This window comes from Bartonella raoultii (assembly GCF_019659805.1).
GTDB classification, from domain to species: domain Bacteria; phylum Pseudomonadota; class Alphaproteobacteria; order Rhizobiales; family Rhizobiaceae; genus Bartonella; species Bartonella raoultii.
On sequence record NZ_JAIFRO010000005.1, the window covers coordinates 70,214 to 127,884 of the forward strand.

The following is a 57,671-nucleotide window of genomic DNA, read 5'->3' on the forward strand; positions in this document are numbered from 1 at the left end:
GATTGGATGGTTTGGCACTGCTATGCTCTGTTATGTAACTCCTAAAGAACATTTAGGACTTCCCGATAAAAATGATGTCAAAACTGGTGTGATTACTTATAAAATTGCGGCGCATGCTGCAGATCTTGCCAAAGGTTTACCTAGAGCACAATTGCGCGATAATGCTCTATCACGTGCACGATTTGATTTTCGATGGCATGATCAATTTAATCTTTCTCTTGATCCAGAAACAGCTTGTGCTTTTCATGATGAAACAATGCCTAAAGATGCACATAAATTGGTACATTTTTGTTCTATGTGTGGACCAAAATTCTGTTCCATGCGTATTTCGCATGATATACGTGAATCTGCGGCCATAAGAAAGGCAAAAGATGAAGGAATGGCTGCTATGGCTAAAGAATATCAAAAGAATGGAGACCTTTATATGGACATGGTACCTCTTCAAAAAAAGAAAGCAAACAGTTGAAAAACATTCTTATAAAAGGTGCAGGTATAGGTGGTTTAACAGTTGCCTTTATGTTACAAAAAACAGGAGCCTCTGTTACTATATCTGCTCCTCTTCACTCTCCTATAGGAACTGCAAGTTGGTACGCGGGAGGTATGTTATCTCCTTATTGTGAAAGAGAAAGCTCTGAACAAATCGTCGAAGATCTTGGCATAAAAGCCATACAATGGTGGTATAAAACTTTTCCCAATCTTGTTATACAAAAAGGCACTTTAGTTGTTGCACCAGCGAGAGATAAAGAAGAGCTTGAACGCTTTTCAATGCGTACACACAAATATAAAATCATAAATAATAGAGAAGAGATAGCTCTTCTTGAACCAGATCTTGCAGAACGTTTTAATTGTGCACTTTTTTATGAAAAGGAAGCACATATTGATCCTCGCAAAGCGCTTATCACTTTAAAAGAACACCTTATAAAAAATGGAGCTTATTTTGTTGATACAGAAATACCTGAAACAAATTTTGATATTATCGTTGATGCAACTGGAATAGCACGTTTAGGAAAAGACAAAAATATACGTGGTGTTCGTGGTGAGATGCTACTTCTACAAAGCACAGATATTACAATTTCTCGTCCAATTCGCCTTCTCCATCCACGTTTTCCACTCTATATTGTCCCTCGAGAAAATAATATTTTTATGATTGGTGCAACGATGATTGAAAGTGAATTTGATGGCGCTATTTCAGTGCGATCTATGATGGAACTGCTCAACGCTGCCTATACGTTACACCCTGCTTTTGCAGAAGCAGAAATCATTGAATCTGGTGTTGGTGTCCGTCCATGTTATCCTGATAACTTCCCTTCTGTGTATAAACATGATAATCATATTTTTATTAATGGATTTTATAGACATGGTTTTCTTTTATCTCCAGAAATGGCAAAACGAGCAATAAAATTGGCGTTGGAATAAGGCATGCAAATATTTGTCAATGGTGAAAAAATTCAAACGGAAGTTACTTCTCTTGATCTTTTGCTAAAAGAGTTAGGTTATGAAGAAAATTGGCTTGCCACTGCTGTGAATGCTGAAGTTGTTCCTATAAATGCACGAAGCCAATTTATCTTGCATGAAGGAGATAAAATTGAAATTTTAAGCCCAATGCAAGGAGGATAAAACAATGCTGAATCTCTATGGGCGTAAATTCTCTTCTCGTCTTATGTTAGGTACAGCGCAATATCCTGCACCCATTATCCTTCGTGATGCTATTTGTAAATCTGCTACAGAAATTGTAACTGTTTCATTGCGTCGAGAAACTGCAGGGAGTAAACAGAGCGGACAATTTTGGCAATTTCTTCAAAAACTGGATATAACAGTACTTCCCAATACCGCAGGTTGTTATACTGTAAAAGAAGCTGTTACAACAGCAAAACTTGCACGAGATCTCTTTAAAACATCTTGGATTAAACTCGAAGTTATAGGTAATCCCGATACTTTACAACCAAATGTTTTTTCCCTCATCGAAGCAGCACAAATTTTAAACAGTGAAGGTTTCAAAATTTTTGCTTATACAACCGATGATCTCATTGTTGCTGAAAAGCTTTTCGATGTGGGATGTCAAGTTATTATGCCTTGGTGTGCTCCTATTGGATCTGCTAAAGGCCCTCATAATACTGATGGATTGCGTTCTATTCGTGCTTACCTTCCTGATGCAACTCTTGTGATTGATGCTGGTATTGGACGCCCATCACACGCTACGATTGCTATGGAACTGGGTTATGATGCAGTCCTTCTTAACACTGCAGTTGCAAAAGCAGGTGACCCTGTGTTAATGGCTGAAGCCTTTTCTAAAGCTGTTCAAGCAGGGCGTATGGCATATAAAGCAGGAATTCTTGAAGCGCGTAATGTAGCAGTCCCTTCAACGCCGGTCATTGGAAAAGCTGTATTTTGATGAAATTGGATCCATTTTACCTCATTGTTGACAATGCTGACTGGATTGAACGTTTGGTTCCTCTTGGTGTTAAACTTATACAATTGCGTATAAAAAACGAAGATCTTAAGACAGTTAGCAAACATATCAAGCGCGCAAAAAAACTATGCGCGAAATGGGGTGTACAATTAATTATTAATGATCATTGGAAAATCGCAATTGATGAAAAATGCAATTTTATTCATCTTGGACAAGAAGATCTGAGGCATGCTGATCTTCATGCAATTCGTAAAAACGGTATCAGATTTGGTCTTAGCACACATGATGAACATGAATTGGATACCGCACTCTCTGTTCATCCTGACTATATCGCGCTCGGTCCTATTTATCCGACAATTTTAAAAAAAATGAAATGGAAACCTCAAGGATTAGAAAAAATTAAACAATGGAAAAAACGAATTGGTACCTTACCTCTAGTTGGCATTGGTGGACTGACGCCAGAACGCGCAATTGAAGTATTAACAGTAGGCGCCAATAGTGCTGCTGTTGTAACGGATATTATGCTTCATAAAAAACCTGAAGAGCGTGTACAACAATGGATAAAGGTAACAAATGCATGGCGTTAATGCCTTCAATTCTTATTGTTGCTGGTACAGACCCAACAGGAGGTGCTGGTATTGTTCGAGATATAGAAACAGCTGCTCATTTTCACATAAAAGCAAATTTAGCCATCACCTGCGTTAATGTACAAGATGATAATCATGTCGCTGAAATTACCCCAATGAGTGAAAAACTTATCATCAAACAAATGCGCGTTGCCTTAGAAGCCAATCCAATAAGCGCAATAAAAATTGGTATGACAGGTAGTCAAGGAATTATAGAAGGAATTTGTCATGTATTAGAAGACTATCCCCATATTCCTGTTATTCTTGATCCTGTACTGATCGCTTCATCAGGGGGTAAACTAACCGTAGAAACAATCAGAGAAATTATGCTCAACAAACTTCTCCCTCACATTGACCTTTTAACACCTAATAAAGAAGAACTTGCTCTTCTCAGCCAAAGTCCATTAGCATCTCATCATAACCACGCAATACAACAAGCCCAAAAACTGTTGTCATTTGGTCCACGTTTTATATTGATAAAAGGTGGACATGAAAATGGTCCTCTTGCGATTGATAGCCTCATTAACAAAAATGAAATCATCAATATTTCCGCACCACGCTTAACTGGAACAATGCGTGGAACAGGTTGCATCCTCTCTAGTGCTATTGCAGCACATTTAGCATTGAATGAGCCAATTATTGAAGCTGTAAAAAAAGCAAAAGCATATACCCATACATTGCTTTTAAAGCATTGTAAAAAAAAGCGTTAATTCACACTATCTGTTTCTTAATGCCATGCTTTGGTATTTTAATTAAGAGAGATGCGCAACAAAGTATCACAAAGCTTGAAGAATAGTTTTATCTGGTCTATTCATTAAAGGGTATGGTGATAATAAAAAGATAATGTAAAACTAAATGCAGTACACAATCTCATATGAAGAACTTTTAAACTTTTATAAAGAAAGTGGTGCTGATGCTGTTGTGACCAATACGCCCATTAATCATTTTCATCAAGCATCTATTCCAGAAAAAAAATTAAAACAGACCATTGTCATTCCCCACTCTCAACAAGCGCACTCAACTGTAAAAGCACAACCCTCTTCATTACAGAACGCCAATACCACTCAATATGTACTTTCGGCTATAGAAATAGCAAAAAAAGCACGCACACTTGACGAATTAAAATCTGCCCTTCTCGCTTTTAATGGTTGCTCATTAAAATTAACAGCAAAAAATACTTGTTTTGCAGATGGAAAAGCTGGAAGCCCACTTATGCTCATCGGAGAAGCACCAGGGCGTGAAGAAGATATACAAGGTATTCCCTTTGTTGGAAAAGCGGGTATACTGCTCAATAAAATACTTGCTTCTATCGGTCTTACAAGACAAGATGTCTATATAACCAATACTATACCATGGCGCCCACCAGGAAATCGTACACCAACCCCAAGAGAGATTGCCTTATGCCGTCCTTTTGTTGAACGGCATATTCAATTGGCTACCCCTCGGGTGATTATTGCATTAGGTGGTGTTGCGGCACAATTTCTTACCAAAACGCAAAATGGAATTATCCGAACAAGAGGGAAATGGCTTACCTATATAGGAGAAGATGAAGCTAAAATACCTGTTATGCCAACCTTTCACCCTGCTTATCTTTTGCGAACGCCCAGCCAAAAGAAACTCACATGGATGGATTTTCTAGAAGTTAAAAACCATTTAAATAACCTCTCGTAATTTCTTCATCTCTCTCATCATAGAATAGAAATATTTTAAAATTATTCACACTTTTTAAATTATAGCTAGAGAAAATTATGACACAATCTGCAACACCTATTTACCGCTTAGAAGATTACCAACCAACCCCCTACACCATTCCTAAAACACAGCTTCACTTTTGTCTGGAACCAACAAAAACTTACGTGACAGCGACATTATTCATTGAAAAACGTCAAAACACACAAGAAAAAATACCTCTTATACTTTCTGGTGATGATCTTACTCTCATTTCTATTGCTCTTAATGGCAAAACATTAGACAAAAGTGCTTATAATGTGACTCCTTCACATTTAGAGATCATAACGCCTCCAACAACTCCTTTCACATTGCAGCTCGTCACACAACTCAATCCTGAAAGCAATCGCCAACTTATGGGACTTTATCTTTCAAATGGTGTTTATTGTACACAATGCGAAGCGGAGGGATTTCGTCGTATTACTTATTTTTATGATCGTCCAGATGTTCTTTCTACCTATATGGTAAAAATTGAAGCAGATTTGCAAACAATCCCGATCTTGCTTTCCAATGGAAATCTTGTAGAAACAGGAACTCTTCAAGGCAATCGCCATTTTGCTATTTGGGAAGATCCTTATCCAAAACCATCTTATCTCTTTGCTCTTGTAGGTGGAAATCTAGATAAATTAGAAGACCATTTCATTACCACATCTGGTCGACGCATTAAACTTGGCCTTTATGTAGAAAAAGGAAAAACCAAACGAGCACTTTATGCAATGGACGCACTTAAACGTGCTATGCATTGGGATGAACAACATTTCGGTCGTGAATATGATCTTGATATTTTTAATATTGTAGCTGTTTCTGACTTTAATATGGGTGCAATGGAAAACAAAGGTCTAAACATCTTTAATGATAAATATGTTCTTGTAGATCCTAAAACAGCGACAGACAATGATTATAGAAATGTTGAACGTATCATTGCACATGAATATTTCCATAATTGGAGTGGCAATCGTATTACTTGTCGTGATTGGTTTCAACTTTGTTTAAAAGAAGGTTTAACTGTTTACCGTGATCAAGAATTTTCCTCGGATCAAAATATACGTAGTCTACAAAGAATTAATAATATAAAAACACTGAAGTCTACACAATTTACTGAAGATGCTGGTCCACTTGCTCATCCTGTACGTCCACGCCAATATAGCCAAATTAACAACTTTTACACTACAACCATTTATGAAAAAGGTGCAGAAATTGTTCGCATGGTACGTACTATTTTAGGTGCTACTCTCTTTCGAAAAGGGATGGATCTTTATTTTCAACGTCATGATGGACAAGCTTGTACAATTGAAGATTTTATAGCCTGTTTTGCTGAAGTCTCTCATCAAGACTTCTCACAATTTATGTTGTGGTATGAACAAGCCGGAACACCTCACGTAGAAATTAACCACCATTATAGTGATGGTATTTTAACAATTCATGCAAAACAACATATTCCTGAAACACCGCAACAAAACAAAAAAAAGCCGATGTTTATCCCTATCGCATTTGGCTTGTTAGGACAAAATGGAGAATCCCTTACCTATAAAGCTGATGCCAATATTCAATCAGATATTATGCTTCTCTCCAAAGAAAGCCAAACTTTTACATTAAAAAACGTATGTGAAAAGCCTGTTTTATCACTACTTAGAGATTTTTCTGCACCTATCAATTTACAAACTCCATTTAATGAAAATGACCTAATCTTTTTGGCTAAAAATGATCATAATCATATCAATCGCTGGCAGTCTCTTAATCGTTTAATGATGCAAGCTTTGATTCAAATGATCCAAGATAAAGCACAAGTAAATGAAGCCGTGCCCCCTTCTTTGCTTAATCTTATTGAAATCATCATCACAGATGAAAGTCTAGAACCTGAGTTTCGTGCATTTTGTTTAAATTTACCTAGCGAAATTGAGCTTACACATACAATTGGTGAAAATATTGATCCAGAGCGCATTCATCATGTACGAAATCAATTTTTGTCTTCCATAGCAGGTGTTCATCAAGAACTCTTTACAAAAATTTATGTACAAATGGAAATAGAAGAACCTTATTTACCCAATACTGAACAAATTGGAAAACGAGCTTTACGGAATATAATATTAGACTATCTTTCCATTGCAGAAAACAATCCAAATCGCGCTGCTTTGCAATATGAAACAGCTCATAATATGACAGATCGTATAGCGAGTATGACTGTTTTAGCGAAGCATTTTTATGGAAGTAGGCAAACACAAAATGCTTTAAATGATTTTGAAAAACAGTATCAACATGATCCTTTAATTATGGATAAGTGGTTTTCTATCCAAGCAATGGTTGCAGGAGCCTCAACACTCAATCATGTTCAAAACCTCATGCAACATCCACTTTTTTCAAAAGATAACCCCAATCGTGTGCGTTCTTTAATCGGTGTCTTTGCCTCTAACAATTTAACAGGTTTTCATAGAATAGATGGTGCAGCCTATGATTTTCTTTGCCAAGTTATTTTAGAAATTGACAAAAAAAATCCACAGCTTGCTTCGCGATTACTGACAATGATGCGCTCTTGGAGACAATTTGAACCTATTCGGAAACAAAAACTTGAAACCGCATTAAAAACAATTGCTGTAGTGCCCCAATTATCAAGCGATGTAGCAGAAATTATCTCTCGTCTTCTTGCTTACGATAAAAATATTTATTAATCAATCGGTTATAAATATTACTTTTAAATAATATCAGTGAATTATTCACCCATAATCAGCCTCTAAACAGATATGTTCTAATCTGTTTAGAGGCTCTGTTAAAATTCCTTTTTGTTCTCATAATCCACACTCAATAAAAGTAAAATACCTTTTTTTAAAAAAAGACTGGACAGAGGACTCCTGTTTTGATTCATTGCACCCAATGGGGTTTTATTATGAGTATTAAAACAGTTTTTACAATACATTATTGCCTAATTAAAGGAACGAAAAATGGCTAAACTGGACGCATATAATGCGCCAACAGAAGTGTATGCTGATTCAAAGTCTGGTGCTCAAAATCGTAAAGCACGGAAAGAGCGCATCAACCTACTTTATGGCCCTATCTATCACAAACTTCTTTCTCTTGAGCCTTGGCTACGACGTTTCTTTCCATTTATCATTATTGTATTTCTGGTTGTGTTCGCAGCAATTCGCTTTTTCTCAATCTATGACTGGCGTCATACGATTGAAAAAAATACGCATTCTACAATTACTCTCCTATCTGCACACATTATCAATAGCATTGATCGTGACTTACTTGCTATTACGGAGAAAGGAAAAGCTGAAACTCTTTCACATGATCACTTACAAAGTATCCTTACTCATTTTCGCAATCAAGGCCTTATAAATCCCTATACTCTCATCGCTATAATTGATCAAAAAGGCAATGTCTTAGCATCATCTAGTTCAGAAATAATTATAGGAAAACCTTTACAAGATTTTATTTCTCCAAGTACTGCTTTACAAACTAGTGGACAGCATGCTGGTGTCATGCAAATCACAATGGGTCAAAACGAGCCTGCTGTCGCTTCATTTTACCAAACAAAAAATGGGCAATATGGTGTATTCGTCAGTGAAAAAATACAACATACTTTTATAGAATGGCGTAAATTCTTTTCATTAAATATAACTCTATTTATAGGAACGAACGCTATCATTCTCACTCTTCTTTATGCTTATTATAATCAAATTACACGAGCACGTCATACAGACCTTATTGCAGAAAAAATTCAAAACCGTATTGATATGGCAATGATGCGTGGACGTTGTGGACTATGGGATTGGAATATAGCAAGTGGGCGCGTTTATTGGTCAAGAGCAATGTATGAAATGCTTGGCTATGTGCCTCAAGATGCTTTGCTTTCTATTTCTCAAATTAGTGCTATTATTAATCCAAATGATGCCAATTTTTTTGACCTTGCTCAGGAATTAATGGGTAAAGGAAAAAAGCATATTGATATTAATATTCCTATACGTCATGCAGATGGTCATTATGTATGGATGCGTATTCGTGCCGAAGTTACTGAAGAAGAAGAGCCTCATTTAGTTGGTATTGCCTTCGACATTAGTGAACAGCGTCAACTTGCCGAACAAACAGCGCAAGCTGACCTTCGTATTCGCGATGCTATTGAAAATATTTCAGAATCTTTTGTTTTGTGGGATGCAGAAGGACGTTTGGTTATGTCCAACAGTAAATTTTGTGAATATGCCTCTATCCCTAAACAGATTCTACAATCAGGTATCGAACGTGCAACCGTTGAAGCTATGGCTCGACCAGCAATTAGTGAATATCCCCTAAAAGATGATGGCGCCGGTAACTTAACTAGTATTCGCCAAACTGCGGATGGTTATTGGCTTAAAATTAATGAACGACGTACCCAAGATGGAGGACTTGTTTGTATTGGTACTGATATTTCTGAGCTAAAACAACAACAAGAAAAGTTTGAAGATAGCGAAAGACGCCTTTTTTCTTTTATTCAAGAACTCAAACGTGCACGAGGAAACGCTCAGCAGCGCGCAACAGAAGTTGAAAAACTGAATAAAAGTCTAAAAGCAGAAAAAGAACGTGCCGAAAGTGCCAATAAAGCTAAATCAGAGTTTTTAGCCAATATGTCCCATGAATTACGTACACCACTTAATGCCATTCTTGGTTTTTCAGATATCATGTTGCAATCCACATTTGGTCCTCTTGGTTCACAACGCTATAAGGAGTATATGCACGATATTTACAATTCAGGAACCCACCTTCTCACACTCATCAATGATATCCTTGATATGTCAAAAATCGAAGCTGGAAGATTTACTCTTGATTGTAAAAATATAAATCTTGAGCCCATCATCAGTGAAGCAATACGTACACTTACACCACAAGCTCAAGAAAAAAATATTGCTGTTACAACAAATATTACTTCTGAACTTCATGCAGAAGTTGATGGTCGTGCCATAAAGCAAATTTTTCTTAATCTCATCTCTAATGCTGTTAAATTTACCCCCTCTGGTGGAAGTATTGATGTTTGTGCTTTCAAGAAAAAAAATAGTCTTGTTTTTACAATTAGAGATACAGGGGTTGGCATCCCCTCATCTGCAATCAAAAAACTTGGCCAACCTTTTGAACAAGTTGAAAATCAATTCACAAAAACCCATACCGGTTCAGGCCTTGGATTAGCAATTTCACGCTCCTTGCTAGAACTCCACAAAGGAAAACTTGAAATTACCTCGCAAGAAATGAAAGGAACAACTGTCACCATTACAATGCCGATTAAACAAAGTTAAAAAAGTTTAACTTCTTTCATTTCGTTCCCGTTGTAACAAAATCTGTTTTCGTTCAACACCCCAACGATATCCTGAAATGAAACCATTCTTGCGCATAACACGATGACAAGGAATAATTATTGCTAATTCATTACATGCACAGGCATTCGCAACTGCACGAAAAGCATTTGGCATGCCGATATTTTGTGCTAACTCCCTATATGAGATTGTTTCCCCACACCTTACATTACACAATGCTTCCCATACTTTCTGCTGAAAGGCTGTACCACTTATATCTAAAGAGAAATCATATTTCTTTACCAATTTAGGCGTTTCTATCATTGCTATAATATGTGCAATTTCTTTTTTAAATATGCCATCATCAGTAACTTGTTGCACATTACCAAAGCGTACTATAAATTCCTGTGATAATTGTTCTACCGTATCTCCTAGTGCTATATTACAAATCCCTTTTTGGGACTTTGCCACCAAAAGCTTTCCTATTGATATGTTTTTTAGACAAAATATTTTTTTTTGAGGAATACTTATCATTGTATTGCTCTTAAATTTTTAAAGATTTTAAACATCATAAATAAAATAGAGAAAAAGGAAGCTATTATGACTCTGTTTACAAAATTAAATAAATTTTCCTTTAAGCCTTCTCTTTAAGCATTAACCAAAACGCTATCTGAATCCTTTCATGAAAACTGAAGTGAATAATAAGCTGACATGCTTGAAGCTCAATTGTTCTAAAAAATCAAATAATAAACATCTTAAGATGTTTAATTTTAACCCATGATAAACTACCCAATAAATATTTTTTTCTAAACCTAAAATTATTTATCTTTTAGTATAAAAATAACATCTCTCATGAGAGCAATAACATATTTATATATAGGTTATCTTATAGGTAACATATTGCTTTATATTCTTTTTTTAAGCTTTAACCTCTGTAAATGAAAGTTTGGAATAAGGATGCTCAATACACATCATAAAGAAGACTTTTGCCAAATTTTTCTCTTTCTTTTTTGTTTCTATTCCGTTTTATCAAAAGATAACTATTAGCCACTCTAAAATAAAAGCCCCATTCGGAAATGGGACTTTTGGGTCATTAAATTCTACGATAATTTAAAATTTGTAAGCAAGACCAACGCGAAAATCATTAGTTTTATAACCCATTTCAACTTTATCATGTACAAATTTCTTCTTACCAAAATCTGAGTAACGATATTCTGCACGCATAATAATGTTATCAGTCATCGCAAAATCAATACCACCACCAAGAGTATAGCCAATCATCGTCTTTTTTTCATCATGTAACAAATCAGAAGAACCACTCTCTCCACCTTCTCCATCAGATTCTTTAAAAAAACTATTACGAAGCTGTGTATAAGAAATACCCCCAGCAACATAAGGCATAAAACGATCAACAGAAAAACCCAACTTTACCCGCGTAGCACCAGTCCATTTTTGTTTTAAAGTGTGATGTATAGTTTCAATAAAAACCGCTGGAGGATCCTTCTTAGGAAGCCCTCTTAAACTTTTTTCTTCTAAAGCTTGTGGAGCTTCCTCAGTTTGAGCTTCTTTTAAAAAACTGATGTCTTTTGTGTCTTTTCTCTCACCCCACATTATATCCGTATCAATACCTATAACACAGCCATTGTTGATATCAATATTTGATCCTGCATAAATACCGCCAATAAAACCAGAAAGTTTAGGTATAAGCCTTTTTTCAACAGGATTCCATTTTCCTAGGCTCTTGTTTTTTAAATAATTTTCACTAGTTTTACCTGAAAAGTTACCAACTTGACCTCCAAGGTAAAATCCAGTCCAAGAAAAAGCAGATGCTGCAATGACGGGCGCCGGCTGTTCAGATATAATAATATCCGCAACCTACACTAAAGAAACTGAAATTAAAGAAAAAATAGATGTTGCGATTAAGTATTGTGTAGCCATAGTTGCTCCCCTAAAAGCTTATTTGACACATAACGCTAAATAGTTTCATATTTTTTTAAAAAATTAAGCAATATTATATTTTTTTGCATTCACTATGTATTGTATAAAATAGTTATAGTAATAAATGTTTTTAAAATATATTTCTTAATAAAATATAGAAATACGTTATTATATATATAATAAGTAAAACTTTGTGATACATATGTAATTCTAATAGATAACAATATTTATTCTATTGAAATATATAAATTATTAAAATAATGTATAATTAATAAATGATATTAAATTGTATTACTTTTATACCTTATATCATCATAATAATATATTCAATATTTCATAACTTGCGTAAAAATAGAATATACTGTTTGCCCAGTTTCTTTGATTAATTTTTCAATACGTTGTAAATCAGGTTCTCCGACACTTTGTAATAAAAGATCGCTTAGTCCAGGTGGCATATCATTAGAATCAAGAGTATCATTTAAGCAAAGCCGTATAATTTGGCTTAAATTTGTATAAAGGCTATAAGCATAGCGTAGATCAGAAATAAATGGCATCTTAAGAAAACTATTCGGCAAATGAGATAAAATATCTGCCGTAGTTCTTCCAATTTTAAACTCCAGAATATGTGTAATAAGAGCAAATTGAGCAATGAATTCCAGATCCATGATACCACCAGTCATTGTTTTCAAATCCCATTGATTTTCTGGTGGTTTTTCTTTTTCAATCAAATTATGCATTTCACATACTGCTTTTGCTACATCTTCCTTATTACGAGAAAAAGCAATAATTGTACTTACTTCATTTTCTAATTTTTGTAAAAAATCGCAATCCCCTGCAATACCTCGTGCCCGTGTTAAAGCAAGATGTTCCCATATCCATGCTTCACTGCGATAATATTTTTTAAAAAATTGAAAAGAAACAGCAACAGGTCCTTTATTGCCTAATGGACGCAGTCTTAAATCAACGGGATAAAGAATGCCTTGGCTTGTAAAAGCCGATAAAGCTGCAACCAAACGCTGTATCAAACGTGTATAATATTGAGAAATATAAAGAGGTTTTTCTCCATCTGATATTTCTGCATCCTCATCATGTTCATAAAGTAAAATAATATCAACATCTGAACCAGCCGTCAACTCACGACTTCCAAGCTTTCCCATACCTAGTATACCAACACGTCCTCCTTTAATATTGCCATGAAGACGAGAAAACTCCTCTTGAACTGCAGAAAATGTTTTTGCAATCATAAGATCAGCAAGCGCCGTAAAAGCAAAACCAGCTCTTTCTCCCGTAATTGCACCGTTTAAAATCCGAATACCAATCAAAAAACGTTGTTCATCAGCAAAAACCCTTAAATGATCAAGAATTTCTTCGTAAGAAAGGATCCCTTCAAGAAAATATTCAAGACGTTTTTCTAAATAAGCTTTTGTTGGCAGTTCTGACAAAATGCTTGGATCTAACATACCATCAAAAACATGTGGTTTACGTGTAATAATTTCTGCAAGACGTGGAGCAGCTCCCATAATAAGCACTAACATATCCAGAAGAGAAGGATTAGATTGCAAGAGACTAAAAAGCTGAATTCCTGAAGGCAATCCTTGTAAAAAACTATCAAAACGCAACATCGCTTCATCAGCCCGTTTTGTTGCTCCAAAAGCTCTTAAAAGCGCTGGCGTTAATTCCGTTAATCTCTCACGCGCTTCAGCAGATTGTGTCGCTTTATATCGTCCACAATGAAGTGTACGCATAATACGACAAATATCACTCGCTCTTTCAAAACCTAGACGGCTTAACGTTATTAATGTTTCTGGATCATCTTCTTCACCGGTAAAAACTAAATTGCCAATTTCTAAACCAAGTTCTTTTTCATTCTCAAACAATGCTGCATAATGTTTTTCAACGACATGAAGCGTTTTTAATAAGTCACTGACAAAGCCACTTCTTTCTTGATAGCCCATCAAATATGCAACACTCGTAAATTGAGAAACATTATTTGGAAGAAGATGTGTTTGTTCATCTGCAAGCATTTGAATACGGTGTTCCACATTTCGTAAAAAAATATAACTTTTTACAAGACTATCTCTAGTTTTCTCATTGATCCAACCAAGCATGTAAAGTTCTGTTAACATGGCAATTGTCTGACGTCCACGTAATTGAGGGAAACGACCGCCAGCAATGAGTTGTTGTGTTTGGACAAAAAACTCAATTTCACGAATACCACCTCGTCCTAACTTTACATTATGGCCATAAGCTGCGATTTGACCATAATTTTTATAAGCATGAATTTGACGTTTAATGGAATGAATATCAGCAATAGCAGCGTAATCTAAATATTTCCGCCATACATAAGGAAAAAGCTCTTTTAAAAAATGAGCTCCTGCTTTTTTATCCCCAGCGACTGGACGTGCTTTAATCATAGCAGCCCGCTCCCAATTTTGACCACGTCCCTCATAATAACGCAATGCAGTCCTTACAGGTAAAGCTAAAGGTGTCGAACTAGGATCTGGTCGAAGCCGAAAATCGAGACGAAAAACATATCCATCCGCAGTACGTTCTTGAATGATGCGGATCAATCGACGTACCATTTTGGAAAATACATCGACACTCTCAGAAAGAGTACCGATATGAGATGACATTTCATCAATAAAAACAATGAGATCAATATCAGAAGAATAATTAAGTTCTCCTGCCCCTAACTTTCCCATCCCTAAAATGATTAAACCACAATCTTTTTCTGGGTTTTCACGACTAGATAAACTTATCTTCCCATGGTCATGCGCTTCTCTTAAAAGAAAGCGTAATGCTACGCTTAACGCTATTTCACCCAAACGTGTTAACCAAGTACATGAAATTTCATAAGTAAAAACACCACTCAAATCAGCTAAAGCAATGAGAACGTGTGCTTCTCGCTTTTTACGTCTTAAAGTAGCCATTAATAAATTTTCATAAATAGACTCGCTCTTATCAATGATTGCAATATCATCTATAATTTCTCTCAATCTTGTTTCTATATCAAGATTCAATAGGGGACTTAGATAGGATGGGTTAGCTATTAAAACCTCACGTAGAAAAGGAGATAAAGTCATAACTGCACTAATAAAATCAATCTGCTTTCCCTTTTTTAATAAAGTGGAAACAAGCGAGTCTAAATTTTCTTTTATTGCTTGTTCTGTAAGATCTTTCAGCCATTGAGAACCACTGTTGTCAAGAGGAACTAAAGGGAGAAGTTGTGTTTTTAAAAAAGCTTTTTTCATCTGCACTTCCATGAAAAGCAATTTCTTTTGCTTTTTATTGCATTATACGTAAAAAATAATTGTTACATGTGAAAGAAAAGCTTTTAAGGAAATAACAAAATAGCCCTAAGCCCTGGATTTGCATTTTCGAGTAACAATTCACCCCCATGAAGTTTCATTACAGCTTTTGCTATACTAAGACCAATGCCAAAACCAGGTTGTGTACGGCTTTCTTCAAGACGAACAAAACGCTCTGTTACTTTTTCACGCTTATCTTCTGCAATTCCTGGACCATTATCACTCACAACAACCAGCACATGTTCACCACGATATTCCATCGATAAGCATACCTTTGCCTTCCTTCCATCTTTAGATGCATATTTAATTGCATTATCAATAAGATTAAAAATTGATTGTGCAATAAGCTCACGATTTAACTTTAGCTCTTTATCAAATGTATTTCCTAACTGGAGAAGAACACCTGATTCTTCAGCAAAAGGTTCATAAAGTTCAACAGCATCTTCAAGAATAAGCTTCATATTCATCAACTCAAGGTGCTCAATTGCACTGCTAGCTTCGATACGTGAAATCATTAAAATCGCATTAAAAGTACGAATAAGTTGATCAGATTCGATAATGATCCCATCAAGTGCTTGTCGATATTCCAATTTTGTTTTTTGTCCTGAAAGTGCTTCTTCCGCGCGATTTCTAAGGCGTGTTAATGGGGTTTTTAAATCATGGGCTATATTATCCGAAACTTGACGCAAACCAATATTTAATTCTTCAATACGATCTAACATAACATTAAGGTTAGCAGACAGCCGATCAAACTCATCCCCCACCCCAGAAACAGGTAAACGCCCACTAAAATCTCCCTCCATCAAACGCTGTGATGCAGCTGTAACATGATCAATCCTTTGCAAAGCTCGCCTACCAACAAAAAACCATATGAGTAATGCTCCTCCAACCATTGCAGCAAGAGCAATCATGACCGCTTCACGAATGACCGCTGCAAAACGTTCTGGTTCATCCAAATCGCGTCCGATTAGAATCTTCATGGCATTGGGCAAATCAACAACAATTGCCAAAGCGCGATGTTCACTTGTTTTGCCATGTTCTCCAAAACGCGAATACAAAAAAGAATTTGGAATAAAGCCATTATGATGCAGAAGACTTAACTCAATACGTGCAACATTGCCTGCTAAAATCCTACCCATAGGATCAGTAACAAGATAAAGAAAAGCTCCTGGTTGTCGTGAACGGTAATCAATAGTGCGTATTAATAAAGGGAGTCCACCATAATTATAAGCATTTTCGATATATTTTAATTCTTCATGTAAAGCTTGCTCCGTTTGCTCCGTTAACAACGAAGCAGAAAATGATGTCATATAAATAGAAAGCCCTATTGCAACTAATCCAAACAATAAAATATAAAGTGCTGAAAGCCTTAACGCAGTCGTGCGCATTATATTGATCAAACGGTTCATATCTTCGTATCTGGTGCTTTTAGCATATATCCAGCTCCACGCACAGTGTGAAGAAGAGGAACATCAAAATCTTTTTCAATTTTTGCTCTCAACCTAGATATATGGACATCAATGACATTTGTTTGTGGATCAAAATGGTAATCCCATACATTTTCCAAAAGCATAGTGCGTGTTACAACCTGACCAGCATATCGCATCAAATATTCAAGTAAACGAAACTCTCTTGGTTGCAATACAATATTTCTATCACCCCGTTTTACAGTATGTGCTAACCTATCAAGTTTAAGACTTCCCACACAGTAAACAGTTTCTGCCTCTTTAGGATTTTTCCGCCGTTGTAAAACTTCAACACGAGCAAGAAGCTCAGAAAAAGCATAAGGCTTTGTCAAATAATCATCACCTCCTGCACGCAAGCCTGTTACACGATCATTTACTTGCCCTAAAGCTGAAAGGATAAGAACTGGTGTTTTATTGCCTTTAGCACGCAATTCAGAAATAATAGAAAGACCATCACGATGCAAAAGCATCCGATCAACAACCATAACATCATAATTTTCTGTTTCAGCTAAAGTGTATCCAGTATCCCCATCATAAGCAACATCAACGGAATGCCCCGCCTCTAAAAAGGCTTTTTCGAGATAACGCCCCGTCTCATGATCATCTTCGATAACGAGTATCCTCATCAAACGCATCTCCATTCTTTATATTAATTACATTACATAGTAGAACAGAAATCATGTAGATTTCTGTTCTACTACTAATAAAGTATTATTTTTTAAAAATTGGAAGAGCAACAAAACGATTGTGACCATTTGTTCGCACTTGTAAGAGTATAGTTTTCCGCCCTAGCTTTTGAGAACTCTTGATTGTATCAGTAATATCAGAAACCTTTTTAACTGGTTTATTATTAACTGTCACAATTATATCACCAGGACGCATTCCTTTCTCTGCAGCATCTGAATCTGAATCTACATCTGTTATAACCAATCCTACATCATCATCAGCTGGCGCAACAATTAAGCCATAATCTTCCAATGTATCATCTGCATCACTGTGTCCATTTAAAAGTTTTTCTCCTTCTGTCTTACCTGCATCTTCAGGCATTGAAGAAAGTTTAACCTTAATCTTATCCTCCTTACCAGATCTCCAAATACCTAGAGTTACTGTTTCTCCTGGTTTAATATTTGCAATACGTTTTGCCAAATCACGTGCATCAGTGATCTTTTCATCATTGACTGAAACAATTATATCACCAATTTTGATACCAGCCTTCTCTGCAGGCCCTTTTAATGGATCAGTAACCAAAGCACCTGCAGCTTCTTTCAAACCTATTGAATCAGCAATTTCTTTTGTTACTGGCTGAATTTGAACTCCAAGCCAACCACGTTGGACCGAACCTTTCTCAATCAATTGTTGTACAACTTGTTTTGCTGTCACTGCTGGAATAGCAAAAGCAATACCAACATTTCCTCCAGAAGGAGAAAAAATAGCTGTATTCACTCCAACAACCTTGCCATTCAGATCAAACGTTGGGCCACCAGAATTTCCTCTATTAACAGCGGCATCAATCTGAATAAAATCATCATAAACACCAGTGCCAATATCCCGTCCACGTGCTGAAACAATGCCTGCTGTCACAGTTCCACCAAGACCAAATGGATTACCAATAGCAACGACCCAATCACCAACGCGAAGCTTTGAATCATCACCAAAATCAACATATGAAAACTTTCTTTTGTCATTTACTTTTAATACTGCAAGGTCAGTTCGCGGATCTGCACCAATCAGCTTTGCATTTAATTCAGTCCCATCATCAAGAACAACAGAAAAACTTGTTCCATCAGAAATGACATGATTATTGGTCACAATATAACCATCAGAGGAAATAAAAAAACCCGATCCAAAAGCTACAGGCCGAAGTCTATGCGAACGCTGTGAAAACTTGTTATTAGGTTTATCGTTATCAAAAAATTCTTTAAAAAACCTTTTCAAGGGATGTTGATCAGGTAATTGGTCAATACCTGGACCACTAAAAAAATTGCTAAAGAACCAATCTTCTTTCTTTTTATTGCTCTTTACTTGCACCGAAACAACTGCAGGCCTTACTTGAGCAACAATATCTGCAAACCCTGGCTGCTGTATTAACGAAGACAATACAGAACTTGCATGTGCTTCTGTCGTCCATAGGCTTGATCCACATCCACTAAAAAACAGTGCACTTTCTAACATTGCAGAAAAACTTACTGCGACGAATGTTTTCAAGAAAGTTTTTTTAACCATTTGGTATACGCTCCTATTCAATCATATCATTATCCCAATTCCTGTTCTTTATAAAATAACAGACCTTACCGTTTTCTGTCTAAATTGTTAAAGTTTTGTAAGATTTAAAGGACCAATAACACGTCATTATCAATGAAGAATGAACTCTCAATTTAAACAATCCCAATTTTTTTACTTAATAATTTTTGGGAGAGACTTTTCTCCATTGGCATTAAAAATAACTATTTTGCCTGTTTATACCGTATGATTTGAAAAAATAAAGCACTTGCGCCAATGATAATAATAATCAAAGGAGACAACCATAAAAGCCAAGTTATCTTATTAAATGGTGGTTTCAAGAGGATAAATTCACCATATCGCTCAACAAGGAAATCAATAACCTGCTGATTACTATACCCCATTTTCAATCGCTCTCGAATTATAAGACGCAAATCACGTGCTAATGACGTATCTGAATCATCAATTGATTGACTTTGACAAACGGGACAACGCAAATGTGATGAAATATTGCGTGCACGCAATTCAAGAACTGGATCTTCTAAGATTTCATCCGGTTCTACTGCTAGAGCTCGATGAAAAGAACAAAAAGCAATTAAAAAAAGCAAAGTACGAAGCCATATTTTTTTCATTTCAATGCCTTTTTAAAAAGCTTAATACGAAAAGCACCCTGCGGCCACCTAATACGAAACCAATAACCTAAAAGAGAAAGACATCCTCCCATGGACATCATGAAAACACCTAACCAAACACATATTATATAGGGCTTCCACCATATATGCACAGCAAGTCCATGATGATCTATATGCCCTGGCACAATATATAGCTGCGATAAACCATAACTTTGGATGCCAACTTCTGTCGTTGATGTATTTTGACTAGAATAGAATCGTTTTGATGTTGTTATATTGTGCATAGTATTTTTGTTATCAGATATCGTAAAATTAAATTCTCTTGAAGAATAATTCGGACCAGCACTATCATGCACTTCATTAAAATGTAGCGTCTTACCCGCTATCGTAACAATATCTCCTATACGCATAATTAAAATACGCTCTTGACCGAAAGCTGCCGCACAGACAATACCTAACAATGTAACACCTAATCCCATATGCGCTATTGCAGCACCAAAAACAGACCATGGCAGTCTAATCAATCTTCCCACACGTACCAATAAAGCTATTTTACTATGCCCACTTTTTCTCCAAAGATCAGCTAAACTGCCTAAGATAACAAATGTGGAAAGCCCAACTCCTGAAGCTGCAAAAATATCACGCAAAGATGTGGCATAAAATGTTATAAAAAAAGTAATGCAGACTAACGCAAAAACAAACCATAATCGTTCAAAAACAGCAAGAAAATCTCCCTGTTTCCACCCCATCATTGGCCCAAATGGAACCAACAATAGTAATAATATCATTAAAGGCCCACATGCTAAATTAAAAAAGCCGGCTCCTACAGAAATTTTTTCTCCTATCAATACTTCAATAAAATAAGGATAGAGCGTACCAATAAATACAACCGCCGTTATTGTTGTAAGAAAAAAATTATTTAAAACAATAAAACCTTCACGTGAAATTGGGTGAAACAATCTTCCCGTTGTCAGGGCCGGTATCCGAAAAGCAAAAAGAAGAAAAGCCCCTCCTGTAAAGAAAAATAAAATCGCAAGAATTGCCTGACCACGCGCAGGATCAACAGCAAAACTATGAACAGACATTAAAAGACCAGAACGAACAAGAAAAGTCCCCATAAGAGAAAGAGAAAACGTAAGAAGTGCCAAAAATAATGTCCAACTTTTTAATGTTTCCCGCTTTTCTAGAACAAGAGCAGAGTGTAAAAAAGCCGTACCTGAAAGCCAAGGCATGAGCGAAGCATTTTCAACTGGGTCCCAAAACCAATAACCACCCCATCCAAGCTCATAATAGGCCCAGTAGGATCCCACCATAATACCTAATGTCAAAAAACACCAAGAAAGTAAAAGCCAAACGCGAACTTGGCGCGCCCAAACTTTATCAACATGCCCCATAATCAATGCAGCTATTGCGAAAGAAAAACAAAGTGAAAAACCAACATAGCCTAAATAAAGAAGAGGTGGATGAATTGCTAACGCGATATCCTGTAAAAGAGGATTGAGATCTTTTCCCTGTAATGCTGGTGGATCAATACGTAAAAATGGGTTGGAGACAAAAAGAATAAATAAAAGGAAAGCATTTGTAATCCAACTTTGACAGATTAAAATTAATGCCTTGAACGTCTCTGGAAAACGGTGGCTAAAGAATGCCATCAATGTACTAAAGAAAGTAAGGTTTAAAACCCATAAAAACATAGAACCTTCGTGATTTCCCCAAACACCAGTAATTTTATACAGAATTGGTTTTTCTGAATGAGAGTTTTCTACAACATTCAAAACTGAAAAATCAGAGACAATATGCGCATAGACAAGTATCAAAAAAGATAAAAACAATAATGTAAAAGTAATATAAGTCAAAGGAACAACTGTTTGTATTAAGGAACGCTCCTTCCACAAAATACCTAAAGCGGGTAAAAAAGCCTCTAATAAACTTACTGCAAAGGCTGCAGCTAAAAAAATATGACCCAGTTCGATAAGCACAATCGAATTATTTCTCCATCTTATAATATTTTGGGGAACGCTTAGCTGTTGCTTTAGACATATAAGTCTCATCATGTTTTGCTAAAACGCGTGTTGCTATAAAAAAACCTCGTTTATTAAAAGCTCCTTCTACGATAATACCCTGACCTTCACGAAAAAGATCCGGTAATATGCCATTAAAAATTACTTTTTCGTGTTTTATATTATCTGTTATGAAAAAAATGACGTCCATCTCTCCAACATATTTAACACTCCCTTTTTCAACAAAACCACCTAAACGCAACGGGCGTTCCGTTAAAATATCTTCTCTTGTGATTTCAGATGGCATACGAAAAAAACTTATTGTATTACGCATTGCATACATCATAAGACTTGCAGAAATTATTATAATAAAACAACATAATAAGATGAACAGCAGTCGCTTCCTTTTTTGCTGCTTTAAAATGACTTTCAGTGAAGGAAAATTCTGGAAAGATTGACTGTTCATAGGAACTCTACAATTTTTTTATAAATATATTATATAAAGTTGTATTATGTATATATTCTTATTTTAGAAAACTGAGAACATCTTGTATATGGATACAACTGCTTATTTGCTCCTCAACAATAGAATAATCCTCTCTGTTTTTATATTATAAAATAGCTATAGTGACTTCTTGAATATTTTAATTAAGTGAATCACGTAATTGCACTATCATTGCTTTAACGCGCGCGCGCCCTGAAAAATCTTTAGGCATTGTATCAAGAAAGTTTTGTAAGAACTGTATGGCTTGAGCAGGTTTGCCCGCTTGACGAAGCGCATCGGCTAATAATAAACGAGGATAAAAGTCTTTCGGCGCTAAATCTGCAGCTTTTTGAAATGCATTTTGTGCTTCTTGCGTGATCACGCCTCCCTCATATCCCACTAATGACAAACCATACCCCACAAGTCGTGGAGCCGATTCTCCATTCAAGCGAAGTGCATCTAAATACATGTTTACTGCTTCCTGAAAAGAATTCTCTTCTAGGTATCCTATTGCCAATGCGTCCGCTAACCTGCCATCATGAGGTGAACGAAAAAAAAGTGCTTGTAGACGAACAAGCTTCTCATGCCTCTTGAGCTTTTGGGGATCCTTATCCATAAGTTCTCTAAAATAATAACTTTTAACTTCTGGATTGCCTGTCAAACCGTAAATGCTCCATGTTATCAGAAGCACAAACAAAATACTAAAAGCTTTAAGAATATGTCTTTTTTTATCATGTGTACAATGTTTGTTAGTTGTAACTGAAAGCATATGATATCTATAATGTTCAAACATTGTATCTTGCTTCTCGTTCTTTGTTCTATCATTAAATTGTAGCAAACGAAAAAGAAGACTTGCTAAGAAAATAAGAAAAAGTGCTGCTAAAATAAAGAGCATATTACTTTTTACCAATCCAATAACAAAAAGCAGCCCAATTTATTGTCTCACTCTTCATAGGAATACTCATATAAAATAATAGAAACTTCTTTTCCATAAAGAAAAGCATAAAATTTATCATTCAATTTTTGAATATATATCAAAAGTAAAAACGCAAAATTTTCTCTTTATAGCTTCATTATAAACATATATCTTTTTATATTGTACAATAACCCACGCTCTATGATCCTGCTATTATTTAATTATACCCTAAAGAGGCAAAAAGAGAATATATTTATCCTCGCCTTGGTAATAAAACTTTTGCATATAATCCCCCCAAATCAGAACGTGATAAAAAAAGATCACCATTATATTCATTAACCATATCTGATACAATTGCTAACCCTAAGCCTGTTCCTGGCTTACTTTCATCAAACCGCCGCCCTCTTTTTAAAGCTTCCTCAACTTTGTCTTCTTTTAAACCAGAGCCATCATCTTCTACGAGGATACTAAAGCATTCTGTTTCTTTAATATTTTCTTCTAAATGACAAGAAATAAGAATTTTTGTACGGGACCATTGAGCAGCATTCTCAATCAAATTCCCTACAATTTCCTCTAAATCTTCTTTTTCTCCAGCAAAAATAATATCATCGGCCTCCATAACGAATTGAAACTGTTTTTCAGGATTAAGTTTTTCTATAACCCGCACCAGACGATCTACAACTTTGCGAACAGAAGTATGATAAATAATGCTATCACTCTGTGCCGCGATTCGCGCACGTTGAAGATAATGATCTATTTGAGATTGCATTATTTGTGTTTGTTCTTTCAGCAAAAAAGCCTGTTCTCCACACATCTTATCAACCTCATTTATAATCACTGACAAAGGCGTCTTCAATGAATGTGCAAGATTACCAACTTGTGTGCGAAAGCGTTGAATAATACTCTGATTATTATTAATAAGGGCATTCATTTCTTGTGCTAGCGGCGTAACTTCACTGACTAAATCTGTATTCACATAATGAACTCTGCCTTCGCGAATGTCATTCAAGGCGCATCGGATAAGCCTTAATGGCTGAAAACTAAAGAAAATGATAGCAAGGTTGATAAAAACACTCCCTATGCCAAAACTCCAAAGAAAAATTTGTAAAGTCCTTTTAAATTCCTGCACTTGTGCATGTGCTTCATCGATATTCCCAACAAGACGAAAACGTGCAATATGATTCTGATCATCAAGAACAACATCACTCTCAATAACTTGTAATTTCTGGCCATTTTCTCCCTTTATTCGATAAGAACGAGAAAATTTGTTGTCAAAAGGTATATCTATATCACTGGGTGAAAAAATTTTTCCTGTTCCCAATGATGGAGACGTTAATCTTCCTTTTAAATTATGGGATATGGCCACAACCTCCCAGTACCATCCTGTTGTTGGATCAGAATAACGAATATCATCAATTCCAAAACTTCCTCTCAAAATACCTTCTGAAGATACTGTAACTGTCGCAATAAGACTATAAAGTTGCGTAACGAGAATACGCTCTAGGCTTTGTTCACTTGAGCGCTTATAAAATAAAATACTAACTGCAGAAATCGACGAAAGTGAAATAACGACCCATAATGTGGATAAGATCATAACGCGTAAACTAAGAGACCTACTAATGAAAAAAAATAGCCTCTGAAGCCGATTATTTTTTTTTAAAATATTCATGGATCACCTAGCGTTCTCACGCGATAACCCATTCCTCTGATAGTTTCTATCAAATCAACCCCAAGTTTTTTACGTAATCGACCTACAAAAACTTCAACTGTATTCGAATCCTTATCAAAATCCTGATCATAAAGATGTTCAATAAGCTCTGTTCTTGAAACAACTCTATCACAATGATGCATCAGATACGAAAGAAGTCTGAATTCATAAGATGTTAATTTAATCAACTGACCATCTACAAAAACACGAGAAGACTTAGTATCCAACAAAACACTACCGCAGTGTAGCGCACTTGTAGCATGTCCTGTAGCGCGACGAATTAATGCCCGCAATCGCGCTATTACTTCCTCCACATGAAATGGCTTAACAACATAATCATCAGCACCTGCATCAATTCCAAGCACCTTATCAGACCAACGATCTCGCGCTGTTAGCATTAAAATAGGCATAACGCATCCCTCTTGACGCCACTTTTCAACAACACGAATTCCATCGATATGTGGTAAACCTATATCGAGAATTACCGCGTCATAAGGTTCTGTACTTCCTAAAAAATAAGCTTCCTCACCATCAAAAGCACTATCCGAAACATACCCCGCATTTCTTACAGCTTCCACTAATTGATGGTTAAGATTCCGATCATCTTCAACAATTAAAATACGCATAACAACATTATAAAATTTGCCAAAAACTAATCAGCTGGGACAAAAACCTCAACACGACGCAACTTCTCACCGTCATGGGCTGGAACAACAACCACAACCATACACATATCTTTTCCTTCGTGAATAACCGGTTTTAAACTTACTAACACCCCATCTTCTTGAGTAGCAACCTTTTTACCAACTACAGAACAACCAGCAGCCAGAACAGAATCTGCCCCTAAAAGAACTGCTATTATTATAAATGAGAAAACTTTTTTCATCATAGCTATTTTATAATTTCGTCTCATTACTCTTTTGAATATAAAATGAATAATGGCTTTTGTCTGTTCAAAACTACGTATAAAGCACATAATACTTTATTTACATGAGCACAATGTGAAAATAATACTCTAAATTTAAGCAAATTCAAAATAAAATATTTTTAAAGATTATCAAAATAATTGAAACGTACAATTTAAAAAAAATATAAAAAATAAAATATAATCATAAATAATTCGCTCATCATAATCTTATGATAAATTCTTTCTTTATTAAAACTATAGAAAAAAAATACTCTTACTCCATATACTTATTATAGACTTATTTCATTGTGTTACTTTGCTATAGGCTATTTTAAAATGTTTGATTTTTTTAAAAAAAAGACAATACAACACAATAAACCATTTCATAGTCCCACACATATTGAATTAGATGCACAGTTAGATACAACACTTTATCGTATCCGTTCTGCTCATAATTTTTTTTGGCATACAGCAAAACTTACTTCACAATATTTTTATATCCGAGGGTGGAAACGTTTTATCATCGAAGTACTCGATGAAACGCTGACATTAGGATTAATTGGTTTTACTCTTTTTACCATTGTTGGTATTTCAGTTTTAGACGTAACAAAAAAGGATTGGTATCCTCTAAAAAATTTTTCCGTTCTTTTCTTAGATCGCTATGGAAATCCTATCGGTCATCGTGGAGCATTACCAGCTGTTCCTGTCCCCATTGAAGAAATGCCCGATTATGTTATTAAAGCTGTTCTCGCTACAGAGGATCGTCGTTTTTTTGATCACTGGGGTATTGATTTTTACGGACTCACACGAGCAATTTCACATAATATGCAAGCAAAGGGGAGCGTTCAGGGTGGCTCAACCCTAACACAACAACTAGCTAAAAATTTATTCTTAACAAATGAGCGAACTCTTACACGTAAAATAAAAGAAGCCTATCTCGCTCTTTGGTTAGAATTAAACTTTAGCAAAAAACAAATTTTACAACTTTATCTTGACCGTGCATATATGGGAGGAAACAACTTCGGTATCACAGCAGCTGCAAAATTTTATTTTGATAAGAATATACGTAATATATCGCTTAGTGAAGCTGCTATGTTAGCTGGACTCTTCAAAGCTCCAACAAAATATGCCCCCCATAGTCACCTCTTTGCCGCCCAAACACGGGCTAACGTAGTACTTTCTAATCTGGTTAATAGTGGCTTCATGACTGAAAGCCAAATTATTAATGCCCATCGTCATCCTGCTAAAGCGCTTACAAAAATAGAGCAGCATCATCCTGATTACTTTCTTGATTGGGCATTCGAAGAAGTCAAAAAAATGCGTGCTCAACTGCCAAGCCATACATTAATCATTCAAACCACTCTCGATCCTAATATTCAAAAAGCAGCAGAAGAATCAATCGCGTATCATTTACATCAATATGGTCAACAATATCGCGTAACACAAGCAGCCACTGTGATACTCGACAATAATGGAGCTGTATGTGCCATTGTTGGAGGCGTAGATTATAATAAAAGCCAATTTAACCGAGCAACACAAGGTGGACGACAACCTGGTTCTTCCTTCAAACCTTATGTCTATGCAACCATACTGGAACGTGGTTTGTCGCCTTCAACAATCGTTTCAGATGCTCCTATTAATTGGGGGGGGTGGTCACCGAAAAATAACTCTGGTCATTATCTTGGTAAAATCGATCTAGCAACTGCTTTAGCTTTTTCTATTAATACAGTTCCTGTTTATCTTACCTATCGATATCTTAACCGTGATACTCAACCTATTATCAATCTGATCAAAAGTATGGGGATTCACGCCCATATTTTATCACATAAAACTATGGTTCTGGGAACATCTAATATGACTCCTATGGATCAAGCAATCGGTTTTAATGTCTTTGCGAATGGAGGGATGGCTGGAAATCTCCATGGTTTTATACAGATCAAAACAACAGATGGACATATCATATGGGACTTCGATCATAACGGAAATCATCTACATCGCGTTCTCAGTAGACAGTCAGCAGCTTATATGAATCAAATGTTAGTTGGTGTTACAACACGTGGATCTGGTAAACGCGCCGCTCTCCCAATGACCCTCGTTGCTGGAAAAACCGGAACATCACAATTCTATCGCGATGCATGGTTTGTTGGCTTTACTGGTAACTATACTGGGGCTGTATGGATGGGAAACGATAACTTTTCACCAATGAATCGTGCTTTTGGCGGTGGTATTCCAGCCATGATATGGCATCGTATCATGCTCTCTGCGCATCAAAATATCATGCTAAAACAGCTATATGGTGTCAAAGATTCTCTTCTCCCTTATAAATCACCAATTACTTCTTCTTCCAATAACTCTGAGTTTATACCTCAAATACCCTATACTCTTTCACCTGAAACATTAAATATCGTGCAACTCATTCATAAAGATCTAGAAAAACCATCTGTAGTCTCTTTAAAGATGGAAACTATTGGAGATTCTACACTTTGAACTCAAAATATTCTATAACCTTTTCTAATATTGCTGTTTTCTTTTTCATTCTCACTTTTTCTCTCTTAGGGGGCGTATGGAGTGTTGATTACACCCTCAATTTCTTTCATAATTTTGGACGCTTTACAATTGGAGAATGGTTTGCTTATCCAAATGTAGGAACCATAAATGCAGACCCCTATACTCGTGCACGCACAGCCAAACAAGGCAATATTTCAATGGGAAATACAGAAGGGCTCGTTTTTCAAATTTGGAAAGATAATCATGGACGTCTCCTGCATCCCAATTGTCATTACTTACTTAAAGGATATATTCCTGAAGCTCGCTTTTTTACTCTTTATACAGCCGATAGATTTCTCAAACCCAATACCTCATCCCAAGATATACCTTTCGAACTTTACACCGATACGCTCATTTACGAAAGTGATGGCTCATTGCGCGTAAATATTGCACAGACACCACAAATCGGCAATTGGCTTGCAACAGTTGGCCAAAAAGAATTCGGGCTTATTCTTACCCTATACGACACTCCAATCATCTCTACAACAGCATTACACAAACTCACTATGCCATCTGTAGAAAAAATTTCATCAGGACAAAAAAACTGTGACTAGATTTATTCACGCCGGACTTCTTACAGGCATTGGAGCACTCATTGTCCATATTTGCTTTTTATTTTTGCTTCCCTATTCAGCAAAAAATACTATATGGTCAAAAATTGAGAAATTAGGAGCCTCTTACCAGTTTGTGGACTTGACTCCAGAAAACCCTATCCAACAATCTATTGACCCATTTTTTCTTCTTAAAGCTTGTAGATTTGATCTTCAAAATGGTCCTGTTCATTTAAAAGCTTTAAAAACAACACAATTTTGGTCCCTAGCCGCTTATACACAAAATGGAGTCATTTTCTACAGCCTTAATGACCGAACAGCACCCCATGCTACACTTGATCTTATTATTGGAAAACCTATACAAATCATAGAGCTTAAACAATCAAACCCTAAAAACAATAGTAACTCTGTTTTCGTCTCTCAAAATTTGAATAAAGGTTTCGTACTCTTACGAATCTTTGCCCCTTCCCCACTGGCAAAGACAAAAAGCAAAGCATTCTTTTCATCTGCCACCTGCCATACGTTTAATGGATAAATGCACATCAACTGCTAACTTATACAATGCTTTACCTTCTACTAAAATGATGACTAGAAGTTGAGAGAATATAAAGCATTCTTGACCTTAAAAATAAGTGCTTTACTTTTGTCTTATGATCAGAAGCTTTTTGTAAGAAAAAATCCTAAAAAAATTTTCTTATGTTTTGCAATTGAGGGAGATGCAAACTTCATGAAAAAGAAATATATTCGATTTGTTTCAAGAGCAGCGGTTTGGTCACCTCGTTTTGGTGGATTAGCATTTTTTATTTTATTATTTTCAATAATTTTACAACGTTTTTCCATAATTAACATATCAAACTTCATCATTTTGATAATAATCTCTACTTGTTGTATTGTTTTTTCCCTTTTTTTTGCATTTAAAGCACTTTACAGCTTATGGATATATGGTGCTCTAGGGGGAATGAAAGCTTTAAAAGGAATTATTTATTCATTCATTACAGGTACACCATTAGTATTATTGTTTGGACTTTGGTTTTCTTTACCAGCTCTTCACGATGTTTCTACTGATACACGAAGACCACCAGCTTTTTTTCGCACAATACGCCCCAATGATGCTTTACCGCTTAAAAGTGTTTTAATCGAACAAGAAGCATTACAAATGTCACAATGGCCGGAAATATCAGGACGTCGTTATGATGGTTCTCCTGATCGTATCCGCGACTCTGTTCTCAATGTTTTAGCGACTTACGATTGGCCTATTATTGCTCAACGAGAGTTCAAAGGCGAAGAACATGAAATTTATATTGAAACGATAGCAAAAACCCCTTATCTTAACTTCATTTCAGATATTGTGATACGTTTAACCGATGAAGGAAATACAACTTTTGTCGATATGCGTTCTGCTTCACGTTATTTGCCAAGAGATTTAGGTACGAATGCTGCATTTATTATCAATTTTATGGATGCACTTGATACAGAAATTGCTTCACTTCCTCTTTCCCAGAAGAATGAATAAAAATTGAAGAACAATACTCTTTTTAAATAAAAAAGCTTATTTTTCAATAAATTTTAATATAAATGAGAACTGGTATCCCTAGCTTTTATATACAAAATCCACATTTTCATTTCCTAAGAAGCTTATATCATCTTCTGTAAGCTTATCCATCAGCGTATCAATAGAGAACTCATAAGTATTTTATTTACTTTTACCATAATTATTTCAAATAACTTATTTTTGATAAAAAACATACCATCAATGTCACCCTAAAATAGATATTCATAAGTTAGTATTGCATACATAAGATAAACACTTGAAATCGAAGCGATTCATCATGAAACATTTATTTGTGCTAGAGAAGACCAAAAAATAATCAAAGAAAGTCGGTAGAATCTGCTTTATAAAGTTTGCAATGCAAAAAACATTACAAATCACTACGCAAATTCAGAAAGTTAGCAGAAACGCATACTGATAATATTATATTTTTTACAAATGAAAGCGATTTTTAGCTAAACTGAAGATAAGATAATATTACCTTACTAAAAGTTGATAGAAAATAGATTAAAAGAATCAATAGAAATACACTTCCCGCGCTTTCCCACAACTTACTTATTTCACTAAGTGCTGGCTGGGGTACCTGGATTCGAACCAGGGAATGCCGGTACCAAAAACCGGTGCCTTACCGCTTGGCTATACCCCAAAAGAAGAACGCCCTTAAACACGCTTGCATCTTATAGCGATTCCCATGAATGTGTGCAATATCTGAAAATCAAAGCTCTCACTTTTTATTATAAAATTTTGAAACCTTCTTCAACATTATATTAATATAAAACTCATAACAGAAACTTATTTTTGTTTAAACCCCTCTATGGAGAAGTACATCATAGAGAATCTTTGAAAAATGAAAAAGAGAGTTTTATCGCTAAAAAAGAGCTTGTGTATGTATGATAATAGCCTGTTAATTCTAATAAAATAAAACTGTTAGTCTAAATTCTTGTATAATGATACGTATTTCTTTAAACGTTTTTTATTAACTTATTAAGCGATTGATGAGAACATACAGTTTCTTTGAAGTTCATATCACCAATTGGATTAAAAGGCGCGCAACTTTAAGTGTAGAAAAAGCGATATCGGATGGATGATATGAATTTATTTTTAAAAAAGAGCCCATTAACTCTTTTTTTGTCTCTCTTTATTTCTAAAGTTGGTGATTATGCTTATGAAGTTGTTTTTATTTTACTTATCTTAGAATTAACAGATAATTATTTTTTTACAGGTCTTGTGTATTTTTTTCGATTTATCCCTTTTCTCTTTTTTGGTCCTATAGGAGGTTGGTTAGCGGATAATTTTTCTTTGAAGAAAAATATGATCTTAAGTGAATTTGTGAGATTATTAGCCTCATTATTCATTTTTATAACCTACATAACAGAGACGGCACATATTATTGTTCTTATTTTGGCAGCAATATGTACAACAATCGGAAGAAGTATTTTTCAACCCAGTTTTCAAGCGGCTATTCCCAGAATATTTGCAATCAAGGATCAGACAAAGGCCAATAGCATTGCACAAATTATAGAGGAAACTGCATCCGTCATTGGTCCTTTAGTTTGTTCGGTACTGCTTTTTTTAGCAAGTAAATCGGCAGTGCTCATTTTTGATTTTTTTACCTATCTTATATCTATTATAGTGTTACTTAATCTCATAATTTTGGATTCAAATGAGGGTAAATCATTCAATTTTATAAAAATTTATCGAGAAACAGCTTCCTATCTTAAATATATTTCTACAGAAAATAATACTTTATTTATTACGCTTGTTGGCTCATCGTTTGCTATTCTCTTTACTGGTGCAATTTTAAGATTTTTAATTCCAGCTTTTATTCTTTCTATGGGAGAAAAAGAAAACTTTGTGAGTTATGTTTTTTCTCTCATTGCTTTGGGAACGATTTTAGGTGGTTTATTATATAGTAAAGTTATATTAAAGGTTACATCATTGAAGCTCATGGTATTTTGGCTTCTCTATGGAATTATTCTGTTAGTTATACCTTTAGCGGCAATCCTTTCTTTAAAACTAATTCTAGGGCTAGCCTTTGTTTTAGGATTTATTGGCGCATTTGTGGATATTAGTTTAGTTTCAGCAATTCAATTATACGCTCATCATGAAAATTTGGGGAAGAGTTTTGGAACCTTTTCAACTCTAGCAAATTCTGCTGAAGCAATATCTGGCTTTATTGCTGGACTTTTTACACTTGTGGGATTAATGAGCGCATTTTTAATGATGTCTGCATTCATTATTTTCACTGGAATGATTAGTGTTATAAAAATTAATAAAAATAAAGAATTAAAACCTCTTAACACGATAGTAGATGACAATCATTGATCTTTTATAGACATATAGTGTTTCTTTTTTCTAAAATAGTTCGTTCATGATATTTAAAACACAATTCTTTATATTTCCTATTGATTTTTAATGATTTTACGTAGAACAGCATTCATTTGCCAGATTTTACAACAGTTATTTTATCTCAAAAATAATGAAGTAATAGGAGTCTTTATTTATATCAGAAAAGATATCTGCCTTAACTAATATATGCAGAGCGTTCATCATAATTTAGCTTATAAGACATTGTAAATCTCGACAAACAATAATTACCAACACTCTAGCGCAAATATTGTAATAACAATCACTAAAATACGTAGGAATAAAGTGGCAATATAATCAATGAAGACACTTTCTTTGATATTGAAAAAATATTTGAGCACATAAACTTACCAATTAATAAAGTGTTTATATCACTTTTTAATTTTTCAAAGCCTATATTTGTCTTTTCAATGAAACAGCAAACATGTAAATTGTTTCAGTATTAGAATTATGGCAAAAAATAATCCTTTTACTGAGTACATAAGTGCATCCCTCAAAACTGCCTTTATGAATAAAAGATTATAACAACAAAGTTGGTATCTGTAATATTCAATATTTGCTTTTATATGATGTAAATGGCAAATTAGGTTGGTGGAGTGAAATATAACAATTAGAATCGAGGAGATTTTTAAATGGCTTTTGAATTGGCCGCGTTGCCTTATGATTATGATGCTCTTTCACCTTATATGTCACGTGAAACGCTTGAATACCACCATGATAAGCATCATCTTGCTTATCTTACTAATACCAATAATTTTGTAAAAGATTTGGGTTTAGAAAATGAGAGTCTTGATAATATTGTAAAGAAAAGTTTTACGCAAAATATTGGTTTATTTAATAATGCCGCTCAATATTACAACCATAACCATTTTTGGCATTGGATGAAAAAAGATGGAGGTGGTCGCAAACTGCCTGAAAAACTAGAAAAAGCTTTTGAAACTGATCTTGGCGGATATGATAAATTTCGCGCTGATTTTATTGCTGCTGCTAGTACTCAATTTGGTTCAGGATGGGCGTGGGTTGCTGTTAAAGATGGTAAACTTGAAATTATGAAAACGCCTAACGGTGAAAACCCTTTGATCCATGATGCTCAACCTATTCTAGGTATTGATGTATGGGAACATTCTTATTACATTGATTATCGCAATGCGCGCCCGAAATATCTTGAGGCTTTTGTGGATAATTTAATTAATTGGGATTATGTATTAGAACTTTACGAAGATTGTAAGCTCTAAACTGTTTACAGAATTCTTCTTTTCTACTAAAGCTCCATGATTTAATAAATTATGGAGCTTTTTAAAAGAAAAAAATTGTAGTTCTTTAAGTAGAGTTTTTGCCTGCTATTTTTAAAATATATGCATAAATATATGCAATTTCTTCCAATTTTGAAAAACGTCCAGCTGCACCAGCATGTCCTGAATCCATATTAATACGGAATAAAATTTTATTATCATCTGTTTTTAAGTCACGCAATTTTGCCACCCATTTTGCTGGTTCCCAATAAGTCACACGTGGATCTGTTAATCCAGCAGTCACAAGCATCGAGGGATATTTTTGAATCTTAACATTATCATAAGGTGAATAAGAAGCGATAAGATTATAATCTTCTTGTGATTCTAGGGGATTTCCCCATTCAGGCCATTCTGGAGGCGTGAGTGGTAATGAAGCATCTAGCATAGTTGTTAAAACATCAACAAAAGGCACATTCGCTACAATTCCAACAAAATCTTGTGGCGCTATATTAGCGATAGCTCCCATTAGCATTCCCCCTGCAGAACCACCCTGCGCAATAAGGCGATCATGAGCTGTAAATTTATTGCTTACAAGATAGCGCCCACAAGCAATAAAATCAGTAAATGTATTGTACTTAAAGAGATGTTTTCCTTTCTCATACCATTCAATGCCCTTTTCTTTTCCTCCACGAATATGAGCAATGGCATAAATAAAGCCTCTATTAACCAATGAAAGCACAGTGCTACTAAAACTGGCAGGAATAGAGATTCCATAAGCTCCATAACCGTAAAGTAAACAAGGTGCACTACCATCAAGAGCTGTAGTCTTATGATAAAAAAGGGAGATAGGAATTTTCTCACCGTCATCTGCAATTGCCATAATACGTCGTGTTATATATTCATCTTTATTATGTCCTGAAGGAATTATTTGCGTTTTTAAAAGTACGCGTTTGCGACATTTCATCTCATAGTCAAAAACTTGATCGGGTGTTGTCATAGAAGAATAAGAAAAACGAATAGTTTGACTATTATATTCAGCTGCACCCTGTAATCCTAAAGAATATGCTTCTTCTGTAAAAACAATGGAGTGAACTTGTTGTGTAGTACGTTCCATTACTTGTATTCGCGGAAGTCCCTCAAAGCGTTCAAGCCAAACAAGAAAACCTTGATAAGCATCATGAGATATGATCAAGCGTCCAAGCTGATGTGGTACAAAATCAGACCAATTTTCTGACTGTGGAGCTGTATACGGCGCTACCATGATTTTGAAGTCTTTTGCGTTATCTAGATTAGTAAGAATATAAAAGACATCTCCACCCTCTGTAAGAGAGTATTCAATACCTTTTTGTCGCTTTCTTACACATTGAGGAGTTGCAAGAGGATCTTCAGCAGGTATCAGCCAAATTTCTGATGTTTCATGATCATGAATATTAATATAAATAACATCATTAAGTTTAGAACCACTTACATATAAGAAAAAACCTGGATTATCTTCACGAAAAATCAGCTTGTCTTGTAATGGATCAGTATTCAAGCGATGGTAATAAAGCTCCGAAGGCCGATGATTTTTGTCCATCTTCGTATAGAAAAAACCTTCCGATTTAGCATCCCACACAATATGTCCCGAAGTATCAGTAATTGTATCTGTACAGTCAGATAATGTTTCTAAATTACGAACTTTAGCTTTGTAAAACTCTGACCCTTTATCATCATAAGTCCATACAGCATGTGTGTGATCTGGAGATATTTCAACCGAACCAAAACTAAAATATTCTTTACCTTCTGCTAAAGAATCACCATTCAGATAAACATTTTTTTCCCCTCCATCCCTTGGAGTACGAAAATAATGTGGTTGTTGACCTCCGGTAACATAGGAAAATCCGTAAGCAAAAGAACCCTGTTTTACAGGAACAGAACTATCATTTTCTTGGATGCGACCTTTCATTTCTTCAAAAAGCAAATTCTGTAATGATTTTGTATCAGCCATTTGGGCAGATTGGTAAGCATTTTCTTTTTCAAGATGACGCCGAATATTTTCGTCAAGACAGCTAGGATCTTTAAAAACGTCTTGCCAATTAGACGCACGCAACCAATGGTAAGGATCATCACGACAAATACCGTAATACATATCTTTATGAATAATTTTAGATGCTTTTGGTGGAAATATTGAAGAGCACGTCATACTAAATCCTATATAAAATATATTTATAGTTCATTTATCTGTTAGAATTAGATCATTCAAGTGCTCCGATCTACAAACGCAACTTATTTGCAAAATAGTAATAATGGCTTCCATAAGTGAACTCTGTACTTCTATAGTATCTCACAGAGATTATTTTTTATAAAAGTACCCTCATTTCACAAGTAAGTTAAAATAAGAATTTTTTATAAACGAATCGAATGCTTCTTCAAACAAGAAAACGAATTTTTGCATATAAATCATAAAGTTATTTTAGAATAGGAAATAAATTGAGAATATAGACATTATAGCATAGTGCCTTCTGTATCATTCTCATATATCATTATATAACATTCCCTTATTCATTGCTCTATAAAGTTCTACATCTCTTATATATAATTTAATTTTTTATTGTGTTCATTGTTTTTTTATTAAAAAATCCTTGTATGAAATAGAATTGAGAAATTTATAAATATAAATAATAAACTATAATATTATAAATATATAAAATAAAAGATTTATTATATATATTATGACTTTATTTTTAATATTTTTATTTCTTTTTTTACTAAAAAATAAATAGTTTTATGCTATATTGTTTTTTATATCTATGATAGATTCATTTTTTATCCATGATCTTTTAGAGAATAAAACTGTGTCAACGAAAAATAATGCTTGTTATTCTTATTATAAATTATGACGAAAAAGAGGTATTTATTTGATTTTTTTATGTTTTGGCAATTTTATAGAATAATTGAATTGACAAAAAAGATTTTTGTACAATATGAAACCTACGTGCATGGGATCGCTCTATTATCAGTGTGAGTGCCAGTGATATCTCGATTTTAAATTAAAGGAAACAAGAATGGAACATCGTCCAGTCTTAGAGACTGAAAGCAATTTAGTTATTACATTAGTCGCTGATATTGTTGCTGCTTACGTGAGTAATAACTCGATCCGACCGACTGAAGTGCCAAGCTTGATTGCTGATGTTCATGCTGCTTTTCGTAAAGCTGGGAATGTAGAATTAACAGAAGTAGAAGTAGAAAAGCAAAGGCCTGCAGTTAATCCAAAGCGTTCAATCTTTCCCGATTATCTTATTTGCCTTGAAGATGGAAAAAAGTTTAAATCTTTAAAGCGTCATCTCATGACACATTATGGAATGTTGCCAGAAGAATATCGTGAAAAATGGCAATTAGACAGTTCTTATCCTATGGTCGCACCCAATTATGCAAAGGCGCGTTCAGCTTTAGCAAAAGAAATGGGGCTTGGACGCAAAAGCAAACGGAAAAAAATCAAGTAATTGCATTTCGGAGAAGTGATTATTCTTAATACATAAAAAATACTTTTAGAGAGGTGTATTTCTATGAGAACTTTATAGCATCCGTTATGAAGCTTTAGTTTTTATATATCACTTTCATTACGAATCCGTTTAATCATAGATTTTAGACCATTCGATCGTTGTGGCGTAAGATTTTCATTTAATCCAAGTCTTTCAAAAAGCCCTTCAGCATCAGCATTACGAATTTCAGAGGCTTTTTTTCCTGAATAAAAAGAAATAAGAATGTAGATAAGTCCGCGAACAATATGGGCATCAGAATCACCTTGAAACGTTAGTATAGGATTTTCTGAATTATTGCGTGAAGATAAAAGCCATACTTGGCTAACACAACCGGGAACTTTGTGAGCATCATTTCGAGCACTTTCTGGAAAAGGTGGTAATTCATGGCCAAGTTCAATCACATAGCGATAACGATCTTCCCAATTATCCAAAAAAGAAAAGTTTTCTATAATCTTATCGATCGTTTCCACCATCACCTCTGCCCTATTTTATGTCAATAAATCTTTATTTTCTTAGCATAATACCATGAAGAACATTAAAAGTTTTTATTTCAAGAGAATGATATATGTTTCTTGTATGGTATTTGTGTTTCTGTTTTGGGAGTAAGATTTGGAGAAGCAGCCATATTTTTGTCATTTAACATATGTCCCAAATAATCATAAACTGCTCTTGCACCATAATATGCACGCTCGCCAAGTGAGCTTAAAAAGGCTTTTCCGACTTTGCAAGTTTCTATATTACGATCACAAAACTTACCTAAATCATTCAAAGCTTCTTTTAGAGCAATCATTATATCACTCGTTGTTGCCTCATTATTTTTGTACATAGAAGAATGGTTGTTACTTGGCTTTGCTACAAAAAATGAAATAATAAGAAAAATAAAAAACAAAAAAAATGATAATTTAATTAAAAAACGTATCATAAACAGCCAGTCTACCGCAATTGTAAATGCAATAAAAGCAACAGCCTATACTCTTTTTCTTTATAAAAAATTTATAAAATGATTCTTATAAAACTGAACACAAACTCGTGAAACGTGTATCACAAACTATCTTATCATAAAAGATAATTTTGTTGTGCAAAAATAGGATCTGTTACCTTTTCGTTAAAAAATTAACATCAAAATCACATAGTGAAAATAAGAGCATAAATAATAATTGAGAGATAAAGTTACTATAGAGCTAGGTTGTACTTTCCCTTTTCATCAACAGTACAAATGTAAAACTATAAAAATCAAACAAATAACCTATCTTCTGACAGATACTATAAAAACCATATTTTTTGATATTTATGGAATATTAGTAAAGTGGATTTATACAAGAGCATGTACTCTATTGAAAAGCGATTATGCGCATCACGTTATTACACGGAGATAAAAACGCATGCATGAAAGATATTTAGATACAAAAATCAACTCTTCACCGTATCAAATGTATCTCAATTTTATTTATAAAAATCATTAAATATATGCGTCAAAAATATGATAATATGGGATGAGTATTGTCATTTCACGAATTATGTAAAAACAATGTGATTTATAAGCAAAAAACGCCATTGCATCATTGGGAGCTCTTTTTATACATCATTTAAAGTACCATAAGATATGAAAGAAAAATGAATGAAAGCTCTTGTTGATTAACAAATTTATACATTGATATAAGCAGCTTGCTCATGAAAGGAACGAAGAACAATGTAAATACACTTCTTCACACAGAAATTAAAAAGAATTTATGTTCATTTCTGTGAAGAAAACCATCGCAGTTAAAAATATAAAATAATGATCAAAAAACAGAAGATGCGTAGAAAAAAAAACATAAAACAACGTAAATATTATAAAAGTTTTTTTATAACACTTCTTTTTATAAGTGGCCGTTTTCTTTTTTGGATAATAAGAACGCTTTATTTCTGTATGACAAAAAATGCTTTATTTTTTGTTGGATCTCTTCTTTTTACCATTAGTTTTGTATTTGTCTCATTTAATGCCTTATTTTCTCAAATGCAAATACCTCAAGGGGAATGGACTAAAATGAAGTTTTTGCCCATTCAAAGTAGAGAAAAAATTTTTTTTCTATCCAAAAAAGAAAAAAAAATTCAAACCGCGCCTCATGTTATTCCTATACCTTTTTCAAGTGACGTAGATAAAAGCACATCTTCACACTTTTTGTCAGAAAATGTGTTAAGAACGCAAAAAAAGCTGGCAAAATTAGGACTTTATAATGGTCCATTAGATGGACTGGAAGGACCTAAAACACGCCATGCCATCGCATTATGGAAACAAAAGAATATTTTATCAAACTCCGCCAATGATGAAATCGCATTATTAATTAAACGTAGTGAAATGGAGATGGAAAATGAAAAAACACAGAAAAAAGACCTTCCTTATTTAAACACAACTGTTTTAAAGCTTTCTGTTGCAGATATTATACGCGTCCAAAAAGCTTTACGTATTTTTGGAAACCAAGAGGTTGAAGCCACAGGTATAGAAGATCAAAAAACGGTAGATGCCTTAAAACAGTTTCAAAAAACATTTCATCTTCCTATAACAGGACAGATTGATAACACTATTTTAATGAAAATGCATGAAATTGGCTTATTAAATTGAGAAAAAGTAATCTATAAAATAGATACTAAAAATACACAGATAATATACTATTTTTTTATATTCATTCCTATAAATTGATTTTAAATGCAGTTTTTTATGCATATATCTTAAGAAAATATGTTGGTATCTCTTGTTTATTTTCAAGTAAACAAGACTATTTTTTCGAGTAGCGCAACTATCACAAAATTTAAAATATTTAGGATTCTTTATATCTTTTTACAATTGCCGATTGTGCAGCCGCTAAACGCGCAATTGGCACCCGAAAAGGGGAGCATGAAACGTAATCTAGGTTATTTTCTTCACATAAAGCGATGGAAGCAGGATCACCTCCATGTTCTCCACAAATTCCTAATTTAATTTTTGCACGCTGTGAACGTCCACGCTGTGCAGCAATAGTAATAAGCTCCCCTACTCCGTCACGATCAATAGATACAAAAGGATCTTGTTCCAAAAGTCCTTTTTGAAAATACGTTGCCAAAAAAGGCGCTGCATCATCACGAGAAATACCAAAAGTCGTTTGAGTTAAATCGTTTGTTCCAAATGAAAAAAACTCTGCAGTTTCCGCAATTTCATCTGCACGAAGAGCTGCTCTTGGAAGTTCAATCATCGTCCCAACTATGTAGTGAATATTATTCCCCTTCTCCTTCATCACTTCGTTAGCGACCTGATCAATACGCGCTTTTACAAAATCCAGCTCAGATTTCAGTGCAATAAGCGGAATCATAATTTCCAGCATAACAGGAGCGTTAGATTTTTGAGCAGCTTCTGCTGCTGCTTCAAAAATTGCTCGCGCTTGCATTTCTGCAATTTCAGGATAAGTAATAGCTAAACGACATCCTCTTAATCCAAGCATTGGATTAAATTCATGTAATTGTTGCGCACGTTCAAAAAGTACTTCCGCAGATACTCCCATAACTTTTGCAACATCCAAAATTTCTGCATCTGTCTTGGGTAAAAATTCATGTAAAGGTGGATCAAGTAAGCGAATAGTCACAGGTAAACCACACATAATTTCAAACAACTCAACAAAATCTGAGCGCTGCATTGGTAAAAGCTTATCTAACGCGTTACGACGACCCGTTTCATCAGCACTTAAAATCATTTCACGCATAGCAATGATGCGTTCACCAGAAAAAAACATGTGCTCTGTACGGCAAAGACCAATACCTTCTGCCCCAAAAGAGCGCCCCATACGTGCATCAGATGGTGTTTCAGCATTAGCACGAACTTTTATACGCCGCATTCCATCCGCCCACTCCATCAATGTTGCAAAATCTCCGCAAAGTTCAGGTTGTAACATTGCAACTTTCCCTTTAAAAACCTCTCCACTTCCACCATCGATTGTAATGACATCGCCTTTTTTAAAACTTTCTCCTGCAGCAAACATTGTGTTTGTGTTATAATCAATTCGTACACTGCCCGCGCCAGCAATACACGGTTTTCCCATCCCACGTGCTACAACAGCAGCATGGCTTGTCATACCACCACGCGTTGTTAAAATTCCTTCTGCAGCATGCATACCATGAATATCTTCTGGGCTTGTTTCAACCCGTACCAAAATAATTTTTCGTCCTTCTGCCGATGCAGTTTCTGCCTCTTGCGAAGTAAAAACAACTTCACCCGTTGCTGCTCCAGGAGAAGCGGGTAAACCCCGTGCTACAACAAAACGCGCTGCTTTAGGATCAAGTGTTGGATGAAGAAGTTGGTCCAGTGATTTTGCATCAATGCGCATCACCGCCTCTTCACGACTTATCAATCCCTCTTTCACCATTTCAATCGCTATCTTTAGAGCTGCGCGAGCCGTTCTTTTTCCTGAACGTGTCTGCAACATCCATAACTTACCCTTTTCAATAGTAAATTCAAGATCTTGCATATCCCTATAATGCTGTTCGAGTTTCTGAGCAATCTGACATAACTCTAAAAAAGCTTCTGGCATAATTTTCTCTAAAGATGGCTTATTTGAATCAGCAGCAATACGTGCATTTTCTGTAATATTTTGGGGCGTCCGAATACCCGCCACAACATCTTCACCTTGTGCATTAACTAAAAACTCACCATAAAGCTCTTTTTTTCCTGTCGATGGATTGCGCGTAAAAGCAACACCCGTTGCCGAATCTTCCCCCATATTACCAAATACCATTGCTTGTATATTGACAGCTGTTCCCCAACTTTCAGGAATATTATGTAATCGACGATAAGTGATCGCACGTGCTGTCATCCAACTTGAAAAAACTGCTCCAATCGCCCCCCATAACTGTTGTTCAGGATCCTGTGGAAAAGGTTTCCCTAACTTTTCTTCGACATATGCCTTATAGGAAATAATAACATCTTTCCAATCATCTGCTGTCATTTCTGTGTCAACATCATAACCATTACGTGCTTTTAACTCATCCAGAATCTCTTCAAAATACGCATGATCCAACCCTAAAACAACGTTAGAATACATTTGGATAAAACGGCGATAACTATCATAAGCAAAACGTTCATTATTGGCTTGTAAAGCAATTGCTTTCACAGTCTCATCATTCATACCAAGGTTTAGCACTGTATCCATCATTCCTGGCATAGAAGCACGAGCACCTGAGCGAACAGAGAGTAAAAGAGGTTTTTTTTCATTACCAAATGCACGACCTGTTTGTTCACCAACACGTTGCAGCGCTTGTTTAACAACTTCCCGTAATTCTTCCGGATATGATTTATCATATGTATAATAAAAATTACAAACTTCTGTTGTAAGAGTAAATCCTGGAGGTACAGGCAAACCAAGATTACTCATTTCTGCCAAGTTAGCTCCTTTTCCACCAAGAAGATTACGCTCACTGGCACTTCCTTCTGCTTGGCCATCCCCAAAACTATAAACCCATTTTGTCATCGTATAAATTCTCCCATATCACTATCAAAATACTATGTGGCCTAAGCTTTATTGTTAAAAACAATGTTTTGATTCAAAATTGAATAAACCGAAGAACATACTGCTTTATAAGTGCATAATATAAACTTTTCCAAAAGGAAATGAGTACAGTTACAATCCCCATCTTCTAGAAAGACGATTTAATTTTTAAGAAAACTATCAATTATCGAAGAAAAATCTTCTACCTTCATAGCACCTTCATACTTATGACCATTAATAAAAAAAGTAGGAGTTGCCTTGACACCAAGCTCTTTACCACGTTCAAAAGATGCATTCACTTCATCTAAAATAGTTTGATTCTTAAGACAAGCATTAAAACTTTCATCTGTAAAACCTGCCATTAAGCTAATTTTCTTCAACGGTGTTAGAGCATCTTTTGCCCAAACCCAATCATTCTGTTTTTGAAATAAAACTTCTATCAGCGGAAAATAACGATCTTCTGGTGCACACCGTGCTAACATAAAACCTGCTGTTGCCCGAGGATCAAAAGCATAATCACGGAAAATAAGTTTTACTTTTCCCGTTTTGATATATTTTTTACGTATTTGAGGAAGGACATCATTATAAAAATGTGCACAATGAACACAGGTTAATGAAGCATATTCAACAATTATTACTGGTGCATTCGCCTCACCCTCAAATCGATCCTGCACTTTTCCCGATTGAAGAACTTCAGCCATATCAACAGTTGCAACTGGTTTAGGATCACTAGCAATAGTCGTCGATACATTGATTTGTGTGATGATCATTAAAAGAAAAATTATCCCGAAAGATCTAAAGGAACGACACTTTATCATAAATAATACTTTTCTATTGTTATTAAACGAATAAAATTTGATATTTTATTATATACTAAAAATATATAAGATATCTTGTTATTTATTATTTTTTTCTGTAAAAATGCAACAACCAAGTTTATAAAGTGATTGGCGAAGATTTTTATTTTCAACTTCCTCAAGCATTTGTTCTATGTATTTTTTATCTTTTTCACTCAAAGCTGGCTTCCTAGGTAAATGATTCGTGCGAATTGATATGTGCCTTTGTTCAATCTTGATGCGATTTATAGCAATATATCCCAAAAAGCCATTAATTTTATGCAGTAATTCATCTGTTTCATGCAGCAGTTTTAAAGCAGAATACCCTTCACATGCCACAATAAGTGTTGCAGGTTCAAAAACTTCATCTTGATCGGCACGACGTTTCCAAAGAATTTTAAGTGGCATTGTGTATTCACCAATATCATAACCTACAATCTGCGGCCAATGCTCTATAAGTGCTATATTAAGTCCTGTTCGTTTTCGTAAAACTGGATCAAGTATTTGCGATGCTGTCTCAGAAAGAGAATAAAAATAGCGCTTTTTAAATTGTTGGCTCATTTTCCAAAATCATTATGCAGTCATTTACCAAATGATACTTATTTTTTCATCTTAAAATAATTATTTAAAAACTTCATCAAATATCAACAAAACCCCATTCGTTTCTCACCAAAGAAACTCTAATATAAAAATTAAAAATAAACCATAGACTGTAAAATAAATGCTTTTTATTTTGCATTTTAAATTTCTCTATGATTGAAAACAATTATGTATGAAATTTCTTCACGCCTTCTTTCTTGGTACGACCAAAAGCACCGTCATTTGCCATGGCGTGTTACTCCTGAAGAACAAACAAAAGGTATCCGTCCTGATCCCTATCATGTATGGCTTTCTGAAATCATGCTTCAACAAACAACTGTTGAAGCGGTTAAACCTTATTTTAAAAAATTTCTTAAACTTTGGCCCGACCTTTCTTCTTTAGCAAAAGCCTCACAAGACGATATTATGAAAGCGTGGGCTGGTCTTGGTTATTATTCACGTGCACGAAACCTTAAACATTGTGCTCAGCAGCTTATGGAAAATTACGGTGGACAATTTCCACAATCTGTAAAGGCCCTACAAACGCTCTCAGGTATTGGAGACTACACTGCTGCAGCCATCGCCGCAATTGCTTTTAATCACCCTGTAGCGGTTGTTGATAGCAATGTTGAACGTGTTATAACGCGCCTCTTTGCGATCGCTTCAGTTTTGCCAAAAGCAAAGGCTGAAATTAAAGAAAAAACACTCAAAATTATTGCTTTAAATCGTCCTGGTGACTTTGCTCAAGCTATGATGGATTTGGGTGCATTAATTTGTACACCGCGTCAACCATCTTGTTACCTTTGCCCCCTTCAAAATTTATGTAGAGCTGCAAAAATGCAAAAAACAGAATCCTTTCCAGTTAAAGCTCCTAAAAAAGAACGTCCTTTAAAAACAAGCATCGCTTTCGTGGTACTTAATCATAAGCGACAAATTTATTTAGAAAAACGACAAGGAAAAAAACTCCTTGGTGGTATGACCCAAATTCCTAATAATATTGGAATAGACGACGAAAATGGACTCCAAAGTGCACCTTTGAATGCTAATTGGCAATTTAAAGGGCAAATTACACATATTTTTACCCATTTTTCTCTGAAACTTGATGTTTACTATACTGATAATGTTCATAAAATGAATCGCAAAAATGGCTGGTGGTGTGATATTCAGCATCTTGCCGAAGAAGCACTTCCTACAGTCATGAAAAAAGCTATTTCCGTAGCACTTCCTAATTCTTTCAAATCTAAATAATTCTTCCTACGTGCAAAAATGATTTTTTTTATTTACTACGTGGTGTTTCATTTTTTCATAAAGAACATTGATACATAATGATACTTTACAATGAGCGCATCAAACATCGTACAGTTTTTTCGTTTTAATCTGTTCATCATCAATCATGAAAAAATACTTATATGCATATCATAAGCAATATTGATATGGAGAAGAATACTTTCTATGTTCCTCTTAATACAAGAGGAGATGTACTTTAAATAAAAGAATCATGCTGTTAGCAACGCAGTTTATAAAACACCCGTTTTTAACATCTGTGAGCGTATGATCATTCTTAAATTATCTATAGGCTTCAACCGTCCATTTTCCTCATAATACCAAAAAGTCCAACCATTACAGCTTTGCGAATCTTGGGCCTTTCGTCCCATTGCATGAATAGAACCTGCTTCACCAGCATGCATGATCGTACCATCAGCTCTAACAATAGCAGATACTTGTTTTTTTCGATCGTAAAGAACTTCTCCAGGATACAGTAATCCTGCTTCAAGCAAACTGTTAAATGCTACACGTGGTTCTGCTTTTTTTCTATCCAAAATCGCTAATTCTGGTTTGTCTAACGGCTTAACCGCCGCAATTCTCTCACATGCTGCATCAATATAATCTTGCTCACGTTCAATTCCCACAAAATCACGCCCTAAAAGCTTGGCAACAGCACCTGTTGTTCCCGAACCAAAAAATGGATCCAGAATGACATCACCAGGCTTACTAGAAGCCATAATAATACGCGCTAATAATGCTTGTGGCTTTTGTGTTGGATGTAATTTACGTCCTGCATCATCTTTTAAACGTTCTGCACCAGTACAGAGCGGAAAAAGCCAATCTGAACGCATTTGTAGATCTTCATTCGCAGCTTTTAAAGCATCATAATTAAATGTATATTTTTTATCCTTTTGATCTCTCACAGCCCAAATAAGCGTCTCATGAGCATTTTGAAAGCGACGTCCTCGAAAATTAGGCATAGGATTATTTTTACGCCAAATAATATCATTTAGCATCCAAAATCCTAAATCTTGTAATGCCGTACCAACTCGAAAAATATTATGATAAGATCCAATAACCCAAAGTGTTCCATTAGGTTTCAACACACGACGACAAGCTAGCAACCATGCACGTGTAAAAGCATCATAAGCAGCAAAACTTTCAAATTGATCCCATGCATCATCAACTGCATCAACAAGTGAATGATCTGGACGATATAAAGCACCGTCCAATTGCAAATTATAAGGAGGATCCGCAAAAATCATATCAACCGAATGTTTTGGAAGTTTTTCTAGTACTGCAACACAATCTCCTTTAAAAATTTTATTACGCCATAGCGTTTGTGGGGGAGTACGAGTGAAATCTTTTTGAAGCTGAATAATTGTCATGAAAAACCCAACGAAATGAAATGAAATTGCCCTATAATCAAAATAGTTTATAGGCCCGCATCATCAGCTCATATTTACAAAATAGAGTAAACGTATCGTTAAACTTCTAGACAATTGGTATTCATTTTTGTTCTTTGTAAAAAAGAAAAGGAATTTCATGATGAAAAACTCTTACTTTTCTTTCTTTCAACGTTTTGTTCCCATATCCTCTTATTACGTAAAATGATAAAAATCATTTTCAAAGCATCTCTTTATGAAGTAAGGTCCTCTTAAGACCATTTTTATAAAACTTCTTAAGTTATTTAAGTAAAAGGAATATCTCATGCCTCAAATAGATCTCGTTATTTTTGATTGTGATGGAGTTTTGGTAGACTCCGAGTATCTTGCAGCAAAAATTGGATCTCAATTACTTAAAAAAACGGGATATGAAATATCACCTGAAGAATTGAGTAAACGTTATGCTGGGCTTGTCTTTCGCGATATTCTTAAACATGTTGAAAAAGAAACAGAAAAACCAATTTCTGCTCATCTTATAGATCAAATGTCAAATCTTTTTAGCGCACAGATGAAAACGAGCTTATTTGCTATTGATGGTATAAGAGAAGCTGTAGAAGTCATTCAAAATCGTTATCCTTACTGTATTTGTTCTAATGCAAAAAGCGTCGATATAAAAGAGATGCTGACTATCGTTAATCTCTATGATCTTTTTGAAAATAAAATTTTTTCCGCACCTGAGGTTGGAACAAAAAAAACAAAACCAGCTCCTGATGTTTTTCTTTTTGCCGCACAACAATTACAAGCAGAACCAATAAATACGATTGTTATAGAAGATTCACTACATGGCGTACATGCTGCCACAGCAGCAGGTATGCGTGTCATTGGTTTTACTGGAGGATCACATAGTTATCTTGGTCACTCTAATGTACTTGCAGAAGCTGGTGCTGAAACAGTTATCTCCAAACATGCTCATTTAGAACAAGTCTTGGAAGCAATGGCCATATGGAAAGATTCCTTATAAAGAAACTCTCAGAGACATTTGTATACTCTCATCAGAGTATTTTTATTAAAATGGCGTTACCAACGACGATTTGACGCATATCTCAAAAATGCTAAACAACTTTATAGAGGAGTTATAGTATATAACTTGCATGTATTATTATCATAATCCATATAGTTTTTATATCTACTCAATTTTAATGTAGGTTTGATAGAGATTTTTCTTTATATCCGTATACTAATATAAATTTAATGCAATCAAAAATGAACCCATAATTTTTTCTCTATTTATAATATAAGGATAAATACAAGCTATAAGAATAATGATTAAATGATAATAGTACATTCCATTTTAGTCTTTTATTTATCATAGATCCTATCTATCACAGTTTTTATATTTATTGATTTTTCTATATTAGAGAAATTATGGGATCGTCATTTTGTCTAAAAGACATAAACTTAAAGTATTTTTCTCTTTCTTTATTTCAACAATTTCAAGCTTTGTACAGTAAAAAACGAAATAACTTTTTCTTATTATCTTATATAAAAAATATTTTATTACTTACCTATATTATTATAGGTTAATAACAAAATCCATTTATAGACTAGATTAAATAATCCTATATAATCAAATAATAAAATATTTGTAATTTATAATAAAAGTACAATAAGCATTTTTTCATATAAAATGAGTATTATTCCTCTTATAAGGTTATATCAAAACTCTTCAAAAAATATTTTTTGAAAATATTAGTACAGTTTTAAATCATTCATTTTTTATGAATTAGTATAAATATATTATATCGATATGTACTTTTATTATTGACTAAAAATACATATCGATATAATATATTTATATATAGTAAGAAGTTGCACATTTTGTATATTTTAATGTGTTTACTTTATTTAATAAAAGTAAAAAATATTTGAGGTAAAATTATGTATAAAATATTTAAAAATTATGCATTCAGTGTTTGTATAGCTATTACTTTTCTTCTTTCACACATTGTAAATGTAAACGCCCATCATTTAATAAATGTACCTAAAAAAGAAAGTATTGCTCAGCACACAACAGAACAAAAGAACGACCTTACATATAAAGCCGTACGCATGGCAGCTCTTTATACTCCAGCTGTAAGTCATGGACAGGGAAATGAAGCTATCATTGGAGGAAAAATTGAAAAAGTTGTTGAGCCTATGAGCATAGCAATTGGAATCATGTGTACTGGCTATGTAATAAGCATAATTACATCTGTAATAGGATGGGTAAAGGATATAGTCTGGATATTCAAATAATACTTTCTTATAAACTATAAAATATAATGTTATTATGTATTTCAATAATCCTTTATAAATAATACATAATGAAGTGTACTCCTCTTACAGAAAACAGAAAAATATTCAATTTCTGCATTTACAAACTTCTTCGAAGTATTTTCTTATTAAGTAATAAATTGTAAGGTAAATTATGACTAAGTCATTTCAAAATTATATATTAAGTATCTTAATTACAATTGTTTTTTCTTTTTCACAAATTGTAAGTGTTCATGCAAGCCATTTAGAAAATAACTCTCAAAAAGAGAAAATTTCTATAACAGAACAGGGAATGAAAAATCCAATAAATACAATATCTTTCTATACTTCAATCTTAAATTATGGAGTAAAACATGAAACTCCTATTGAAGGAAAAATTGAGAAAGTATTTGAACCTATCACAATAGGAACTTTTGGAATTGGAATGGCACTAGGATATGGATCAAGTACGGTAGGACTATTTTTAGGATGGCTAATAGCTAAAATGGTAATGATGTTTAAATAAATTCGTTAAAATGGAAATTTTATAGAAATAAAATATTTTAATTTTAAATATATATTTATTAACTCTCTCTGAGAAAAAGTAAATCTTATAGTAAAAGGTGAAATAAGTTTAATTACTTTATATATAAACTTTATATTTTACTTATAATTATTTAAAAATATTTGAGGTAAATTAATGATCGATTTATTTAGAAATTATATGTTGACTATACTTATAGTATTCGCTTTTTTTCTTTCACAAATTGTGAATGTTAATGCAAATCAATTCAATCATTACGCTGAACAAGAAAAAACTTCTGTTTCTCTAATAGAAATAGGAAAGAAAAAAGTAAGCGATATATATACTCTTCTTTATACATCAAATTTTACTGATAGAGGAAAAGATACACCTCTTATTGAAGGAAAAGTTGAGAAAGTATTTGAGCCTGTTACAATTACATTGGGAGTTTTTTCTACAATAGGTGCTATAGGTTTTGGATTCTTAACAGGAACTGTCATGGCCTTATTTAGCGCAATAATCGGATGGGGGATTGGCAAACATAAAGTTAAATAATTCAAGCTTATTCTGTTACTTTTTTGTTTGAAAAATAGTATTTAACTGACAGTCTGCTTCCTATGCTTAAGCAGACTGTTTTCTTATACTTTTTATCTATTATCAATAATAATAAAAATATAATACTTTTTAGCATAAAAATATTTATTTAACACAAATAGAAATGGCTCTAGGTGCCAAGTTATAAATAAAATGCCATAAAATTACCACATAAATTCTTCAATATGTATTATAATGCCATTTCGAAAAAATACACTGTCATATAAGTTTTTGCTTATAAAGATAAAAAAATACAAACACATCTTTTTTCATCATTGCTATTTTAGAAAACTGATTTTAGCATTAATGTGAATACATAAGTTAATATAAATTGTAAAATAAGAACGTGGATATTAAAAAATTCCATGAATATTCAGTGTATTATATCTTAAAAAACAAATGAAATAATGTTATTACATTCTCTAAGTTATAAAAATAAAAAAACAAAATTCTATTCGTTTCATAATTTTCATATTATAAAAACATGAAATAAATATCTTCACCAACTTGCCAGAAATAAATAAAGGAAAAAACTTATGAAATATATTAGTACAAGAGGTGAAGCCCCTGCTTTAGGATTTACAGAAACTATCATGACAGGTCTGGCAAGTGATGGTGGGCTTTATCTTCCAGAAAAATTTCCTCAATTATCATTTGATGCATTACGAGCACTTCGTGGTCAATCCTATACCACAATTGCTAAAACTATTCTTTGGCCCTTTGTAAATAATGAGATCGAATATACAACTTTTGAAAATATGATTGCTGAATCTTATACAACCTTTCATCATCCAGCAATTTGTCCTTTACTGCAAACTGGAACAGATGAATTTGTTCTTGAGCTGTTTCATGGCCCTACTTTAGCATTTAAAGATATCGCAATGCAATTTCTTTCTCGACTGATGGAATATGTACTAAATAAAAAAAATAAACATGCAACGATTATAGCTGCAACATCAGGTGATACAGGTGGTGCTGCGATACAAGCCTTTGCTGGAAAAGAATATTCTGATGTTTTCATTTTATTTCCTAAAGGGCGCGTATCACCCGTTCAACAACGGCAAATGACAACGCATCAAAGCAAAAATATTCATGCCATAGCCATTGAAGGAAATTTTGATGATTGCCAAGCACTCGTTAAAGCAATGTTTAATGATCACACGTTCCGTCAAAAAAAAGCGCTTTCAGGTGTCAACTCTATAAATTGGGCGCGTATCATGGCACAAATTGTTTATTATTTTTCATCTGCGCTTTCCTTAGGTGCTCCTGATCGAGCTGTCTCATTTACTGTTCCTACTGGAAACTTCGGTGATATTTTTGCAGGCTATGTCGCAGCTCGTATGGGATTACCTATTGCTAAACTCGTTATTGCAACAAATGATAATGATATTCTTGTACGTACCCTCCAAAACGGTCTTTATGAGATACGCTCCATAACCCACACGACATCACCCTCTATGGATATTCAGGTTTCTTCTAATTTTGAACGCCTTTTATTTGAAAGTAGTAATCGTGATCCAATACAGATTTGTAATACGATGAAAAACTTAAAAGAATTAGGATATTTTAAACTTGATGAAAAGCAACTAAAAAATATACTCTCTCTCTTTTCTGCTGGGAAAAGTAGTATGGCTGAGACAGCACAAACAATTGACAGTATTTATAAGGAAAGCGGTTATCTTGCTGATCCGCATACCGCTGTTGCGCTTAAAGTAGCCCGTGAACACAAACAGCCCCATATTCCAATGGTCATCCTTTCTACTGCGCATCCTGCTAAATTTCCTGACGCAATCGAAAGTGCCTGTGGATTTCATGTACCATGGCCATCTTGTCTCAATGATTTAATGGAACGCAAAGAATATTTTATAAGTCTTGCCAATGATGAAAAAATAGTAAAAGATTATATTTCTTTAAAATCGCGTGCATCTTATTAAACTTAGCTGCATTAATTGAAATCAAGAATATTCCAACGCCTTCCGCAAATGAGGTCTTGGATCTATTTAATGGAGTTATAACTAAATGGGTGTAGATATCAGTCGCCTCAGTAATGGTTTGACTATCGCCACACATACAATGCAACAAATGGATAGTGTCGCACTCGGAATATGGGTTAAAGTTGGTTCACGCAATGAAACCTTTACACAACATGGTATCGCCCATCTTCTTGAACATATGGCTTTTAAAGGAACCGAAAATCGTACAGCCTTTCAAATTGCAAGTGGTATTGAAGATGTTGGTGGTGAAATTAATGCCACCACTAGTACTGAAACAACTGCCTATTTTGCGCGCGTACTTAAGAATGATATCCCTCTTGCTATTGATATTTTAGCCGATATTTTGATGTATTCAAAATTTGATGCAGATGAATTAGAACGAGAAAAACAAGTCATTCTTCAGGAAATTGGTGCCGCTCATGATGTGCCAGATGATATTGTTTTTGATTATTTTACTGAAACAGCTTTTCGTCACCAATCGCTTGGTCGATCTATTTTAGGAACGCCGAAAACAATTCAATCTTTTACATCTGCTGATCTTCATAATTTTATGAATAAACAATACAGTGCAGATCGTATGATAGTAGTTGCAGCAGGAGCTGTACAGCACGAAAGTTTTTTGCAAGAAGTTGAAAGTCGCTTGAGCACTTTTCGTCCTCATTCAACAGCGCCTCTTACAAAACTTGCAAATTATGTTGGTGGTGATTTTCGTGAATATCGCGATTTAATGGATACACAAATTGTTCTTGGATTTGAGGGGCGCGCTTATCATGCACGTGACTTTTACGCAGCCCAAATACTTTCAATTATTCTTGGTGGTGGTATGTCATCGCGCCTCTTTCAAGAAGTGAGAGAAAAGCGCGGATTATGTTATTCCGTTTACGCCTTTCATTGGGGATTTTCAGATACTGGACTTTTTGGAATCCATGCTGCTACTGGACAAGAAGGGCTTAAAGAACTACTTCCTGTGATTCTCAATGAGCTCTCTAAGGCAAGCCAAAATATCCACATCAATGAACTTCAACGTGCACAAGCACAATACCGCGCAAATCTTACAATGTCACAGGAAAACCCAGTCAGCCAAGCACATCTTATTGCTCGCCAAATACTTCTTTACGGTCGTCCTATTCCAATATCTGAAACGATGGAACGCATAAATCTTATCACTCCAGCCAGATTAACTGACTTAGCGCATCGTCTTTTTATGAATTCTTCTCCAACATTAGCCGCTGTTGGCCCTGTTGGCCCTCTTATGAATTTTGATGATTTAACATCAGCACTTTCAAAGCCATATCAAATAAGTAATGTTCAATAAGGTTTTCTCCCCTATATGTTTTCACACATATTGATTAAGGATATAAATATTATTTTTAAAGCAATAACATCATAATATACATATTTTACAGAAATGTTTTACTAAAAAGCCTTTCTTTGAAAGAAATTTGGGACATATTTATCAAAAACGTGCACAAAACTATCCAGTATTCATTTCATGTGATAGAGAATCTACCAAACAGCAATATATTTATATAATCTGAAAATGCATAATTTTATTTTGCTTTTCAAAATGTAAAATCCTGTCAGATTGAAGATTTATGAAAGTAAACAACTATTTGATTTATTTTTTGTAAAACCATGTAATTTTTTAAGGAAATCATAAACACCTGTTATATAAATAAGCTATAAAAGATGGGCATATTTTCTTGAACATCTAAATTAAGTGAAGCATTCTGGAATATTGAGAGTGGGATATTGTGAAGAGTTTGTGTAAAATAATTAACATCATTTTTATTATAAGCTTCAGTTCTTTTTTTTACCTTACATCTGCACACGCAATTGAGCCCGTTAAAATTTCTCCTCAAGATGCTGCGCTTGATCTCTCAAAAGCTATCGAAATCCATCGTACAAACAGCTCTATCTTTAAAACCAGCACAGCACCAGGACCAGATGGTATTGTATGGCGCATTGAAGTGCAGGCAAAAAATGAAAATTTTTCTGGAAATTGGGCTGTTTTTTCTCTTGCAAACCCAACAGATGAACAAATTGATCGTCTCATCGTTGCTCCCCATTATCGCATGGCGCATTCAGGTTTTCTTTGGCCAGACCTTGGATCAGCACGGATTCAATCTATAACACCAAGTGAAGGTTTTTCTCTCGATCGACAGCCCAGTACAAACTCTGATATTTTTCGTATTACACTTAACCCTCGTGCTGTTGTTACATTTGTGGCCGAGTTGAACTCTGCAAATCTACCACAAATCTATCTATGGAAACCTGAAGCTTATAAAGATGTTATAAATTCTTATACACTTTATCATGGCATTCTCCTTGGTATATCAGGTCTTTTAGCACTTTTGTTAACTATTCTTTTCGTTGTTCGTGGAACAAGTCTCTTTCCTGCAACAGCTGCTATTGCTTGGGCGGTACTCTTTTATATCGGTATTGATTTTAATTTTTTAAATAAATTTTTTGCTGTAACATTAACAACACAACCGATCTGGCGTGCTGGTACAGAAGTAGCGCTCGCTGCTACACTTTTTATTTTTCTATTTACCTATCTCTGCCTAAACCGCTGGCACTATCACTTCAGCTATGGTGCAATTGCTTGGACCATTGCTCTTTGTGGTCTGGGAACATTTGCTGTTTATGATCCAACTAGAGCCGCTGGAATTGCTCGTTTATCATTTGGTCTTACCGCTGTACTTGGTATTATCTTAATCGGCTATTTTTCAATTCGAAGCTATGATCGTGCCATTATGCTTATCCCAACATGGTTGCTCATTAGCTTCTGGTGTATTGGTGCCTATGCCTGTATAGCAGGATATTTAAACAATGATATTATTCAGCCAGCATTGGCTGGAGGATTAGTGCTCATTGTTCTTCTTATCAGCTTTACTGTTATGCAACAAACTTTCTCCCACAATGCTTTCCATGAAGGAATATTTTCCGATCTAGAACAACAAGTGCTCGCAGCAAAGGGAGCTGGAAATATTATTTGGGACTGGGATGTCGAGCGTGACCGCATCGTTGTACATCCCAATATGGCAATCCTTTTTGGTACTGATGCTCACAAACTCAATGGTACTATGCGCAACTGGATTTCAGCCTTGCATCATGATGACCGTGAACGCTTTCAAGCCGTATTAGATATTACTCTTAAAAATAAAAAAGGACGTATTGATCAAATTTTTCGACTTTCTTCCGGTGGTGGTTATTATCATTGGTTTTCTCTCCGCGCACGCCCTGCCATGCAAAAGGAAGGAAAAATTACGCGTGTCATTGGAACCATTGTCAATATTACCAATCATAAAAAATCCGAAGAACGCTTATTACATGATGCAATTTATGATAGCTTAACGGGATTGCCTAACCAACAAATCTTCTTCGACAGATTACAAAATTATACTTCTTTAGCGAAAGCAAATATAAAAATTAGACCAACTGTTTTTATGATTGATTTTGACAATTTTAGTCAAATTAACCGTAAATTAGGTATTGCTGTTGGCGATACTGTACTGCTTATCATAGCACGCCGTTTAAGCCGTCTTATTAATTTTCAAGATACCCTATCACGTCTTTCTGCAGACCGTTTTGCAATTATTTTACTCAGTGAAACTGAACCACAGAAAATTGCTGCATTTGCAGAACATCTACACAAAACAATCTCAGCCCCTATTTCACTTACGGAAAAAAAAATAAAACTTTCAACATCTATTGGGCTGGTTACATGGAGTGAAAGTCGATCAACTGCTAAAGATATTTTAAATGATAGCGAACTCGCAATGATCCGTGCAAAACAAATGGGCGGAAACCATATTGAGCCTTTTCGCCCTAATTTTCGCACCTTGGGTCTTGAACATAATACGATGAAAAAAGATATTCATTATGCCATAAAGCGTAATGAAATAAAAATTCTTTACCATCCTATTCTTAATTTATCAGATGGACATATTATTGGTTTTGAAACTATCATAGAATGGCATCATCCAAATTACGGAAATTTAAATATCTCTGATTTTATCAAGACCGTAGAAAATGAAGAAATTATTATGGATTTGGCACAATTTATCATCGATAATGCCATTATTGACCTTACAAAGGTACAAGATAAGTTCTCTCAACAATCTTTCTTTATTTCAATCAATTTACCAAGTACGGAAATGGTTCATTCCCGTTTCGTAAGTCAATTACGTTCTGCTCTTCTCCGCCATCCGCTCAACAAAGGGAGTTTAATGATAGAAATATCTGAATTTGTATTGAGAAAAAATCCTGAACAATCCGCGCATTTTCTAAAACAAATTAAAGCATTAGGAATGAATCTTGCACTCGATAATTTTGGAACAGGTTATTCATCACTTGCTTATCTTGTGCGTTATCCATTCGATATGGTTAAATTAGACCGTTCACTTATCTCTATCGATTCTGTGAAAAAAAAGCTTGTTCTTAAATCTATTATTCACATGGCAACTGATCTTAATTTACAAATTATTGCTGAAGGTGTTGAAACTGAAGAGGAAGCTCTCTTCCTACGTCAAGAAGGATGTAAATACGTTCAAAGTACGCTTATTGCAAAGCCAATTGTTATAGAAGAACTCATTACTCTCGTTCAAAACCATTTTCCTTATACGATTAAACATAATGAATAAGATATTCATGTAAAATCAAAAACTGGGAAAATAGTAAAACGCTACGCATGCCCCATTTCAGAAGTAAGATGAGCTGGATTTATCCCCATACGAATCAAACTTTCATCGTATTTACGATTTAGATCACTTTCAAAAAGAAAACTAGGCGATGTAGAACTAATCAACCAACCATTTGTAGAAATTTCTGCTTCAAGCTGTCCTGCTTTCCATCCGGCATAACCTAATGCGACAAGTGCATGCTGAGGTCCTTGCTCACAACTGATCGCCTTTAATATATCAATCGTTGCAGTAAAACAGACCTTCTCTGAAATATAAACAGTTTCTTCACAAGCATAATCATCTGAATGAAGTACAAAACCGCGCGAAGGATCAACAGGCCCACCATAACGTACTGGAAACTTTTTTATCGGTTCAGAAAGATCTTTTTTTTGCCCACTCTTTATAATTCCAAGATGAAGCAAAAGCTCTGGAAAATCAATGTGATGTAATTGATTGAGAATAATCCCCATAGCCCCTGCATCAGAATGCGCACAAACATAAATCACAGAGCGAATAAAGTGTTTATCATTCATCCCTGGCATTGCAATAAGCAACTGTCCATCCAAAAAGCCGTTACACTGCTTGATCAATCTGTTATTCTCCACAATATATGATACAATTTCATTTCGTTAATAGAATAGGAAAATAAAGCTCCAATGA

47 protein-coding genes and 1 tRNA gene (2 of these 48 running past the window's edge) are annotated in these 57,671 nt (G+C 34.6%); 26 read left to right on the forward strand and 22 right to left on the reverse strand.

The features are described from left to right. The 9 genes from thiC to K3248_RS05750 form a co-directional block, all read left to right on the forward strand. Positions 1 to 466: the 3' end of a phosphomethylpyrimidine synthase ThiC gene (gene thiC, locus K3248_RS05710; RefSeq protein WP_220717423.1), read on the forward strand. Its footprint begins 1,370 nt before the window's first position; 466 of the gene's 1,836 nt are visible here — the last part of the coding sequence; its start codon lies off the left edge, out of view; it ends in the stop codon at positions 464 to 466. Further along, the gene (locus K3248_RS05715; RefSeq protein ID WP_220717424.1) at positions 463 to 1,416 is read left to right on the forward strand and encodes an FAD-dependent oxidoreductase; all 954 of its coding nucleotides are present in this window, start codon (positions 463 to 465) and stop codon (positions 1,414 to 1,416) included. Before thiC ends, K3248_RS05715 begins: the two co-directional genes overlap by 4 nt. A gap of 3 nt (positions 1,417 to 1,419) precedes the next feature. Beyond that, the gene (gene thiS, locus K3248_RS05720; protein ID WP_220717425.1) at positions 1,420 to 1,617 is read left to right on the forward strand and encodes a sulfur carrier protein ThiS; all 198 of its coding nucleotides are present in this window, start codon (positions 1,420 to 1,422) and stop codon (positions 1,615 to 1,617) included. Between the two features lie 4 nt (positions 1,618 to 1,621). Then, positions 1,622 to 2,392, forward strand: a complete 771-nt coding sequence (locus K3248_RS05725) for a thiazole synthase (protein WP_220717426.1) — start codon at positions 1,622 to 1,624, stop codon at positions 2,390 to 2,392. Then, positions 2,392 to 2,997, forward strand: a complete 606-nt coding sequence (locus K3248_RS05730) for a thiamine phosphate synthase (RefSeq protein ID WP_220717427.1) — start codon at positions 2,392 to 2,394, stop codon at positions 2,995 to 2,997. Before K3248_RS05725 ends, K3248_RS05730 begins: the two co-directional genes overlap by 1 nt. Beyond that, entirely contained in the window at positions 2,988 to 3,746 is a 759-nt protein-coding gene (locus tag K3248_RS05735; protein ID WP_220717428.1) for a hydroxymethylpyrimidine/phosphomethylpyrimidine kinase, read from the forward strand. The genes K3248_RS05730 and K3248_RS05735 overlap by 10 nt, the downstream gene beginning before the upstream one ends. Positions 3,747 to 3,891: 145 nt before the next feature. Continuing rightward, positions 3,892 to 4,707, forward strand: coding sequence for a uracil-DNA glycosylase (locus tag K3248_RS05740; protein WP_220717429.1), 816 nt, complete (start codon positions 3,892 to 3,894; stop codon positions 4,705 to 4,707). A gap of 77 nt (positions 4,708 to 4,784) precedes the next feature. Continuing rightward, the gene (gene pepN, locus K3248_RS05745) at positions 4,785 to 7,430 is read left to right on the forward strand and encodes an aminopeptidase N (RefSeq protein WP_220717430.1); all 2,646 of its coding nucleotides are present in this window, start codon (positions 4,785 to 4,787) and stop codon (positions 7,428 to 7,430) included. A 270-nt stretch (positions 7,431 to 7,700) separates the two neighbouring features. Then, a complete protein-coding gene (locus K3248_RS05750; RefSeq protein ID WP_220717431.1) occupies positions 7,701 to 10,022 on the forward strand; it encodes a PAS domain-containing sensor histidine kinase in 2,322 nt (773 codons plus the stop codon). Between the two features lie 6 nt (positions 10,023 to 10,028). Here K3248_RS05750 and K3248_RS05755 read toward each other — a convergent pair whose 3' ends face one another. The 13 genes from K3248_RS05755 to K3248_RS05815 all read right to left on the reverse strand — a co-directional run bounded on the left by K3248_RS05755 (position 10,029) and on the right by K3248_RS05815 (position 25,580). After that, the gene (locus K3248_RS05755; protein ID WP_220717432.1) at positions 10,029 to 10,553 is read right to left on the reverse strand and encodes a methylated-DNA--[protein]-cysteine S-methyltransferase; all 525 of its coding nucleotides are present in this window, start codon (positions 10,551 to 10,553) and stop codon (positions 10,029 to 10,031) included. Between the two features lie 576 nt (positions 10,554 to 11,129). Then, positions 11,130 to 11,885, reverse strand: a complete 756-nt coding sequence (locus tag K3248_RS05760) for an outer membrane protein (RefSeq protein ID WP_371875515.1) — start codon at positions 11,883 to 11,885, stop codon at positions 11,130 to 11,132. Positions 11,886 to 12,283: 398 nt separating this feature from the next. Next, on the reverse strand, positions 12,284 to 15,208 hold the full coding sequence (locus tag K3248_RS05765; RefSeq protein WP_220717433.1) for a bifunctional [glutamine synthetase] adenylyltransferase/[glutamine synthetase]-adenylyl-L-tyrosine phosphorylase: 2,925 nt from the start codon (positions 15,206 to 15,208) through the stop codon (positions 12,284 to 12,286). Between the two features lie 83 nt (positions 15,209 to 15,291). Then, a complete protein-coding gene (locus K3248_RS05770) occupies positions 15,292 to 16,674 on the reverse strand; it encodes a sensor histidine kinase (protein WP_220717434.1) in 1,383 nt (460 codons plus the stop codon). Beyond that, positions 16,671 to 17,357, reverse strand: a complete 687-nt coding sequence (locus K3248_RS05775; protein ID WP_220717435.1) for a response regulator transcription factor — start codon at positions 17,355 to 17,357, stop codon at positions 16,671 to 16,673. The genes K3248_RS05770 and K3248_RS05775 overlap by 4 nt, the downstream gene beginning before the upstream one ends. 85 nt (positions 17,358 to 17,442) lie before the next feature. Beyond that, a complete protein-coding gene (locus K3248_RS05780) occupies positions 17,443 to 18,954 on the reverse strand; it encodes a DegQ family serine endoprotease (RefSeq protein WP_220717436.1) in 1,512 nt (503 codons plus the stop codon). A gap of 221 nt (positions 18,955 to 19,175) precedes the next feature. After that, complete coding sequence (locus K3248_RS05785; protein WP_220717437.1) at positions 19,176 to 19,583, reverse strand: cytochrome c-type biogenesis protein; 408 nt, start codon at positions 19,581 to 19,583, stop codon at positions 19,176 to 19,178. After that, entirely contained in the window at positions 19,580 to 21,562 is a 1,983-nt protein-coding gene (locus K3248_RS05790; RefSeq protein WP_220717438.1) for a heme lyase CcmF/NrfE family subunit, read from the reverse strand. The genes K3248_RS05785 and K3248_RS05790 overlap by 4 nt, the downstream gene beginning before the upstream one ends. Before the next feature lie 7 nt (positions 21,563 to 21,569). Next, positions 21,570 to 22,049: a cytochrome c maturation protein CcmE gene (ccmE, locus tag K3248_RS05795; RefSeq protein ID WP_220717439.1), complete on the reverse strand. Its 480-nt coding sequence runs from the start codon at positions 22,047 to 22,049 to the stop codon at positions 21,570 to 21,572. A gap of 178 nt (positions 22,050 to 22,227) precedes the next feature. Further along, a complete protein-coding gene (locus K3248_RS05800; protein WP_220717440.1) occupies positions 22,228 to 22,962 on the reverse strand; it encodes a tetratricopeptide repeat protein in 735 nt (244 codons plus the stop codon). A 274-nt stretch (positions 22,963 to 23,236) separates the two neighbouring features. Continuing rightward, positions 23,237 to 24,652 carry an ATP-binding protein gene (locus K3248_RS05805; protein WP_220717441.1) on the reverse strand — a complete coding sequence of 472 codons (1,416 nt, stop codon included), beginning with the start codon at positions 24,650 to 24,652 and terminating at the stop codon, positions 23,237 to 23,239. After that, positions 24,649 to 25,317: a response regulator transcription factor gene (locus K3248_RS05810; protein WP_220717442.1), complete on the reverse strand. Its 669-nt coding sequence runs from the start codon at positions 25,315 to 25,317 to the stop codon at positions 24,649 to 24,651. Before K3248_RS05810 ends, K3248_RS05805 begins: the two co-directional genes overlap by 4 nt. Positions 25,318 to 25,343: 26 nt before the next feature. Continuing rightward, entirely contained in the window at positions 25,344 to 25,580 is a 237-nt protein-coding gene (locus tag K3248_RS05815) for a hypothetical protein (RefSeq protein ID WP_220717443.1), read from the reverse strand. Positions 25,581 to 25,934: 354 nt separating this feature from the next. Between K3248_RS05815 and K3248_RS05820 the strand changes: the two genes are divergently transcribed. The 4 genes from K3248_RS05820 (at position 25,935) to K3248_RS05835 (ending at position 30,209) form a co-directional block, all read left to right on the forward strand. Then, on the forward strand, positions 25,935 to 28,085 hold the full coding sequence (locus K3248_RS05820; RefSeq protein ID WP_220717444.1) for a transglycosylase domain-containing protein: 2,151 nt from the start codon (positions 25,935 to 25,937) through the stop codon (positions 28,083 to 28,085). Beyond that, complete coding sequence (locus K3248_RS05825; RefSeq protein WP_220717445.1) at positions 28,082 to 28,699, forward strand: DUF1214 domain-containing protein; 618 nt, start codon at positions 28,082 to 28,084, stop codon at positions 28,697 to 28,699. Before K3248_RS05820 ends, K3248_RS05825 begins: the two co-directional genes overlap by 4 nt. Continuing rightward, positions 28,692 to 29,231, forward strand: a complete 540-nt coding sequence (locus K3248_RS05830) for a DUF1254 domain-containing protein (RefSeq protein WP_220717446.1) — start codon at positions 28,692 to 28,694, stop codon at positions 29,229 to 29,231. The genes K3248_RS05825 and K3248_RS05830 overlap by 8 nt, the downstream gene beginning before the upstream one ends. Before the next feature lie 192 nt (positions 29,232 to 29,423). Then, positions 29,424 to 30,209, forward strand: a complete 786-nt coding sequence (locus tag K3248_RS05835; RefSeq protein WP_220717447.1) for a DUF1499 domain-containing protein — start codon at positions 29,424 to 29,426, stop codon at positions 30,207 to 30,209. A 607-nt stretch (positions 30,210 to 30,816) separates the two neighbouring features. Here the strand turns inward: K3248_RS05835 and K3248_RS05840 are convergent. Continuing rightward, positions 30,817 to 30,891: transfer RNA gene (locus tag K3248_RS05840), tRNA-Gln, on the reverse strand. A 443-nt stretch (positions 30,892 to 31,334) separates the two neighbouring features. Between K3248_RS05840 and K3248_RS05845 the strand changes: the two genes are divergently transcribed. Together K3248_RS05845 and K3248_RS05850 are read left to right on the forward strand one after the other, a co-directional pair. Continuing rightward, complete coding sequence (locus K3248_RS05845) at positions 31,335 to 32,570, forward strand: MFS transporter (RefSeq protein ID WP_220717514.1); 1,236 nt, start codon at positions 31,335 to 31,337, stop codon at positions 32,568 to 32,570. 674 nt (positions 32,571 to 33,244) lie between these two features. Further along, complete coding sequence (locus K3248_RS05850) at positions 33,245 to 33,847, forward strand: superoxide dismutase (RefSeq protein WP_220717448.1); 603 nt, start codon at positions 33,245 to 33,247, stop codon at positions 33,845 to 33,847. A gap of 85 nt (positions 33,848 to 33,932) precedes the next feature. Here K3248_RS05850 and K3248_RS05855 read toward each other — a convergent pair whose 3' ends face one another. After that, the gene (locus K3248_RS05855) at positions 33,933 to 36,026 is read right to left on the reverse strand and encodes a S9 family peptidase (protein WP_220717449.1); all 2,094 of its coding nucleotides are present in this window, start codon (positions 36,024 to 36,026) and stop codon (positions 33,933 to 33,935) included. Between the two features lie 862 nt (positions 36,027 to 36,888). Here K3248_RS05855 and K3248_RS05860 point away from each other — a divergent pair. Continuing rightward, positions 36,889 to 37,326 carry a Ros/MucR family transcriptional regulator gene (locus K3248_RS05860; protein WP_220717450.1) on the forward strand — a complete coding sequence of 146 codons (438 nt, stop codon included), beginning with the start codon at positions 36,889 to 36,891 and terminating at the stop codon, positions 37,324 to 37,326. 101 nt (positions 37,327 to 37,427) lie between these two features. On the opposite strand, the gene K3248_RS05865 is transcribed toward K3248_RS05860, so the two are convergent. Next, the gene (locus tag K3248_RS05865; RefSeq protein ID WP_220717451.1) at positions 37,428 to 37,838 is read right to left on the reverse strand and encodes a SufE family protein; all 411 of its coding nucleotides are present in this window, start codon (positions 37,836 to 37,838) and stop codon (positions 37,428 to 37,430) included. Positions 37,839 to 37,915: 77 nt separating this feature from the next. Continuing rightward, positions 37,916 to 38,287 carry a DUF5330 domain-containing protein gene (locus K3248_RS05870; protein ID WP_220717452.1) on the reverse strand — a complete coding sequence of 124 codons (372 nt, stop codon included), beginning with the start codon at positions 38,285 to 38,287 and terminating at the stop codon, positions 37,916 to 37,918. A 1,104-nt stretch (positions 38,288 to 39,391) separates the two neighbouring features. Here K3248_RS05870 and K3248_RS05875 point away from each other — a divergent pair. Beyond that, positions 39,392 to 39,967: a peptidoglycan-binding protein gene (locus K3248_RS05875; protein ID WP_308765661.1), complete on the forward strand. Its 576-nt coding sequence runs from the start codon at positions 39,392 to 39,394 to the stop codon at positions 39,965 to 39,967. 196 nt (positions 39,968 to 40,163) lie between these two features. Here the strand turns inward: K3248_RS05875 and ppdK are convergent, their stop codons facing one another. From ppdK to K3248_RS05890, 3 genes are all read right to left on the reverse strand, one after another. Then, on the reverse strand, positions 40,164 to 42,839 hold the full coding sequence (gene ppdK, locus K3248_RS05880; protein WP_220717454.1) for a pyruvate, phosphate dikinase: 2,676 nt from the start codon (positions 42,837 to 42,839) through the stop codon (positions 40,164 to 40,166). Positions 42,840 to 43,018: 179 nt separating this feature from the next. Beyond that, positions 43,019 to 43,675: a DsbA family protein gene (locus tag K3248_RS05885; RefSeq protein WP_220717455.1), complete on the reverse strand. Its 657-nt coding sequence runs from the start codon at positions 43,673 to 43,675 to the stop codon at positions 43,019 to 43,021. Positions 43,676 to 43,753: 78 nt separating this feature from the next. Further along, positions 43,754 to 44,254, reverse strand: a complete 501-nt coding sequence (locus K3248_RS05890; RefSeq protein ID WP_220717456.1) for a DUF721 domain-containing protein — start codon at positions 44,252 to 44,254, stop codon at positions 43,754 to 43,756. Between the two features lie 207 nt (positions 44,255 to 44,461). Between K3248_RS05890 and mutY the strand changes: the two genes are divergently transcribed. Next, positions 44,462 to 45,520 (forward strand): A/G-specific adenine glycosylase, encoded by a 1,059-nt coding sequence (gene mutY / locus K3248_RS05895; protein ID WP_220717457.1) that lies wholly within the window; start codon positions 44,462 to 44,464, stop codon positions 45,518 to 45,520. 269 nt (positions 45,521 to 45,789) lie between these two features. Here the strand turns inward: mutY and K3248_RS05900 are convergent, their stop codons facing one another. Next, a complete protein-coding gene (locus tag K3248_RS05900; protein ID WP_220717458.1) occupies positions 45,790 to 46,926 on the reverse strand; it encodes a site-specific DNA-methyltransferase in 1,137 nt (378 codons plus the stop codon). Between the two features lie 322 nt (positions 46,927 to 47,248). Between K3248_RS05900 and K3248_RS05905 the strand changes: the two genes are divergently transcribed. The 7 genes from K3248_RS05905 to K3248_RS05935 all read left to right on the forward strand — a co-directional run bounded on the left by K3248_RS05905 (position 47,249) and on the right by K3248_RS05935 (position 56,972). Continuing rightward, the gene (locus K3248_RS05905; RefSeq protein ID WP_220717459.1) at positions 47,249 to 47,944 is read left to right on the forward strand and encodes an HAD family hydrolase; all 696 of its coding nucleotides are present in this window, start codon (positions 47,249 to 47,251) and stop codon (positions 47,942 to 47,944) included. Positions 47,945 to 48,861: 917 nt separating this feature from the next. Next, the gene (locus K3248_RS05910; RefSeq protein ID WP_220717460.1) at positions 48,862 to 49,218 is read left to right on the forward strand and encodes a hypothetical protein; all 357 of its coding nucleotides are present in this window, start codon (positions 48,862 to 48,864) and stop codon (positions 49,216 to 49,218) included. A gap of 172 nt (positions 49,219 to 49,390) precedes the next feature. Beyond that, the gene (locus tag K3248_RS05915) at positions 49,391 to 49,741 is read left to right on the forward strand and encodes a hypothetical protein (protein WP_220717461.1); all 351 of its coding nucleotides are present in this window, start codon (positions 49,391 to 49,393) and stop codon (positions 49,739 to 49,741) included. Between the two features lie 174 nt (positions 49,742 to 49,915). Continuing rightward, positions 49,916 to 50,293 carry a hypothetical protein gene (locus tag K3248_RS05920; protein ID WP_220717462.1) on the forward strand — a complete coding sequence of 126 codons (378 nt, stop codon included), beginning with the start codon at positions 49,916 to 49,918 and terminating at the stop codon, positions 50,291 to 50,293. A 575-nt stretch (positions 50,294 to 50,868) separates the two neighbouring features. Next, positions 50,869 to 52,266, forward strand: coding sequence for a threonine synthase (thrC, locus tag K3248_RS05925; RefSeq protein WP_220717463.1), 1,398 nt, complete (start codon positions 50,869 to 50,871; stop codon positions 52,264 to 52,266). Positions 52,267 to 52,351: 85 nt separating this feature from the next. Continuing rightward, the gene (locus K3248_RS05930) at positions 52,352 to 53,641 is read left to right on the forward strand and encodes a M16 family metallopeptidase (RefSeq protein WP_220717464.1); all 1,290 of its coding nucleotides are present in this window, start codon (positions 52,352 to 52,354) and stop codon (positions 53,639 to 53,641) included. A 439-nt stretch (positions 53,642 to 54,080) separates the two neighbouring features. Then, positions 54,081 to 56,972, forward strand: a complete 2,892-nt coding sequence (locus K3248_RS05935) for an EAL domain-containing protein (RefSeq protein WP_220717465.1) — start codon at positions 54,081 to 54,083, stop codon at positions 56,970 to 56,972. Positions 56,973 to 57,013: 41 nt separating this feature from the next. Here the strand turns inward: K3248_RS05935 and K3248_RS05940 are convergent, their stop codons facing one another. Continuing rightward, entirely contained in the window at positions 57,014 to 57,598 is a 585-nt protein-coding gene (locus tag K3248_RS05940) for a YqgE/AlgH family protein (RefSeq protein WP_220717515.1), read from the reverse strand. A gap of 69 nt (positions 57,599 to 57,667) precedes the next feature. On the opposite strand from K3248_RS05940, the gene K3248_RS05945 reads away from it, so the two are divergent. Then, positions 57,668 to 57,671, forward strand: partial view of a protein-disulfide reductase DsbD domain-containing protein gene (locus K3248_RS05945; RefSeq protein WP_220717466.1) — the start only. It continues 854 nt past the right edge of the window; 4 of the gene's 858 nt are visible here — the first part of the coding sequence; the start codon lies at positions 57,668 to 57,670; the stop codon falls past the right edge of the window.

Excerpts from the sequence above, each read along its gene's own strand:
- thrC (WP_220717463.1), top strand. The coding sequence starts at position 50,869 with ATGAAATATATTAGTACAAGAGGTGAAGCCCCTGCTTTAGGATTTACA.
- ppdK (WP_220717454.1), bottom strand. The coding sequence starts at position 42,839 with ATGACAAAATGGGTTTATAGTTTTGGGGATGGCCAAGCAGAAGGAAGT.
- thiS (WP_220717425.1), top strand. The coding sequence starts at position 1,420 with ATGCAAATATTTGTCAATGGTGAAAAAATTCAAACGGAAGTTACTTCT.
- K3248_RS05815 (WP_220717443.1), bottom strand. The coding sequence starts at position 25,580 with ATGATGAAAAAAGTTTTCTCATTTATAATAATAGCAGTTCTTTTAGGG.
- K3248_RS05910 (WP_220717460.1), top strand. The coding sequence starts at position 48,862 with ATGTATAAAATATTTAAAAATTATGCATTCAGTGTTTGTATAGCTATT.
- K3248_RS05810 (WP_220717442.1), bottom strand. The coding sequence starts at position 25,317 with ATGCGTATTTTAATTGTTGAAGATGATCGGAATCTTAACCATCAATTA.
- pepN (WP_220717430.1), top strand. The coding sequence starts at position 4,785 with ATGACACAATCTGCAACACCTATTTACCGCTTAGAAGATTACCAACCA.
- K3248_RS05805 (WP_220717441.1), bottom strand. The coding sequence starts at position 24,652 with ATGAATATTTTAAAAAAAAATAATCGGCTTCAGAGGCTATTTTTTTTC.
- mutY (WP_220717457.1), top strand. The coding sequence starts at position 44,462 with ATGTATGAAATTTCTTCACGCCTTCTTTCTTGGTACGACCAAAAGCAC.
- K3248_RS05870 (WP_220717452.1), bottom strand. The coding sequence starts at position 38,287 with ATGATACGTTTTTTAATTAAATTATCATTTTTTTTGTTTTTTATTTTT.
- K3248_RS05785 (WP_220717437.1), bottom strand. The coding sequence starts at position 19,583 with ATGAAAAAAATATGGCTTCGTACTTTGCTTTTTTTAATTGCTTTTTGT.
- K3248_RS05725 (WP_220717426.1), top strand. The coding sequence starts at position 1,622 with ATGCTGAATCTCTATGGGCGTAAATTCTCTTCTCGTCTTATGTTAGGT.
- K3248_RS05835 (WP_220717447.1), top strand. The coding sequence starts at position 29,424 with ATGAAAAAGAAATATATTCGATTTGTTTCAAGAGCAGCGGTTTGGTCA.
- K3248_RS05750 (WP_220717431.1), top strand. The coding sequence starts at position 7,701 with ATGGCTAAACTGGACGCATATAATGCGCCAACAGAAGTGTATGCTGAT.
- K3248_RS05730 (WP_220717427.1), top strand. The coding sequence starts at position 2,392 with ATGAAATTGGATCCATTTTACCTCATTGTTGACAATGCTGACTGGATT.
- ccmE (WP_220717439.1), bottom strand. The coding sequence starts at position 22,049 with ATGAACAGTCAATCTTTCCAGAATTTTCCTTCACTGAAAGTCATTTTA.
- K3248_RS05860 (WP_220717450.1), top strand. The coding sequence starts at position 36,889 with ATGGAACATCGTCCAGTCTTAGAGACTGAAAGCAATTTAGTTATTACA.
- K3248_RS05865 (WP_220717451.1), bottom strand. The coding sequence starts at position 37,838 with ATGGTGGAAACGATCGATAAGATTATAGAAAACTTTTCTTTTTTGGAT.
- K3248_RS05920 (WP_220717462.1), top strand. The coding sequence starts at position 49,916 with ATGATCGATTTATTTAGAAATTATATGTTGACTATACTTATAGTATTC.
- K3248_RS05755 (WP_220717432.1), bottom strand. The coding sequence starts at position 10,553 with ATGATAAGTATTCCTCAAAAAAAAATATTTTGTCTAAAAAACATATCA.
- K3248_RS05775 (WP_220717435.1), bottom strand. The coding sequence starts at position 17,357 with ATGAGGATACTCGTTATCGAAGATGATCATGAGACGGGGCGTTATCTC.
- K3248_RS05855 (WP_220717449.1), bottom strand. The coding sequence starts at position 36,026 with ATGACGTGCTCTTCAATATTTCCACCAAAAGCATCTAAAATTATTCAT.
- K3248_RS05930 (WP_220717464.1), top strand. The coding sequence starts at position 52,352 with ATGGGTGTAGATATCAGTCGCCTCAGTAATGGTTTGACTATCGCCACA.
- K3248_RS05900 (WP_220717458.1), bottom strand. The coding sequence starts at position 46,926 with ATGACAATTATTCAGCTTCAAAAAGATTTCACTCGTACTCCCCCACAA.
- K3248_RS05905 (WP_220717459.1), top strand. The coding sequence starts at position 47,249 with ATGCCTCAAATAGATCTCGTTATTTTTGATTGTGATGGAGTTTTGGTA.
- K3248_RS05915 (WP_220717461.1), top strand. The coding sequence starts at position 49,391 with ATGACTAAGTCATTTCAAAATTATATATTAAGTATCTTAATTACAATT.
- K3248_RS05845 (WP_220717514.1), top strand. The coding sequence starts at position 31,335 with ATGAATTTATTTTTAAAAAAGAGCCCATTAACTCTTTTTTTGTCTCTC.
- K3248_RS05820 (WP_220717444.1), top strand. The coding sequence starts at position 25,935 with ATGTTTGATTTTTTTAAAAAAAAGACAATACAACACAATAAACCATTT.
- K3248_RS05740 (WP_220717429.1), top strand. The coding sequence starts at position 3,892 with ATGCAGTACACAATCTCATATGAAGAACTTTTAAACTTTTATAAAGAA.
- K3248_RS05770 (WP_220717434.1), bottom strand. The coding sequence starts at position 16,674 with ATGAACCGTTTGATCAATATAATGCGCACGACTGCGTTAAGGCTTTCA.
- K3248_RS05885 (WP_220717455.1), bottom strand. The coding sequence starts at position 43,675 with ATGATAAAGTGTCGTTCCTTTAGATCTTTCGGGATAATTTTTCTTTTA.
- K3248_RS05800 (WP_220717440.1), bottom strand. The coding sequence starts at position 22,962 with ATGCTCTTTATTTTAGCAGCACTTTTTCTTATTTTCTTAGCAAGTCTT.
- K3248_RS05875 (WP_308765661.1), top strand. The coding sequence starts at position 39,392 with ATGAAGTTTTTGCCCATTCAAAGTAGAGAAAAAATTTTTTTTCTATCC.
- K3248_RS05765 (WP_220717433.1), bottom strand. The coding sequence starts at position 15,208 with ATGAAAAAAGCTTTTTTAAAAACACAACTTCTCCCTTTAGTTCCTCTT.
- K3248_RS05780 (WP_220717436.1), bottom strand. The coding sequence starts at position 18,954 with ATGGTTAAAAAAACTTTCTTGAAAACATTCGTCGCAGTAAGTTTTTCT.
- K3248_RS05735 (WP_220717428.1), top strand. The coding sequence starts at position 2,988 with ATGGCGTTAATGCCTTCAATTCTTATTGTTGCTGGTACAGACCCAACA.
- K3248_RS05890 (WP_220717456.1), bottom strand. The coding sequence starts at position 44,254 with ATGAGCCAACAATTTAAAAAGCGCTATTTTTATTCTCTTTCTGAGACA.
- K3248_RS05850 (WP_220717448.1), top strand. The coding sequence starts at position 33,245 with ATGGCTTTTGAATTGGCCGCGTTGCCTTATGATTATGATGCTCTTTCA.